The organism is Flavobacterium sp. DSR3-2 (assembly GCF_049896525.1).
GTDB lineage: Bacteria > Bacteroidota > Bacteroidia > Flavobacteriales > Flavobacteriaceae > Flavobacterium.
This window is the reverse complement of record NZ_JAFCUM010000017.1, coordinates 1-57671: the sequence shown is the minus strand read 5'-3', so window position 1 is coordinate 57671 and position 57671 is coordinate 1. Positions and strand designations below refer to the sequence as shown.

General features: G+C 34.5%; 48 protein-coding genes and 1 rRNA gene (1 of these 49 running past the window's edge). 29 read left to right on the top strand and 20 right to left on the bottom strand.

The window, feature by feature from the left end; genetic code table 11:
• Nucleotides 1-644: the final stretch of a monovalent cation:proton antiporter-2 (CPA2) family protein gene (locus tag ACP7AV_RS16025; RefSeq protein WP_426064555.1), read on the top strand. Its footprint begins 1246 nt before the window's first position; only the last 644 of its 1890 coding nucleotides appear in the window; its start codon lies off the left edge, out of view; the stop codon is at nt 642-644.
• 84 nt (nt 645-728) lie between these two features.
• Here ACP7AV_RS16025 and guaB read toward each other — a convergent pair whose 3' ends face one another.
• On the bottom strand, nt 729-2201 hold the full coding sequence (guaB, locus tag ACP7AV_RS16020; protein WP_426064554.1) for an IMP dehydrogenase: 1473 nt from the start codon (nt 2199-2201) through the stop codon (nt 729-731).
• Between the two features lie 164 nt (nt 2202-2365).
• Here guaB and ACP7AV_RS16015 point away from each other — a divergent pair, with 164 nt between their 5' ends.
• Nucleotides 2366-4897: a cation-translocating P-type ATPase gene (locus ACP7AV_RS16015; RefSeq protein ID WP_426092799.1), complete on the top strand. Its 2532-nt coding sequence runs from the start codon at nt 2366-2368 to the stop codon at nt 4895-4897.
• A 7-nt stretch (nt 4898-4904) separates the two neighbouring features.
• Here the strand turns inward: ACP7AV_RS16015 and ACP7AV_RS16010 are convergent, their stop codons facing one another.
• The 4 genes from ACP7AV_RS16010 to ACP7AV_RS15995 all read right to left on the bottom strand — a co-directional run bounded on the left by ACP7AV_RS16010 (nt 4905) and on the right by ACP7AV_RS15995 (nt 8935).
• Complete coding sequence (locus ACP7AV_RS16010) at nt 4905-6299, bottom strand: DUF5723 family protein (protein ID WP_426092798.1); 1395 nt, start codon at nt 6297-6299, stop codon at nt 4905-4907.
• Entirely contained in the window at nt 6296-6847 is a 552-nt protein-coding gene (locus ACP7AV_RS16005) for a hypothetical protein (protein ID WP_426092797.1), read from the bottom strand. The genes ACP7AV_RS16010 and ACP7AV_RS16005 overlap by 4 nt, the downstream gene beginning before the upstream one ends.
• A gap of 107 nt (nt 6848-6954) precedes the next feature.
• Nucleotides 6955-7818 (bottom strand): hydroxymethylglutaryl-CoA lyase, encoded by an 864-nt coding sequence (locus ACP7AV_RS16000; protein ID WP_426092796.1) that lies wholly within the window; start codon nt 7816-7818, stop codon nt 6955-6957.
• A gap of 97 nt (nt 7819-7915) precedes the next feature.
• Nucleotides 7916-8935, bottom strand: coding sequence for a quinone-dependent dihydroorotate dehydrogenase (locus ACP7AV_RS15995; protein ID WP_426092795.1), 1020 nt, complete (start codon nt 8933-8935; stop codon nt 7916-7918).
• Nucleotides 8936-9909: 974 nt separating this feature from the next.
• Here ACP7AV_RS15995 and pepT point away from each other — a divergent pair.
• The 3 genes from pepT to ACP7AV_RS15980 all read left to right on the top strand — a co-directional run bounded on the left by pepT (nt 9910) and on the right by ACP7AV_RS15980 (nt 12524).
• A complete protein-coding gene (gene pepT / locus ACP7AV_RS15990) occupies nt 9910-11163 on the top strand; it encodes a peptidase T (RefSeq protein ID WP_426092794.1) in 1254 nt (417 codons plus the stop codon).
• A 344-nt stretch (nt 11164-11507) separates the two neighbouring features.
• Nucleotides 11508-11633, top strand: a complete 126-nt coding sequence (locus tag ACP7AV_RS15985) for a hypothetical protein (protein ID WP_426092793.1) — start codon at nt 11508-11510, stop codon at nt 11631-11633.
• A 444-nt stretch (nt 11634-12077) separates the two neighbouring features.
• Entirely contained in the window at nt 12078-12524 is a 447-nt protein-coding gene (locus tag ACP7AV_RS15980; RefSeq protein ID WP_426092792.1) for a hypothetical protein, read from the top strand.
• A gap of 5 nt (nt 12525-12529) precedes the next feature.
• Here the strand turns inward: ACP7AV_RS15980 and ACP7AV_RS15975 are convergent, their stop codons facing one another.
• The 3 genes from ACP7AV_RS15975 to ACP7AV_RS15965 all read right to left on the bottom strand — a co-directional run bounded on the left by ACP7AV_RS15975 (nt 12530) and on the right by ACP7AV_RS15965 (nt 14440).
• On the bottom strand, nt 12530-12736 hold the full coding sequence (locus ACP7AV_RS15975) for an IS3 family transposase (RefSeq protein ID WP_426092815.1): 207 nt from the start codon (nt 12734-12736) through the stop codon (nt 12530-12532).
• Nucleotides 12737-13580: 844 nt separating this feature from the next.
• Nucleotides 13581-13907, bottom strand: coding sequence for an alpha/beta fold hydrolase (locus ACP7AV_RS15970; protein ID WP_426092791.1), 327 nt, complete (start codon nt 13905-13907; stop codon nt 13581-13583).
• A 26-nt stretch (nt 13908-13933) separates the two neighbouring features.
• Complete coding sequence (locus ACP7AV_RS15965; RefSeq protein ID WP_426092790.1) at nt 13934-14440, bottom strand: alpha/beta fold hydrolase; 507 nt, start codon at nt 14438-14440, stop codon at nt 13934-13936.
• 165 nt (nt 14441-14605) lie between these two features.
• Here ACP7AV_RS15965 and ACP7AV_RS15960 point away from each other — a divergent pair, with 165 nt between their 5' ends.
• Nucleotides 14606-14944, top strand: a complete 339-nt coding sequence (locus ACP7AV_RS15960; protein ID WP_426092789.1) for a tRNA-binding protein — start codon at nt 14606-14608, stop codon at nt 14942-14944.
• Nucleotide 14945: 1 nt separating this feature from the next.
• On the opposite strand, the gene ACP7AV_RS15955 is transcribed toward ACP7AV_RS15960, so the two are convergent.
• The 4 genes from ACP7AV_RS15955 to ACP7AV_RS15940 all read right to left on the bottom strand — a co-directional run bounded on the left by ACP7AV_RS15955 (nt 14946) and on the right by ACP7AV_RS15940 (nt 19608).
• Nucleotides 14946-15866, bottom strand: coding sequence for a hypothetical protein (locus tag ACP7AV_RS15955; protein WP_426064542.1), 921 nt, complete (start codon nt 15864-15866; stop codon nt 14946-14948).
• Nucleotides 15867-16476: 610 nt separating this feature from the next.
• Entirely contained in the window at nt 16477-17301 is an 825-nt protein-coding gene (locus ACP7AV_RS15950; protein WP_426092788.1) for a sulfurtransferase, read from the bottom strand.
• 94 nt (nt 17302-17395) lie between these two features.
• On the bottom strand, nt 17396-17776 hold the full coding sequence (locus tag ACP7AV_RS15945; RefSeq protein ID WP_426065344.1) for a PUR family DNA/RNA-binding protein: 381 nt from the start codon (nt 17774-17776) through the stop codon (nt 17396-17398).
• A gap of 71 nt (nt 17777-17847) precedes the next feature.
• Complete coding sequence (locus tag ACP7AV_RS15940; protein WP_426092787.1) at nt 17848-19608, bottom strand: ABC transporter ATP-binding protein; 1761 nt, start codon at nt 19606-19608, stop codon at nt 17848-17850.
• A gap of 201 nt (nt 19609-19809) precedes the next feature.
• Here ACP7AV_RS15940 and ACP7AV_RS15935 point away from each other — a divergent pair, with 201 nt between their 5' ends.
• The 6 genes from ACP7AV_RS15935 (at nt 19810) to ACP7AV_RS15910 (ending at nt 23163) form a co-directional block, all read left to right on the top strand.
• The gene (locus ACP7AV_RS15935; protein ID WP_426092786.1) at nt 19810-20916 is read left to right on the top strand and encodes a Glu/Leu/Phe/Val family dehydrogenase; all 1107 of its coding nucleotides are present in this window, start codon (nt 19810-19812) and stop codon (nt 20914-20916) included.
• A 184-nt stretch (nt 20917-21100) separates the two neighbouring features.
• Nucleotides 21101-22012: a transcription antitermination factor NusB gene (nusB, locus tag ACP7AV_RS15930; protein ID WP_426092814.1), complete on the top strand. Its 912-nt coding sequence runs from the start codon at nt 21101-21103 to the stop codon at nt 22010-22012.
• 30 nt (nt 22013-22042) lie between these two features.
• Nucleotides 22043-22315 carry a preprotein translocase subunit YajC gene (gene yajC, locus ACP7AV_RS15925; RefSeq protein WP_091208108.1) on the top strand — a complete coding sequence of 91 codons (273 nt, stop codon included), beginning with the start codon at nt 22043-22045 and terminating at the stop codon, nt 22313-22315.
• A 242-nt stretch (nt 22316-22557) separates the two neighbouring features.
• The gene (locus tag ACP7AV_RS15920; RefSeq protein WP_426092785.1) at nt 22558-22923 is read left to right on the top strand and encodes a hypothetical protein; all 366 of its coding nucleotides are present in this window, start codon (nt 22558-22560) and stop codon (nt 22921-22923) included.
• A 16-nt stretch (nt 22924-22939) separates the two neighbouring features.
• On the top strand, nt 22940-23074 hold the full coding sequence (locus ACP7AV_RS15915; protein WP_426092813.1) for an IS3 family transposase: 135 nt from the start codon (nt 22940-22942) through the stop codon (nt 23072-23074).
• Entirely contained in the window at nt 23071-23163 is a 93-nt protein-coding gene (locus ACP7AV_RS15910; protein ID WP_426092812.1) for an IS3 family transposase, read from the top strand. Before ACP7AV_RS15915 ends, ACP7AV_RS15910 begins: the two co-directional genes overlap by 4 nt.
• Before the next feature lie 75 nt (nt 23164-23238).
• On the opposite strand, the gene ACP7AV_RS15905 is transcribed toward ACP7AV_RS15910, so the two are convergent.
• Both ACP7AV_RS15905 and ACP7AV_RS15900 read right to left on the bottom strand, forming a co-directional pair.
• Entirely contained in the window at nt 23239-24171 is a 933-nt protein-coding gene (locus ACP7AV_RS15905; protein ID WP_091208115.1) for a peptidylprolyl isomerase, read from the bottom strand.
• A 163-nt stretch (nt 24172-24334) separates the two neighbouring features.
• Entirely contained in the window at nt 24335-24871 is a 537-nt protein-coding gene (locus ACP7AV_RS15900; RefSeq protein WP_426092784.1) for a lipocalin family protein, read from the bottom strand.
• A 510-nt stretch (nt 24872-25381) separates the two neighbouring features.
• Here ACP7AV_RS15900 and trmD point away from each other — a divergent pair.
• The 6 genes from trmD (at nt 25382) to ACP7AV_RS15870 (ending at nt 33348) form a co-directional block, all read left to right on the top strand.
• A complete protein-coding gene (gene trmD, locus ACP7AV_RS15895; RefSeq protein WP_426092783.1) occupies nt 25382-26059 on the top strand; it encodes a tRNA (guanosine(37)-N1)-methyltransferase TrmD in 678 nt (225 codons plus the stop codon).
• Between the two features lie 174 nt (nt 26060-26233).
• Nucleotides 26234-26584 carry a 50S ribosomal protein L19 gene (gene rplS / locus ACP7AV_RS15890; RefSeq protein ID WP_073354306.1) on the top strand — a complete coding sequence of 117 codons (351 nt, stop codon included), beginning with the start codon at nt 26234-26236 and terminating at the stop codon, nt 26582-26584.
• A 266-nt stretch (nt 26585-26850) separates the two neighbouring features.
• The gene (locus ACP7AV_RS15885; protein WP_426092782.1) at nt 26851-29073 is read left to right on the top strand and encodes an NADP-dependent isocitrate dehydrogenase; all 2223 of its coding nucleotides are present in this window, start codon (nt 26851-26853) and stop codon (nt 29071-29073) included.
• Nucleotides 29074-29225: 152 nt separating this feature from the next.
• Nucleotides 29226-31607, top strand: a complete 2382-nt coding sequence (locus ACP7AV_RS15880) for a TonB-dependent receptor (RefSeq protein ID WP_426092781.1) — start codon at nt 29226-29228, stop codon at nt 31605-31607.
• 41 nt (nt 31608-31648) lie between these two features.
• Nucleotides 31649-32470, top strand: coding sequence for a DUF4249 domain-containing protein (locus ACP7AV_RS15875; protein ID WP_426092780.1), 822 nt, complete (start codon nt 31649-31651; stop codon nt 32468-32470).
• A 215-nt stretch (nt 32471-32685) separates the two neighbouring features.
• The gene (locus tag ACP7AV_RS15870) at nt 32686-33348 is read left to right on the top strand and encodes a thiamine diphosphokinase (RefSeq protein WP_426092779.1); all 663 of its coding nucleotides are present in this window, start codon (nt 32686-32688) and stop codon (nt 33346-33348) included.
• 3 nt (nt 33349-33351) lie between these two features.
• On the opposite strand, the gene ACP7AV_RS15865 is transcribed toward ACP7AV_RS15870, so the two are convergent.
• Nucleotides 33352-34128, bottom strand: a complete 777-nt coding sequence (locus tag ACP7AV_RS15865; RefSeq protein ID WP_426092778.1) for an alpha/beta fold hydrolase — start codon at nt 34126-34128, stop codon at nt 33352-33354.
• Nucleotides 34129-34374: 246 nt separating this feature from the next.
• Here ACP7AV_RS15865 and rlmF point away from each other — a divergent pair, with 246 nt between their 5' ends.
• The 3 genes from rlmF to uvrB all read left to right on the top strand — a co-directional run bounded on the left by rlmF (nt 34375) and on the right by uvrB (nt 40714).
• Complete coding sequence (gene rlmF / locus ACP7AV_RS15860) at nt 34375-35331, top strand: 23S rRNA (adenine(1618)-N(6))-methyltransferase RlmF (RefSeq protein ID WP_426092777.1); 957 nt, start codon at nt 34375-34377, stop codon at nt 35329-35331.
• A 218-nt stretch (nt 35332-35549) separates the two neighbouring features.
• On the top strand, nt 35550-38594 hold the full coding sequence (locus ACP7AV_RS15855; protein WP_426092776.1) for a TonB-dependent receptor: 3045 nt from the start codon (nt 35550-35552) through the stop codon (nt 38592-38594).
• A gap of 128 nt (nt 38595-38722) precedes the next feature.
• Complete coding sequence (gene uvrB, locus ACP7AV_RS15850) at nt 38723-40714, top strand: excinuclease ABC subunit UvrB (RefSeq protein WP_426065325.1); 1992 nt, start codon at nt 38723-38725, stop codon at nt 40712-40714.
• Here uvrB and ACP7AV_RS15845 read toward each other — a convergent pair.
• Nucleotides 40711-41112 (bottom strand): excinuclease ABC subunit B, encoded by a 402-nt coding sequence (locus tag ACP7AV_RS15845; protein ID WP_426065324.1) that lies wholly within the window; start codon nt 41110-41112, stop codon nt 40711-40713. The two genes, uvrB and ACP7AV_RS15845, sit on opposite strands and share 4 nt — an antisense overlap.
• 56 nt (nt 41113-41168) lie before the next feature.
• On the opposite strand from ACP7AV_RS15845, the gene ACP7AV_RS15840 reads away from it, so the two are divergent.
• The 5 genes from ACP7AV_RS15840 (at nt 41169) to ACP7AV_RS15820 (ending at nt 44862) form a co-directional block, all read left to right on the top strand.
• Complete coding sequence (locus ACP7AV_RS15840; RefSeq protein ID WP_426092775.1) at nt 41169-41990, top strand: alpha/beta hydrolase; 822 nt, start codon at nt 41169-41171, stop codon at nt 41988-41990.
• A gap of 51 nt (nt 41991-42041) precedes the next feature.
• A complete protein-coding gene (locus ACP7AV_RS15835; protein WP_426092774.1) occupies nt 42042-43061 on the top strand; it encodes a dipeptide epimerase in 1020 nt (339 codons plus the stop codon).
• Nucleotides 43062-43136: 75 nt separating this feature from the next.
• Nucleotides 43137-43604, top strand: coding sequence for a DUF1456 family protein (locus ACP7AV_RS15830; protein ID WP_426092811.1), 468 nt, complete (start codon nt 43137-43139; stop codon nt 43602-43604).
• Nucleotides 43605-43606: 2 nt separating this feature from the next.
• Nucleotides 43607-44263 carry an oxidoreductase gene (locus tag ACP7AV_RS15825; RefSeq protein WP_426092773.1) on the top strand — a complete coding sequence of 219 codons (657 nt, stop codon included), beginning with the start codon at nt 43607-43609 and terminating at the stop codon, nt 44261-44263.
• Between the two features lie 77 nt (nt 44264-44340).
• Nucleotides 44341-44862 (top strand): hypothetical protein, encoded by a 522-nt coding sequence (locus ACP7AV_RS15820; protein WP_426092772.1) that lies wholly within the window; start codon nt 44341-44343, stop codon nt 44860-44862.
• A 41-nt stretch (nt 44863-44903) separates the two neighbouring features.
• Here the strand turns inward: ACP7AV_RS15820 and ACP7AV_RS15815 are convergent, their stop codons facing one another.
• Together ACP7AV_RS15815 and sucC are read right to left on the bottom strand one after the other, a co-directional pair.
• Nucleotides 44904-46472, bottom strand: a complete 1569-nt coding sequence (locus tag ACP7AV_RS15815) for a protein adenylyltransferase SelO (protein WP_426092810.1) — start codon at nt 46470-46472, stop codon at nt 44904-44906.
• Between the two features lie 160 nt (nt 46473-46632).
• Entirely contained in the window at nt 46633-47826 is a 1194-nt protein-coding gene (sucC, locus tag ACP7AV_RS15810) for an ADP-forming succinate--CoA ligase subunit beta (RefSeq protein WP_091208171.1), read from the bottom strand.
• 407 nt (nt 47827-48233) lie between these two features.
• Between sucC and gltB the strand changes: the two genes are divergently transcribed.
• The 3 genes from gltB (at nt 48234) to lysA (ending at nt 55599) form a co-directional block, all read left to right on the top strand.
• Nucleotides 48234-52751 carry a glutamate synthase large subunit gene (gltB, locus tag ACP7AV_RS15805; RefSeq protein ID WP_426092771.1) on the top strand — a complete coding sequence of 1506 codons (4518 nt, stop codon included), beginning with the start codon at nt 48234-48236 and terminating at the stop codon, nt 52749-52751.
• A 2-nt stretch (nt 52752-52753) separates the two neighbouring features.
• The gene (locus tag ACP7AV_RS15800; protein ID WP_426092770.1) at nt 52754-54208 is read left to right on the top strand and encodes a glutamate synthase subunit beta; all 1455 of its coding nucleotides are present in this window, start codon (nt 52754-52756) and stop codon (nt 54206-54208) included.
• 170 nt (nt 54209-54378) lie between these two features.
• Nucleotides 54379-55599, top strand: coding sequence for a diaminopimelate decarboxylase (lysA, locus tag ACP7AV_RS15795; RefSeq protein WP_426065314.1), 1221 nt, complete (start codon nt 54379-54381; stop codon nt 55597-55599).
• Nucleotides 55600-55667: 68 nt separating this feature from the next.
• Here lysA and pafA read toward each other — a convergent pair whose 3' ends face one another.
• On the bottom strand, nt 55668-57284 hold the full coding sequence (gene pafA, locus ACP7AV_RS15790; RefSeq protein WP_426092769.1) for an alkaline phosphatase PafA: 1617 nt from the start codon (nt 57282-57284) through the stop codon (nt 55668-55670).
• A gap of 278 nt (nt 57285-57562) precedes the next feature.
• Nucleotides 57563-57671 (bottom strand): 5S ribosomal RNA (gene rrf, locus ACP7AV_RS15785).

The following is a 57671-nucleotide window of genomic DNA, read 5'->3' as shown; positions in this document are numbered from 1 at the left end:
ACAATCCCGTAATTATTGCTGGTTTTGGTCATTTTGGAAGTACAGTTGGGCGTTTATTAAAAGCGAATAAAGTAAAATCAACTATTCTGGATTATGATTCCGATCGAATTGATGTTCTGCGAAAATTGGGATTCAAAGTGTATTATGGAGATGCTACACGATTAGAATTATTGAAAGCCGCCGGTTGTGAGAACGCAAAGTTATTTATTGCTGCCATCGATAATCCTTCGGTAAATTTAAAAGTGATTGAAACTTTAAAAAAACATTTTCCACATTTAAAAATCTTAACCCGTGCCCGAAACCGGAATGATGCTTATGAATTAATAGATCATAAAGTCGAAAATATTTATCGAGAAACGTTATATAGCGCGGTAAATATGGGGGTTGATGCGCTAGTAGAATTGGGCCATCGAAAATATACCGCGACCAGACAAGGACAGCAGTTTATAAAATATGATGAAATTACCACCCGAAAATTAGCCGAAAAACGTCATGATAAAATGGCCTACATGATAACCGTAAAAGAAGAAATCGAACTGCAGGAACAACTGCTAAAGAGCGATATTTATTCTCAAGTGGCTGCAACTAATCACAGTTGGGACAGCGAGCATTTGAAGAAAAACTTATCTGAATCTGCAGATTAAAGTTTTAAATAAAGAGAAAAGGCATATTTAAAACCGTTAGCGGAATTAAAAATGCCTTTTTTTATTGTTTTAAAAAACTAAAAATTATCTTGAATAATTTGGAGCTTCTTTCGTTATCGTAACGTTATGCGGATGACTTTCGTTAATTCCGCTGGCAGTTATGCGAACAAAACGTCCTGTTTCCTGTAAAGTTGGAACATCTTTTGAACCACAATATCCCATTCCGGCACGAAGACCACCGATGAATTGTTGCATGCTTTCGTTCAATTCTCCTTTGTAAGGAACACGTCCGACAATTCCTTCCGGAACCAGTTTTTTTACATCATCTTCAACATCTTGAAAATAACGGTCTTTTGAACCTTCCTGCATCGCTTCAACAGAACCCATTCCACGGTAAGACTTGAATTTTCTTCCTTCAAAAATAATAGTTTCACCCGGAGATTCCATAGTTCCGGCTAATAATGAACCTAACATCACACAATCAGCACCTGCAGCGATCGCTTTAGGAATATCACCCGTATAGCGAATTCCACCATCAGCAATTACGGGAACTCCACTTCCTTTGATAGCCGCAGCCACTTCAAGAACAGCAGAAAACTGAGGAAAACCAACGCCGGCAACAATACGAGTAGTACAAATTGAACCTGGACCTATACCTACTTTCACACCATCAGCTCCATTTTCAACTAAAAATTTAGCTGCTTCAGGAGTCGCAATATTTCCTACAATAACATCAATTTGAGGGAATTTACTTTTTACTTCTTTCAAGACATTGACAACACCTTGCGTATGCCCGTGAGCAGTATCAATAATAATTGCATCAACACCAGCGTTCACTAATGCTTCGGCTCTTTGAACCGCGTCACCTGTTACACCAATCGCCGCAGCAACTCGCAAACGGCCGTAAACATCTTTATTGGCAATCGGTTTTTGGGTTAATTTAGTGATATCTCTAAAGGTAATTAATCCAACTAACTCATATTTCTCATTTACAACAGGTAATTTTTCGATTTTATGTCCTTGTAAAACTACCTCTGCTTGTTCCAGAGAAGTTCCTTCCGCAACGGTAACTAAGTTTTCAGTGGTCATGACCTCAACGATGGGTCTAGCACTATTTTTTTCGAAACGCAAATCACGGTTGGTAACAATTCCTTTTAGAATTTTATTTTCATCCACAATTGGAATACCGCCAATACCATATTCTTTCATTGCATTTTTGGCATCGGCAACTGTCGAAGTTAATGGCAAAGTAACCGGATCGATAATCATTCCGGATTCTGCGCGTTTTACTTTTCTAACTTTCGCAGCTTGTTGCTCGATAGTCATATTTTTATGCAAAACGCCTATTCCTCCTTCTTGAGCCATAGCAATTGCCATAGCACTTTCGGTAACGGTATCCATAGCAGCGGATACAATAGGAACATTTAGCGTTATATTTCTTGAAAATTTGGACTGAATACTCACTTCGCGAGGAAGCACATTTGAGTAATTGGGAACTAATAGAACATCATCGTAAGTTAATCCTTCACCGATAATCTTAGAGTTGTGTGCGATCATTGCAATTGTAGTTGGAGTTTAATTGCGTGCAAATATAGATAATCTTAAGCAAAAAATCGCTATAATTTTACAATAATTAATTAAATTGCAGTATGAAGTCAATTCTTTTATTCCAAAATACGCCTTAGTTTCCAATCCAGAAAATCCAATTAATTTATTTTGCTATGACAAAAACTCAACAAGAATTAAAAGGACTTTCAAATGAGGCCGTTTTGCTTTCGAGAACGAAATTTGGTCCGAATTCAATAGTGAATCAGGAAAAAAATCAGTTTTTAAAATCCCTATCCGAAATGGTATTGGAACCTATGTTCCTATTATTGCTAACTGCAACTGGTATTTATTTTATTACCGGCGATTATGGAAACGGAATTTTCATGATTGTAGCAATTGTTTTGGTTTCTACTATTTCACTCTATCAAGAATCCAAAAGCAGAACAGCAATTGAAGCGTTAAAAAAACTATCGCAACCCAAAAGTAAAGTCATTCGCAATGGAGAAATTATTGAAATTTTAAGCGAGGAAATTGTTGTTGGTGACCTCATTCAAACAGAAGAAGGCACCTTTATTCCTGCCGATGGTATCATTCTTCAATCCAATGATTTTTCCGTAAATGAGTCTATTCTTACAGGGGAATCGATGGCAGTTTTTAAAAATGAGACTGCCGAAAACAATACTGTTTTTCTTGGGACTATTGTAACTGGTGGTTTGGCAATTTGCGAAGTAACCGCTATTGGAAACGAAACAAAATTGGGAAAAATAGGCAAAAGCCTGGAAACAATTGTTGAAGAAAAAACACCGTTGCAAATCCAAATGGGGAATTTTGTCAAAAAAATGTCGCTTGTTGGTTTAGTGATTTTTGTTTTTGTATGGGTTATCAATTATTACAATTCAAATAATGTTTTAGACAGTCTGCTGAAAGCGCTGACCTTGGCCATGAGCATCATTCCTGAGGAAATTCCGGTGGCTTTTACCACGTTCATGGCGTTGGGTTCTTGGCGATTAATGAAAATGGGAATTATCGTAAAACAGACAAAAACGGTCGAAACCTTAGGAAGCGCAAACGTAATTTGTACGGACAAAACGGGAACAATCACGGAGAACAAAATGAGTCTGGCGCAATGGTACACGTTGTCTGATGATAGTACTAAAGGAAGTAACACTGATGAAACTAAAAATAATAATAATAATAATAATAATGAGCACGATCTCGAATTACTGAGTCTTGCCATGTGGGCCAGCGAGCCAATACCGTTTGACGCAATGGAAATTGCATTGCACGAAGCGTATGCGAAGTTAGAAATAGCTGATGAACGCCCTAATTTCAAATTGGTTCACGAATATCCATTGGATGGAAAACCTCCAATGATGACCCATGTTTTTGAAAATCAAAATGGATCGAGAATTATTGCTGCCAAAGGGGCTCCCGAAGCATTGATTGCGACTTCAAAAGTATCCGAAAACGAAAAACAACAAATTTTATCCGCGATGACCAAAATGGCTTTGCAAGGATATCGGGTATTGGGTGTAGGTCTTGCTGAATTTTCAGGCACTGATTATCCTAAAAAACAACAGGATTTTTCTTTTGCGTTTAAAGGATTAGTTGCGTTTTATGATCCCCCAAAAGCAAATATAAAAGCAGTATTCGAAGCCTTTTACAAAGCCGGTATTCAAGTCAAGATAGTAACGGGCGACAATGCTGAAACAACCGCAACAATTGCCAAACAAATTGGTTTCAAAAATGCAGATAAAACGCTAAATGGAGACGACTTAATGGCTATGGACGATGCGACACTTCGAAAAAAAGTAATGGAGACGTCCATTTTTACGAGGATGTTTCCGGAAGCCAAACTTAAGATTATAGCAGCATTAAAAGACAACAATCAAATCGTAGCCATGACGGGCGACGGAGTCAATGACGGACCCGCGTTAAAATCAGCCCACATTGGAATTGCCATGGGAAAAAAGGGGACCGAAATTGCCAAAGATGCTGCTAATCTAATTCTCATTGACGATGATTTTGCTAAAATGATTGACGCTATTGCCATGGGCAGAAAAATATATAGTAATCTGAAAAAAGCCATACAATACATTATTTCCATCCACATTCCAATCATTATGATTGTGTTTATTCCTTTGGCATTGGGCTGGATTTACCCCAATATTTTTTCCCCAGTTCATGTCATCTTTTTGGAGATTATCATGGGACCAACCTGTTCCATAATTTATGAAAATGAACCTATGGAACGCAACCTAATGCTGTTACAACCCAGACCTTTTACCAATACTTTTTTCAAACTTAAAGAAATCACCATCAGTATCGTTCAGGGACTTGTAATCACTTTGGGACTCTTGTTTATCTACCAATATTGTGTGGCTACAAATTGTTCGGAAAGCGCAACGAGAACAGTAGTTTTTCTGACGTTAATTTCATCTAATATTTTTCTGACGCTAATCAATCGTTCCTTTTATTACTCGATATTTACAACATTAAAATACAAAAACAATTTGGTACTGATGATCATTAGCGTAACCATTCTTATTACAGCTTCATTATTGTTTGTACCTTTATTTGCAAGTTTTTTTGAATTCGAAAGAGTTTCAGGACTCCAAATAGGGTTAAGTATTTTAGTAGGTATTGTTTCGGTACTTTGGATAGAAATTTACAAAATATTTAAACGAAGAAAAGTCCAATTTTAAAACCAATTTATTTTTTACTATTCTTAAAAACAACATTCAGCCCGAGTTGGAAAGTAAGACTATTTGCTTTAGTTACATCTCTATATTCTAAAAGATTATCGGCAAGAACATAGAAATTCATAGGTCCAAAAGCACTGGATAATCCCAACCCTATGTTCTTATACGAATACGAATCTAGCGTGTACGTAGCTTTCATTTGCAATGACTTGAATATTTTTCTTCGGTAATATGTGGTAAAAGCGACTAATGGCGTTCGTGGCGAAGACATCACAAATAACTGTGCACCAACCGCACTTTTATAAGTCGTTTCAGGATCATAATTGAGGCAATTGCAATCTTCAGAGCGTTCTTCATCAAATGAATACTGAACCGAAGTATTGAACTTTGCCGGGCGAAAAGTCGTGTAATCTGCATACAACGTATCCAAAGGAATAGCATCATTGAATTCCTGGTATCCGTTTCCTGCTGAATTACCGGAACTGAAATTTGGAATTACACCTTCATATCTGTACGTGCCTTTGTAAGTTAAGCTTTCAACTTCTTTGCTGTGTTTAATGAAACCTACGTCGATAACACTGGCGGTAAGTTGTATGTTTTTCTTTGGATAATAGGTAAAACCGGCATCAAATCCCAAACCTAAATTACCTCCTAAGAGAGCTCTTTTAGTAATGTCTTTGACCACATTTGGATTATAATCTTTATCATCATATTGAGCAATTCCAGATGTATTGAGCTGTAATTGCGAATAAATCATCTGCTCATAAATTCCTGTATCTGAAGGAATAGTGTAGATGTAACCGGAGTTATTCGTAGAATTAGCATTGTAAATACTGGAATAAATTTTTCCGCGTGCTCCTAAAATAAGCTTTTCGTTGATATTTTTATGAAATCCGAGGTGAAATACGGATAGCATTTCTGCTTTGACACTCAAATCGCCTAAATTAAAAACTTTACCCAGATAGTCTTTGTTTCCGTCTAAAGCTAAAACGGCAATATCTTTAGGGACATAACTCAACAGATCAAATTCCTGATACATTCCAAACGAAATATAGGAATCACTTTGTTCTCCGGTAATTTTAAAACCTCCATTAAAAATTTCTATTTGTTCGTTGATCGCTACTCTGTCTTTTCGGGTTGTGGAGAATACTGCGTTGCGTAATTTCACATTAAAATCGACTCCATTATCCGCAAATAAATCATAGGCCGAAAACCCGCTTGAACCTACATTTGCAGAAATCCCAGACAATAAAGGAACTCCAAAATACCAATTATATTTGAAATCCGAACCAGGGTTAGTCAACAAAGACTGTGGTATTGAAGTGAAATTATATAAAATTTGTTTGTTTTGTGAAAAGCAATTTATTGTCAGAAATAGAACAAAAATCAAGATTATTTTTCTCATTCTACTACTAAATAAGCGGTTACACTTGAACGCAATATTAATTTACCTGAACTATTCTCATTCAATGGAGCACCCGGCAACATCTTCAATGTAAAAGCAATTTTTGTCGTTCTTTTTAATAAGTCAAGTTGGGTATTTTCGAATATTTCAGTCTTGGTCACTTTATTCTCTAGACCCGTGTAAGCCGGAACAGTAAAATTGGTTGTATGAACGACTTGATTAGTTCTGTCCAAAAATACCAAGTTTACAACATAAGTTCTATTTATGGTATTTTCCATTTCATAGAAAAATTCCACTTTTTTTAAACTTTTCCTAAAAAATCCATCATTGAAAATATCCACAGTTGGCACGTCAAAAATCACTGACTGCTCCACATCATTCGTGACAAATTCATGTGCAGGAACATCAAAATAGGCCAAATTAGCTACAAAAATAGGCTCCAGTTTTATATTATTTGCCTGATCGTAGTCTAAATTACTCGCGCATGAAAAAGAAAGTAACAGAAGTAAGAATAGGCTAAAAACGCTATTTAAAACAGGTAATTTCATCAATTTATAAGTTAAAGGCAGTTTTCGTGAGTCTTATACTCAACGCATCAATACTACACTTAGTATTTACAAAGTGAGGAGTTCAACAATAATTTTTTAATTTATTTCTAGTGAAACTCCCCAAATAACTTAGACGCTTCATTATAAGCACTTTCAAAACTCATTGGACTCATATTCGTAGATTCTTTTTGTGTTGTAAAATAAGACATTAATTTCTCCGTAGGCATGTTACCCGTTAAATTATCAGTTGCCATTGGACAGCCTCCAAAACCTTGAATAGCACCATCAAAACGGCGACAACCCGCTTTGTAAGCGGAATCAATTTTCTCAAACCATTTATCAGGTGTCGTGTGAAGGTGCGCACCAAATTCTATTTTGGGATATTTTGGAATTAAATTCGAAAACAAATACGAGATTACATCAGGAGTAGAACTTCCCACCGTATCAGAAAGTGATAAAATTTTCACTCCCATTAAAGCTAATTTTTCAGTCCACTCACCTACTATTTCAACGCTCCAAGGATCGCCGTATGGATTTCCAAAACCCATTGATAAATATGCCACTACTTCTTTATTGCTTTTATCGGCAATTTCAAGAATTTCCTGTAGAGTAATTAATGATTCGGCTATGGTTTTGTGGGTATTCCGCATTTGGAAATTCTCAGAAATAGAAAATGGAAAACCTAAATAACGTATTTCAGGATGAACAGCTGCCATTGTAGCGCCTTGTGTATTTGCAATAATAGCCAGAAGTTTGCTTCGGGTTTGAGACAAATCAAGTCGTGCCAAAACTTCGGCTGTATCCTGCATTTGCGGAATTGCTTTGGGGGAAACAAAACTTCCAAAATCAATACTGTCAAAACCTACACGCAATAATGATTGAATGTAAGCTACTTTTCTTTCCGTAGGAATAAATGGTTTGATACCTTGCATGGCATCGCGTGGACATTCTATAATTTTTATTGGTTCCATAGGTAGCCAAAGATAGAAAAACTATTATAAATTTTAAATTCTGATTATAAATTTCAAAAAAATGATACCATTTATGAGTTTCACTAATGTTTAAAAGCTACAATCTTTCTAAAATCTTTTTGTTTATAGCTTTCACCAATGCTGGTCCTTCATAAATAAAACCGGTATACAATTGCACTAAACTTGCCCCGGCATCGAGTTTTTCTATCGCATCTTCTGCAGAATGAATTCCTCCTACTCCAATAATGGGAAAGGCTTTATTACTTTTTTGCGACAAAAACCGAATTACTTCTGTTGAACGTTTTTCCAACGGTTTCCCTGACAATCCGCCCATTTCAGTTTTGTTTTCAGATTGTAAACCTTCACGCAAAATCGTGGTATTAGTAGCAATAACTCCCGCAATTTTAGTTTCTTTAACGATATCAATAATATCCAGCAATTGCTCATCCGTTAAATCAGGAGCGATTTTTAATAAAATTGGCTTTTGTTTTGGCCTAGCCAAATTCTTATTTTGTAGCGTTTGCAACAGTTGCTTTAATGGCTCTTTATCTTGCAAAGCACGCAGGTTTGGTGTGTTTGGTGAACTTACATTTACCACAAAATAATCGACGTAATCATACAAAGCGTCAAAACATATTTCATAATCAGAAGTCGCTTCTTCGTTTGGTGTCAATTTGTTTTTTCCGATATTTCCGCCAATCAGGACATCTTTATTCTCTTTTAATCGTTCCACCGCTTCTTGTACACCGCCGTTGTTGAACCCCATTCTGTTGATGATGGCGCTATCCTCTTTTAAACGAAACAATCGTTTTTTAGGATTTCCTTCCTGACCTTTTGGTGTAAGCGTACCTATTTCGATAAAACCGAAACCAAAATTGGACAATTCTTTAAACAACTTGGCGTCTTTATCAAAACCGGCGGCAAGTCCTACCGGATTTTTAAACTTCAATCCAAAGACTTCGGTTTCTAATCTGGGATCATTGACTTCGTAAAGCAATTTAAATAGAGAAGAAAATCCCGGAATTTTAGACAAAAACCTAATCAATGAAAAAGTGAAATAATGAACCTCTTCAGGATCAAATAAAAAAAGTATGGGACGCAAGAGTAATTTGTACATATATATGTTGTTGACTTGTGCAAAAATAGAATTATCTTACCGATAAATAAATATTTGGAAAATAATTTACCAAATCATTTTGACTACTAAAAAAGTGGATATCATTAAATTTCATTTGGCTGTCGCCAAAAAAGAAAAAGTCAAAGGAGAACCTTTTTCATCTATTTCTTTAATAAGGGCACAATTACTACGAAAATGACTTAAATTTCCGTGGAAATGCATTAAAAACACACTCCATTTTTTAAATTTAATATTTAGTCCGATGAAAATAAAAATAATTACAACAATTTTTTTTTTTTTATAGTTCAATTTTTTTTTGCACAAACTGCAAAAAATGACACTATAAAAGTCGCTACAAAAACTACTGTCTCTGCAGAAGCAACTATAAATGACACTGTAAAAGCTGCTGCAACACCAAGCATAGGTAATCCTAAACTTAAAAAAGAAGCAAAATCTTTAAATAATAAACTCAAATCGGAGAAAAAAGCACTAGAAGAAGCCAAGAAAAAAAAAAGAAAAAAAAGAGTTTAAAAAAGAAAAAAGCAACTTCGACAAACAATAAAGTAAGATTGTTTACCATGAAAAATCAGCCCGAACAATAAAAGATAATGTAGCTGATACTGGAAAAGATTTATTTCGAAATAAGGAAAAATTAGAAAATAAAAAATCAAAAGAAAAATTAAGTTTTACACAAAGAGAAAAGGAAAATATATCAATCAGTAGGCAACAAATCAAAATCAACAAACTGGAAAAAAATCTTGAAAAGTTGAAATAAATTAAATAAAGCCAGAGACTAAATTTGAACCACCTATGGATATATTTTTTTTTGATAAAAAATAATAATTTTAAAAATAATGAACTTCTTAAAATCTTGATTCGATACATCTAAAAAATTGAGATAAACAAAATTTAGTTGTGGATTTACTTTAAAATGCTCCTAAAAAAATGATTATATTTGCATAAAACAAAGAAATATGCAACATATTATAGATCGTTTCATCAGCTATGTAATTATAGACACGGAATCTGATCCGAACTCAGAAACTACTCCAAGCACACAAAAACAATGGGTTTTAGCCAATAAACTGGTTGAAGAATTAAAAACTATTGGTATGCAAGATGTAACAATAGATGACAAATCATATATCATGGCGACCTTGCCTAGTAACGTGGATTATGAAGTACCAACTATTGGATTTATTTCTCACTTTGACACTTCACCAGATTTTTGTGGTGCGAATGTAAAACCTCAAATTATCACAGATTATGATGGAAAAGACATTGTATTAAATGTGGCTAAAAACATTATATTATCGCCTAACTATTTTAAAGATTTATTGCAATATAAAGGCCAAACTTTAATCACCACTGATGGGACAACCTTATTAGGAGCCGATGATAAAGCCGGAATCACGGAGATTGTTACAGCAATGGAATTGCTAATAAATACTCCTGAAATCAAACATGGAAAAATCAGAGTTGGTTTTACACCAGACGAAGAAATTGGCCGTGGTGCCCACCATTTCGATGTGGAGAAATTTGGAGCAGACTATGCGTATACGATGGATGGAAGCCAAGTAGGAGAATTGGAGTATGAAAATTTCAATGCGGCTGGCGCCAAAATTACTTTCAAAGGTAAAAGCGTGCATCCAGGTTACGCTAAAGGCAAAATGATCAATTCGATGTTGATTGCCAATGATTTCATCAATGAACTGCCTTCGGGAGAAACTCCTGAGGAAACAAAAGGGTATGAAGGCTTTTTCCATGTGCATCATTTAACTGGAAGTATAGAAGAAACCGTTTTGGAACTTATTATTCGCGATCACAACAAGAAAAAGTTTGAAAAGCGTAAAGAACTAATCGAGAAAATTGCTCGAAAAATCAATAAGAAATTTGCCAAACAATTTGGCGAGGACATTGTTGTTACTGAAATTAAAGATCAGTATTACAATATGAAAGAAAAGGTACTACCTGTAAAACATATTGTGGATATTGCAGAAAAAGCAATGAAAGAGTTGGATATAAAACCACTTATTAAACCTATTCGCGGAGGAACTGACGGTTCTCAATTGTCCTATAAAGGGTTGCCTTGCCCCAATATATTTGCCGGTGGACATAATTTTCACGGAAAATACGAATATGTTCCTGCTGAAAGCATGGAAAAAGCAGTAAAAGTCATCGTGAAAATTGCCGAACTGACTGCGCTGCAAGAATCTGCTAAAAAATAAGATAATCAAATCCTCAACAGCAACTCATACTTGGGCCAAAAACACCCGTTGGTCAAAAGAATTAAGATTTCTAAATTCAATTATTGTCAAAACTAAATTGGTGTAAACTACCAAATAGGGCGGAATAGTTACTGTCTTGAATTGAAAAAATGTAATTGGAATTGGAAGATTCCAAAATTATTTTACAATTTGGTTTTTCAATGGTGTTTTGCTTTAGAACAAAAAACAGTTTTTAGCAAACTTCTAAGAAGGAGTTAATAAATCATTGCTAAAATGGCGTTTTACATCCAAAGAAGAAATCGATGAAGGAGAAGAACTGTATTATATAAACGTAGCGATTGAAAATGAAAAGCAAGGAAAAACCAGTAAACCTGAAAGAAAGCACCAATTTTATCCTAGGTTTTAAAAAAAAATTACATGCCATTTCAGAATTAGCAGAAGCTTTTCAAAAATTTGCAGCATCCAAATAAAATGAATTCTTGAAGCATATTGAAGGTGCAAAACTAAAAGAAATCAAGTGTTTCGGAATCGAAAAGATTACACCAATGGTATTAGAAAACATTGGCTTTTATGACATATACCGATAAGATTGAATTTTCATCCTGAAATAATTGCCCCAAATAGTCCATTGCTAGTTGGGGCTTTTTTTTATTTAAAAGCAAACAGAATCTTGCATGTTCTTTTTCAATAATTTATAAATACTGCATTAGAATTCCTTTTCCTGACAAACTTCAAATCTGTTTCATTGCTTGCAAATTTATTGGTTGCCATACACTTCGTTCAATTTACAGAAAACCTTAACATTGATCAATAAAATAAATCACTATATTTACTTACAATAAAATAACAATTTAATAACGTGCGAAGAATTATTGTTTAAAGTAAAATAAAAACTGACATAAATAACATCAACTATGATACAAAAAAAAGAAGAGGATACAACACAATCGTCTCCAATAAAACCTGAAAATCAAAAGCCGGTCAGAGCTAAAAGAACGAAAGTAATTAACCCTGTAGAAGAGCATGCTGAAATTAGTGAACCCGAAAATGATACCATTGTAACTAAAATCATTGAAGAAACAACAACCATTTCGGTTGAAGGCGAGGATGAAACTACCACTGTTGTTCCAGATAAAAAAAACACTAAAAAAAACACTAAAAAGACGGTAAAGATGAAAGATAAAGACAAGAAAAAGGCTAAAAAAGCTGATGCGAAAGAAAAAGCAAAAGTGAAAGCAAAAAAGGCTAAAAAAGCTAAAAAAGACAAAGCTAAAAAAGCCAAAGTCAAAGCTAAGATTAAAGCTAAAAAAGCCAAAGCAAAATCTAAAAAAGTTAAGAAGAATAAAAAGAATAAAAAATAATTTGATTATTTTTTATCCAAAAAAAAGTCCCAATCTAATTGGACTGCCCCAAAATTTTGATAATAGTGAGCTCGATATTGTATCGGGCTCATTTTGTTTACATTTGACTTAATTCTTGCGCTATTGTAATAGTTTAGATACTGTTTAATTTCCCGCTTTAATTTATTTGAACTTCCAAATTTTTGAATGTGAAACAGTTCTGATTTTAGTATTCCAAAAAAGTTTTAATTAACATCTTGGTTTGATTTAAAAGTAAATTCAAATCAAATTTATCCCTTAATTGCATCAAGGCTTGCGTTTTCTGGCTTTCTCTTTTGCTTGAATTAAGGCTCGCAACTTTTTTACCAATTAGTTCTCACAACGCAATGCTTTAATCTCTAAAAGAAGTTCATGTTCGCTTGTAAGTGGTTTGTCCGATTTTCGTTTATTTCGTTTAGTAATATCGATCGGTTTTGGTTTGCGCCTAGTTTTTGGTCATAAAGCTACTAAACCAAAATTGCAAAATCTTTACTCCATTTAACAATAATATTAGTATCAACCCGCTGGATGTAATTCAAGTTTCTTTTTTTTTAACGCATAGAAACATAGTTTTTATGTATTTGTATTGAGACGTTTCACTCTATTATAGCAAAACACAGCTTTGTTAGCAAAGAATTGGGCTATCCCGCTCTTTTTTTCTATAAATCTATGTGTTTATTTTTAAATTCTTTTCAGAGTTGTTAATTTTAAATAATTCTACCCACCGGGTTAGTAACAGCTATATTAAACCTAACACTGGCGGCTCTCAGGGACAATCAGTATTTTTAAATGGCTTTTAGTTCTTACAATTTAAAATCTAACGAATAACTTTGGTTTTTCTTGGGAGCAAAGAAATACCGCTATAATGTTTCTAAAATTTAATATAATTACAAATGTAAAATTTATTTGAACTTTTTTGATTAGAAACATAATTACCAGAATAATATCTAACTTTTTGGGGGCAATCCAGTAAATCTTGGAATTTTTTATAACCTTAAGTGACGAGATGCTAATCTATAAATTCAATTCGTTTCAAACTTAAGAATTTAAAAATTCAATCAAATCCTTGGTTAGTTTATCTTTTTCGATATAAAAAAGACCGTGTGGGGCTCCTTCAGAAACAATAAATTTATTATCAGGAACTAATTTTGCAGTTATTTCGGAGGCAATTTCGATAGGCACAGTTTTATCCTCTTCACCATGAATAATTAAAGTAGTAACATTTACAGCTGACATTTCCGATCGAAAATCAGTAGATGAAAATGATATGGCCCATTTTAAAGTAGCACGAGGAGAAGAAAAGGAGAACAACATTCTATAATAATCTAATAAAGGAATACTTATTATTTTACTGATAACGCTCATTCCAAAAAACTTTTTCCCAAAATCATCTAGAAAACCAATTCGGTCGTCTTTAATTTGTTCCCCATCCCATCGTATTTTTCTTCCGGAATCCCTATTGGGTTCGAGTCTGTTTGACGCTGAAAGGGGGTTACCGAAGCTGTGTGTACCGCTTGTAAAATTCCTTTTCCGCCATGTCGGCTGAAATAGCGAACCACTTCGCCACCACCCATCGAAAATCCAACAAGAGCCGCTTCTTTGATATCTAATTGCTCAATAATGACCTTCAAATCATCAGTCAAAGTATTATAGTCGTATCCATCCCAAGGTTGTGAGGATTTGCCAAAACCACGGCGGTCATACACGATTACTCTAAAATTATTTTGAGCCAAAGTATCAATTTGGAATTCCCACATTTCATTAGATAGTGGCCATCCGTGAATAAGAATTACTGGCTTTCCTTTCCCATAATCTTTAACATATAATTTTACATTTGGTGCTGTTTCAATATAAAGGTCTATGCCACTATTACTTTTTTTTGTGAAATTCGCGATCATTCATTTCCCCATTTCCATACTATTTATTATTTAAAAGATAAATTCTAGATTCATCTTTTGTTTAATTAGAACTATTAAGCAAAAATAAATTTATACAATTAGTTTAATTAGTTACATAATTTTCTACGTTTGTCATTTAGTATTTTATTTGAATAAATGCAAAATATGGACAATCTTAGCTGGAATGAATTCGAAAGAGTAGAAATGCGTGTGGGGACAATCTTGGAAGTAAATGATTTTCCCGAAGCCAGAAAGCCCGCATATCAATTGACAATAGACTTTGGTTCTGAAATAGGAATCCGAAAAACATCCGCACAAATAACGAAACGGTATCAAAAAGACGATTTGCTCAACCGGCAAATTGTAGCAGTAGTCAATTTTCCTAAAAAACAAATCGGGAAATTCATGAGCGAATGTCTTATTTTAGGAGCCGTTGGAGCAGACGGTGATGTAATTTTACTGGCTCCCGATTGTAAAATTCAAAATGGACTGCGAATTGGCTAATTTAAGACTGTAAATTACTGATACTTTTTACTTCTAATGTGTCATATTTATTGTGGATTGCTAAGATTATGACACCAAACAATACTGCTGCGACAATAAGTATGGTATTCAAAACTCCTTCTGTACCAAAAGAAAGTTTTATTAATATTGTTGAAATGATAAAGCCTGAATTGCGAATGACTTTATTAAATTTATCAGAAAGGAAGAAGGAAAACAAAAGCAAAAGCACTTCAATTAAAATTAGAATTGTAAAAAAATCGGCAAAGAATATTTTATTAATATCTTTAATTTTATCAACGATTTGCGTTAGTGAAAAGAAACTTTCATAAATCCAATGGGCTAAACTGTATATTGAAAGTACCAAAAATACGGGAATGAGCCCGATAGCGAAAACATTTTTTAGTCTAATGAATGAATTGATATCATTTGTTTTCTGCAATTTAGACTGATTAATTTCATTTTTTTTGTTGAGATTGTAAAAGATAAATATTAAAAAAAACAGTACGATTGTTGCCACGATGTCAAGTGTAAAATTTACATTGGCTTTAAAATCAAACCAATTAGAGTTAAATTCTAATTTGGTTAAGTCTTTAAATATTCTTCGAATAATAATTAACGTAATAATTTCATATTGTTTGCCTATGTAGATAGTTGTTGATTTAGGTAAATAATAGACTAACAGGTAAACTTCATAAATCAAAATAAATGAGAATGGTGTATAAATTGCAGATATTGGATTACTTAATAATTTGGAATAATCATTAATCAAAATAATTTTAAGATAAACTAAGGCGATAATAGCCAAATGCAATAAAAAACTTATTATTGCCAACGATACAAAGAAAATTTCAGCTCTTTTTTTAGTTTTTTCAGATAAAAGTGCGGCGTATAGAAAACTAAATAATGAATTGGCTTCTTTCATGTTTCCTCAGTAAATTTAAATGCTATTCGTTAAACGTTATTTTTAGTTAATTTTTCAGAGGTTTAAATGATTTTCAGATAATGTCTAAAAAAAAAAAAAAAAATGAAATAAAGAAAAAAAAATCTATTATAAGAAGTTCTCATTATTTTTTGGCTCTGTGTTAGATCACAAAAAATATTTTAACTGAGGATTTAAAATTTGTTTATACTAGGATAAACTTAATAAAATAACATTTAAAATCATATGGAAATCAATCTTTTAACTTCCGTTTAAAGATTGAGAATACATAATTTTCGATAAAATTTAAGCACTAATTTGATAATAAAATTTGCAAGTAGTTTAATTTACTATTTTTAGATCTAATAAATTAGTTTATTACTCCGAAGTTCTGGCTAATGTTCCAGTACAGAGGACGGGCGTTTTTTAGTTCATTTAAAGATATAAAACGGGCTGGCGGCGCACACTACAAAATACAAATTTCTTTGTCAAGTATTCATTCCGCTCAATGTTTTAAATCACTCTCGGAATTAATGGTTTAAATCTAATTTAAAATGTAAAATCAGTTTTTATCTAAAAAATTAGCATCAATATTTTTTAAATAAAATACATTCTACTTTTCTATTGGAAGATTTTTCAATTGTCCCCACTCTGTCCAAGAACCATCGTACACGGATTTTGGATTTTCACTTATCAATTCGTAAGCAATTAAATCAATACAGGCAGTAACTCCCGAACCACAAGTGAATATTAAAGGCCTACTGTCGGTTTTCATAAATTTAATTAATTCCTCGTTTGGCAAAAATTTGCCATTTTGCAAAAGCTGCGTATACGGCACATTTACAGAACCGGGAATATGACCGCTTCGAAGTCCGGGTCTTTGCTCATCGCCAATTCCTTTGAATCGGCTCTCTGCACGAGCGTCAATCAAAACGGCATTTTTTGTGTTTACATTTTCTAAAATTTGTTCTTTGCTTTTTACCAATTCCGGCATAAATTCGGCTTTAAAATCACCAATGGAATAGTTTGGATTTTCCGGTATAGCTTCAACTGGATATTTTTGACTAATCCATTCAGGCAGTCCGCCATTGAGAACAGCTACCTTTTGATGTCCCATTAATTTAAAAAGCCACCACGCTCTTGGACTGGAATAAATACCCAAGTTGTCATAAATTATAAGAGAACTATGTTTGTTTACACCTAGTTTTCTGGCTTCTAGTTCAAATTGTTCAGGACTCGGAATCGTGTTCGGTAAAGGATTTGAGGTATCACTAAAAATATTTTTTATGTCAAAAAATCGGGCACCTTTAATTTGAATATTTACCAGTTCAGTTTTTACATTGGATTGATTCTCTTTGAAACTGGCATCCAAAATTATTAAATTAGGGTCTTCAAGATTGCTGAAGAGCCATGCTACACTTACTGTAGGTTTTGTCATTCCGTTTATTTCTATTATTTAGCTGAAGATACAAAAAAAGTCCAAAAATCAAATGACTTTTAGACTTTTTAATTGGTAAGTATGAAACTAAAAATTAAATATCATCAAATTCTATGTTGGTAAAAGTTGATGTTTGCGGTATAATATCGTCATCTGATTTTTCAGAAGCATATTCTTTTTTGAAATCTTTTTGGTGTCTTTCTGAAATAACTTCTTCGCCTTTGTGGTTCAAAACGTACGATGTCATTTCGCCTAGAATCTCTGCAAAAGCAGCGAAATCTTCTTTGTATAAGTAGATTTTATGTTTTTTGAAATGAAAAGATCCATCTTCTTCGGTAAATTTCTTGCTCTCGGTAATAGTAATGTAGTAATCGTCAGCTTTTGTAGCTCTCACATCAAAGAAATAGGTTCTTCTTCCAGCTCTTAAAACTTTAGAAAATATCTCTTCTTTTTCTAACATGTCATTTTCTCTCATAATCCTTTCTATCAATTTATGGTTGTTAACTAGTATCCAAAAATCTATAAAAAATATGTATTATACAACAATTATGGCATTTCTTTTTCTGAAAGTTGTTTCAAATACAAAGCTGCGTAATAACCTTCTTGATTTATCAATTGATTATGAGAACCTTGTTGTATAATTTGCCCTTTGTCGATAATAATAACTCTGTCGGCATTTTTAGCTGACGATATACGGTGGCTTACTATTATTGTTGTTTTGTCCTTGCAAATTTCATATAAGTTGTTCAATATTGCTTCTTCAGTTTCTGTATCTACCGCGGATAAACAATCGTCAAAAAGTAAAATCGGAGGATTTTTAATAATGGCTCTGGCAATGGAAACGCGTTGTTTTTGTCCACCGGAAAGCGTAATTCCTCTCTCTCCCAGAACGGTTTCATATTGTTTATTAAAGCCCATGATATTGTCATGAACCACCGCGCTTTTGGCTGCAGAAAACACTTCGTCATCGGTAGCATTCTCTTTACCAAACATAATATTATTTTTGATGCTGTCCGAAAATAAGAACGCATCTTGTGGCACAATTCCAATGCTGTTTCGCAAATCAAATAGGTTTATAGTACTTATTTCATGTCCATCAATGGTTATTTTCCCTTCAGTTACATCGTACATTCTGGAAATTAAAGATAAAATGGTCGATTTTCCGGATCCCGTTTTTCCTAAAATGGCTAAAGTTTCTCCTTTTTTAACCGTGAATGAAATGTTTTGCAACGCTTTGATATTAGTGTCTTCGTACGTATAACTTACATTCTCGAAAGAAATAGAACCTTTAATGACTGATTTATTCAAATTTTTATTTTTTATCTCCGGTTCAATTTTTAGGAATTCGTTCAGCCTTTTTTGTGAAGCTTCGGCCTCCTGAACCATCGAAGAAACCCAACCCAAGGACGCTACCGGCCAAGTCAGCATATTCACGTACAAAATAAATTCAGCAATGGTCCCGATACTCTTTATGGTCCCGCTGATGTACATTAACCCTCCAAAATAAATCACCACAAGGTTACTGATTCCTATTAGCGCCAACATTAACGGACCAAATAAGGATTGTACTTTGGCTAAATTCAAGCTTTTGCTTTTGCTTTCATTGGCCAAACTTACCATGTTATTTTGGTGTTGATCTTCCAGAGAGTAGGCTTTTATCACTCGGATTCCTGAAAATATTTCTTGTGAAAAACTGGAAACTTTAGATAAATATTGTTGAAAAATAGTACTTCTTATATTGATTTCTGAACTCAGTTTAAAAATAGCAAACGAAAGAATTGGCAAAGGAAGTAAAGTGTATAAAGTTAATATTGGCGATACATTATACATGTACACAATGACTATTGCGAAACGAATGAAGGTATTGATGGAGTACATCACCGCTGGGCCTACATACATTCTTACTTTTGAAACGTCTTCGCTGATGCGATTCATTAAATCTCCGGTACGGTTTTGTTTATAGAAGTTTTGCGAAAGATCCTCGTATTGACGGAATACTTCGTTTTTTAAATCAAATTCGATGTGGCGAGACATCACAATTAAGGTTTGTCTCATCAAAAAAGTAAGAAAACCGGCAATTATTGTAGTGGCGATAATCAATAAAATATTCGAAATTAATTCTTCATGAATAACGGATTTGGATACGGTTTTATCTTTGGCAAAAGCCTCAATTAATTTGAATGATTTGCTAATCAACTTTGGTGTGAAAAGCATAAATATCTGAGCAATAATCGTAAAAACAATTCCAAGTAAAAAACTGTATTTGTATTTGACGAAGTATTTATTTAAATAACGTAATTCTTTCATTTTTTAAGATATTCTGTGTTGAACTCCTTTTATTTTTAGAATAAAAGTATTTTTTTAATCATTTTAATAGTAAATTCTCAACTCTTTAAATTGATGAATTAACGATTTTTTGATAAAAAGCTGATGCATATTTATATTTTATGTAAATTTGAATTGTCTTTTTGACAAATTCATAATTTCATCACTATAAAAATTTACACTATGAATGCAGCTTTCACAACTGGAAAGGAACTTCAAAAAATGGATCCCGTTTTTGGTCAATTATCATTTGATGATCACGAACAAATTGTATTTTGCAACGACAAAGATACAGGTTTAAAAGCAATTATTGGTATTCATAATTCGGTAATGGGTCCAGCTTTGGGCGGTACAAGAATGTATAATTACGCGAATGAATGGGAAGCATTAAACGATGTTTTGCGTCTTTCTCGTGGAATGACTTTCAAAGCGGCGATTACAGGATTGAATATTGGTGGAGGTAAAGCAGTGATTATTGGTGACGCCAAAACACAGAAAACACCAGAACTCATGCGTAAATTTGGTGAATTCGTACATTCTTTAAGCGGAAGATATATCACTGCTGAAGATGTAGGAATGGAAACCGCAGATATGGATATCGTAAGAGATGTAACGCCGTATGTTACTGGAATTTCTGAATCACGAGGTGGTGCTGGAAATCCTTCGCCAGTCACGGCGTATGGTGTTTATTTAGGAATGAAAGCGGCTGCAAAACAACAATTTGGATCAGATGTTTTGAGTGGAAAAAAAGTATTGGTTCAAGGAATTGGTCATGTTGGGGAAACTTTAGTTGATTATTTAACCAAAGAAGGAGCAATAGTAACGATTGCTGATATCAATGAACAAAAACTGAACGAAGTAGGAACCAAGTATAACGCACAAATTTTTAGAGGAGAAGATTTGTACAGTGCAGATGTTGATATTTACGCACCATGTGCGATGGGAGCGACTTTAAATGACAACACCGTTTATAAAATAAAAGCAAAAGTGATTGCTGGTGCCGCTAATAATCAGTTGGCTGATGAGAATGTACATGGTGCAATTTTGCAAGAAAGAGGCATTTTGTATGCTCCGGACTTTTTGATTAATGCAGGTGGAATTATCAACGTGTACGCTGAATTAGCGCATTATGATAAAGCAGAAATCATGCGTAAAACGGAAAACATTTACAACACAACATTGGAGATATTTGATTTTGCCATTGCGAACAATATGACACCGCATCATGCTGCTTTAACTATTGCTCAAAATCGCATCAATCAAAGAAAGTTAGAAAATAGTAAAAAGTAGTTTTCAGTCCTCAGCTGTCAGTATTCAGTGATAAATTATTTCCCGTCACTAAATACTGATTGCTGAATACTTTAAAATAAGCGATTATATATTTTATTTTAAAAAATGAAATACTTATTTTTGCACGCTAATTAATAAAAGTTCTTACAAGGTGGTAAACAGAAGACACATTCGCGTTAAAGTTATGCAATCCATTTATGCGATGCATCAAAGCGGTTCAGATAATCTGGAAAAAGAAGAAAAATTCCTTTTTTACAGTATCGACAATATTCAAGATTTATACCTGATAATGCTTTCCTCGCTGATTGAGATTTGTAAAACAGAAACTGTCTTTTTACATAAGTCAAGTTTGAAGCATCTTGCGACTCCCGAGGAACGTAAACCCAATGAAAAATTTGTAAAAAACAGGATTTTTCAAATTCTTTCCGAAAATAATTCATTAAGTATCGCGCTGGAAAATCGTAAAATCAATAATTGGACTTTAAATGACGATTATATTTTATTGCTTCTCAATGATATAAAAGCCAGTAAATTGTATTTGGAATACATGAGTAATCCACTAAATACTTTTGAGGAAGACCGACAGTTTATTGTTGATTTGTTCATGGATGTAATTGTTCCTAATGAAAAATTGTATGACTATCTGGAAGATGATAAGTTGACTTGGGTAGATGATATTCCGTTAGTAAATACGCATATCATCAAACAATTGAAAGCGATTAAATCTGGTGAAGATGATAATTTCAGAGTTCCAAAATTGTACAAAGACAATGAGGACAAAGACTTTGTTAAAGATTTATTTCGAAAAACAGTCTTAAATGAGAAGGAATTAGCGAAGGAATATGTTGATAAAACGCCAAATTGGGACAGCGATAGAATTGCTGAAATAGATACCATCATACTTAAAATGGCTATTTGTGAGTTCTTGAAATTCCCATCGATTCCTGTAAAAGTAACTCTTAACGAATATTTAGAGGTTGCCAAAGAATATTCTACTCCAAAAAGTAGTATTTTTATCAACGGAATTTTAGACAATTTAGTAAAAGAGCTTCAAACCAGCAAAAGAATTATAAAAGCCGGTCGTGGTTTAATGTAATAATTAACAAATAAAAAGAGAATTAAAATTATGGAACAATTAACTCAATTTGCACCGTTTATATTAATGTTTGTGGTGATCTATTTCTTTATGATCAGACCACAGCAAAAAAGAGCAAAAAACGAAAAAGAATTTGAAAGCACCTTAAAAGTAGGTGATAAAATCATAACTAAAAGTGGTCTTCACGGAAAAGTTTCTGAGCTTGCGGACACAACTGTTATTGTTGAAACGATGTCAGGAAAATTAAAAATGGAACGCTCTGCTATCTCTATGGAAATGAGTGCCGTTTTGAATAAAAAATAATTCTCGCTTTCAAGAATTAAAAAAGTCGCAATCTAATTGAACTGCCCCCAAAAAGTGATACACTATTTGGGGGCATTTTTATGGAAAGAAAAGTTAAGTGTGCTAATGCGTATAAGCTTGAATGTATAAAATTAGTGCTAGAAAAGCATTATTCTTGCAAACATGTTTCTATTGAAAAGGGTTTAGAAAGATCAAACCTTCATAAATGGACTGGATTTTATAAAGAATTATGAACCATTGTTTTGTTCCCTAGAAAGAATCAAAGTTATTGGTTAGATTTTAAATTAGAAGTACGAAAAGCCGTTGACAAAAACTCATTGTCTCTGAGGACCGCAAGTGTTAAGTTTAATATCCCTGATGCAGGTATAATTGCTAAAGGGAAGAAATATTTTGCCAATTTTGGTTTAGTAGCCTTACAACCAAAAACTAGGAGAAGACTAGAAACTATTTATGACAAAAAACGAAAAAAGCGAAAATCGGACAAAACAGTTACGAGAGCAGAAGAAATTCTTTTAGAGATTAAAGCACTGCGTTGTGAGAACGACTTGCTAAAAAATTTCTTAGCCTTAATTCAAGCAGAAGAGAAAGTCAGAAAGCGCAAGCCATAATAGAGTTAAGACATAAATTTGTCTTGAATTTACTTTTAAATCAAACCAAGTTTTTATTGAAAACTTCTTTGGAATACTAAAATCAGAATTGTTTTACCTACGAAAATTTGCAAGTTTAGATGAACTAAAACGGGAAATTAAAAAAATATAGACTATTTCAATAGGGTAAGAATTAAGTCAAATATAAACAAAATGAGCCCGATAAAATATCGAGCTCACAATTATCAAAATTACTTATAAATTTGTCCAAACAGTTAGAGGCGGTCCATACATTTTGGGATTTTTAAATTTTATAAGACCTATAATTTTTTTAGACTATTTGACATCCATTAATTCTACGTCAAAAATCAAAGTGGCATTTGGTGGAATTGCTCCTCCAGCACCACGAGATCCATATCCTAAATCAGATGGAATCACAAAACGCGCTTTGTCACCTACGCGCAACAACGCAATTCCTTCATCCCAACCTTCAATAACCTGACCTTGACCCAATTTGAATTCGATTGGTTTTTTTCTTGGATACGACGAATCAAAAACTTTTCCGTTCTCTAATGAACCTTCATAATGCACAGACACTGTTTTTCCGCTTTCTGCTTTTTTACCTTCACCTCTTTGGATGAATTGGTAACGCAAACCGCTTTCTGTTTTTTCAAAACCAGCTGCTAATTTTTCCATCGCTGCTTCAACTTCTGCTTTCAAAGACGCATCACGTTTGTTGCGAGATCCTTTGAAAGTGATGAAAGCTTCAATTGCATTCCAGTTTTTAGCTTCTTCTCCTTCTCTGATGATTTCCAAAGATTCTAAAACATCTCCTTGCTCTACAGCATCTACCACGTCCTGACCTTCAACAACATGACCAAAAACAGTATGTTTGTTATCCAACCAATCTGTTGGAATGTGCGTAATGTAAAATTGAGAACCGTTTGTTCCAGGTCCAGAATTAGCCATTGCCAAAACTCCCGGACGGTCGTGTTTCAAGCTTGGGTGAAATTCATCATCAAATTTATATCCTGGATCTCCAGTTCCTGTTCCTTGTGGACAACCTCCTTGAATCATGAAGTTAGGAATTACTCTGTGGAATTTTAATCCGTCATAAAATTTAACTCCTTGCGGTTTTACTTTATTTTCTAAGTTTCCTTCAGCCAATCCTACGAAGTTTCCAACTGTTCCTGGAGTCAAATCGTGTGCTAATTTTACTAAAATAGCACCTTTAGTAGTGTTGAATTTAGCATATATTCCGTTTTCCATTTTTATTTAATTTTTGTTAAAGCGCAAATTTACGAATTAAATTAGACAATTTGAAAATTCTCCCTAAATGGATTCAGTTAATTGAAGTCCATTTTTTAATCATTATGGTGCTCTATTAAGGCAAAAAAGCGCTGTAAATGATTCCCTTTTCTAATTATAGAAACTAATTGTGTTTTACCCAAATTAGTTTATAAGTATTGTAGCCAAGATCTTTTGCCGTTTTTAGATAGGCTTCTTTTATATCATTAGGCATTGTTTTTTCCCGCGAGAGCAGCCACAAGTATTTAAGACTTTCACCTGCAACTAAAGCGTACTTATAATCAGAATCGAGCGCAATAATGTTATATCCTGAATAAAATGGCCCAAAAAAGGAAACTTTTAATTTTCCTTCATTTGAATTACCTGCAAACTTCACTTTACCTGTAGATGATACATACTTGTTCTTTATGTAATTATACCCTCGGTTTACCACTTTGATACTTCCATCCTCGTTTAGTGAATATTCAGCGGTTGTATTGTTTAAGTTTTTTTCAAAAACAAAATCCAACCGTGCAATTTCGTACCAGTTGCCTAAGTATTTATCTTTATCAAAATCTTGAACTGTCCTTAATCCTTTAGGCAAAGAGTTGCAGGAGTTCATTACCAACAGGCTTGCCGAGAGCAACGTTAGACTCCCTAAAACTAAAATTTTATTTTTCATGATCTTTCATTGAATATCAAAATTCTGAAATAAAAAATTGTAAATCAATACAATTTAGAATACTTTGGGATTTGCTAAAAAAATAAACACAAAACTAACTTCTAATTGATTAAATTCTTTGTCACAAAAACTCAAATCTATTATTAGAGAAAGAGGGATGGGATCTAAGTTACTAGTATATAATTGTTTACTTATTTTGGATAACAGATAATTATAGCTTACCACTCAGGGCATTTCTAATAAAAGATGGTTTCCTTTGTCAGAATCATTGTTTGATGTGTATTTTACTGAAATTTTTGGTGTTCTTAAACCTACCTAATTCCACAAAAATCCTAGCCCAGATGGAAGTGAAAATCCTTTTTATGCGCCTTTTCGGCGGATAAAAAGATTGAAGCGAACAGCTGGAAATAGCTCCAAAAGAAAAATTTAATCGTTGATTTGGTTATTTGGTTATCTGAAAACCTAAGCAACTTTGTACCTTTGCGGCTCAGAACCTTTTTAATAAAAATTATGCGCATCGATATTGTTACCGTTCTACCAGAATTATTGCGAAGTCCGTTTGAGGCTTCGATTATGAAACGTGCTATTGACAAAGGATTAGTGGAAGTTCATTTTCATAATCTGCGGGATTACACGACCAACAGGCAGAAAAGCGTGGATGATTATCCATATGGCGGTGGTGCCGGAATGGTAATGACGGTGCAGCCTATTGATGCTTGCATCACCCATTTGAAAAGCGAAAGAGCCTATGACGAAATCATTTATATGTCGCCGGACGGGGAAACCCTGAACCAGAAAATGGCAAATACGATGTCGATGTACGAAAATATTATTATCCTTTGCGGTCATTATAAAGGTGTCGATCAGCGGGTACGCGACCATTTTATTACTAAAGAAATCTCTATTGGTGATTATGTGTTGTCTGGCGGCGAATTAGGAGCTTTGGTGTTATCGGATGCATTAATCCGATTGATTCCGGGAGTTTTAAGCGATGAAACCTCAGCGTTGACGGATAGTTTTCAGGATGGATTATTGTCAGGCCCTATTTACACTCGCCCGGCAGATTACAACGGATGGAAAGTTCCGGAGGTTTTGACCAGCGGGAATTTTGCCAAAATTGACAAATGGCGTGACGATATGGCCTATGAGCACACAAAGAATAGAAGACCCGATTTACTGGAGGAGTAAAACTTTTATAAATGTTATATTTTAAATTCTAAATGACTCATTATTAGGATTCAAATAATTCATAATTTATAATTTATAATTCAAAATAATTACATACTTTTGCGCCCACATTAGTTTAACCTCTGGCGAGATCCGTGAATGTTGATTTGATGCAAACCATAATTAAAAAATATCATGGCAGATTTAATGAAATTCGTTCAAGACGAATTCGTAACAAGAAAAGAATTCCCAGTTTTTGCAGCTGGAGACACTATCACTGTTTACTACGAAATTAGAGAGGGTGAAAAAACGAGAACACAGTTTTTTAAAGGAGTTGTTATTCAAAGAAGAGGTTCTGCTAATACAGAAACTTTCACAATTCGTAAAATGTCTGGTGCTATTGGAGTTGAGCGTATCTTCCCAGTAAACTTACCAGCTTTACAAAAAATTGAAATCAATAAGAAAGGTGCTGTACGTAGAGCGAGAATTTTCTACTTCAGAGAACTTACCGGTAAAAAAGCTAAGATTAAAGACAAAAGAAGATAGTCAACTAATTTTTTACTATAAAAGTCCCAACAGTGTTGGGACTTTTTTTTTGTCTACTATTTTCCTTATAAATTCCTAATTTAGGATTAATGAAGCTCTAAAACTAACAATATAAGAATAACAAGTTCGTAATCTTAAAATTCATGTTTTTCTAGGCCAAATCCACCTTCTATTACATCTGATTTTCATATATTTGTCCGCCTTATTTTAAGTGAAACACCTTATATAAGATACTTTTAACGTGATTCGATTATAAAAATAAAAAAATGACACAGAAATCAAAAATTTTTTACACGCTTACTGATGAAGCGCCTTTATTGGCAACTCATTCATTTTTACCTATTGTTAAAGCATTTACAGCAACATCTGACATTGAGATTGAAACTAGAGATATTTCTTTAGCAGCAAGAATTTTGTCCAATTTTCCGGAGTTTTTGACGGAAGACCAAAAAACAGGTGATGCTTTGTTAGAACTAGGGCAATTAGCCACAACACCAGAAGCTAACATAATAAAATTACCAAATGTTTCAGCGTCTTTTCCTCAACTGAAAGCGGCTATTGCTGAATTACAATCTCATGGATATAATTTACCTGACTTCCCAGAAGAACCGCGAAACGAGACTGAGACTAATATTAAAGCTAAATATTCTAAAATATTAGGTTCTGCCGTTAATCCTGTTTTACGTGAAGGAAACTCTGATCGTAGAGCTCCTAAGGCAGTAAAAAACTACGCTAAAGCAAATCCACATTCGATGGGTGCTTGGTCTGCTGACTCAAAAACACACGTTGCTTCTATGGAAAGCGGCGATTTTTACGGAAGTGAAAAATCAATAACAGTCGCTAACGCTACTGATGTAAAAATCGAATTCGTTGCTAAAGATGGTTCCACTACTGTTTTGAAAGCGAGTACTCCACTTAAATCAGGAGAAATAATTGACAGTTCAGTAATGAACTTGAAAGCGCTAAAAATTTTTATTGCCAAAACAATTGCAGAAGCAAAAAAATTAAACGTTCTACTTTCAGTTCACTTGAAAGCGACAATGATGAAAGTTTCTGATCCAATTATTTTTGGAGCTGTCGTAGAGGTTTATTTTGCAACTGTTTTCGAAAAATACGTGGCCTTATTTGACGAATTGAACATTGATACCAGAAACGGATTGGGTGATGTATATTCAAAAATTGCAGGACATCCGATGCAAGCTGAAATAGAAGCTGCATTAAACCAAGCAATCGATAATGGACCAGCATTAGCAATGGTAAATTCTGAGAAAGGAATTACCAATCTGCATGTTCCTTCGGATGTGATTGTGGATGCATCCATGCCAGCTATGATTCGTACTTCGGGAAAGATGCACAATAAAGATGGTAAACTTCAAGATATCATCGCTCTTATACCTGACAGATGTTATGCCGGCGTCTATACTGCGACAATTGATTTTTGTAAAAAAAATGGTGCTTTTGACCCCACAACAATGGGAAGTGTACCAAACGTAGGTTTGATGGCACAAAAAGCAGAAGAGTACGGTTCACATGACAAAACATTCCAAATGACAGCTGACGGAATGGTGCGCGTTGTAGATACTAACGGAAACGTTTTGATGGAACAAGCTGTTGAAGCTAAAGATATTTTCAGAATGTGTCAGGCAAAAGATGCCCCGATTCAAGACTGGATCAAATTAGCTGTAAACAGAGCACGTCTGTCTAATACTCCGGCCATTTTCTGGTTGGATAATAATAGAGCACACGACAGAGCACTTATTGAAAAAGTTACAAAATATTTAAAAGACCACGATACTACCGGTTTAGATATTCAAATCTTAAATCCTATTGAAGCGACAAACTTCACATTAGAAAGAATTGTTAAAGGATTGGACACTATTTCAGTAACAGGAAACGTTTTACGTGATTATTTGACGGATTTATTCCCAATTTTAGAAGTGGGAACATCTGCAAAAATGCTATCTATCGTTCCATTGATGAATGGTGGTGGTTTGTTTGAAACTGGTGCCGGCGGATCAGCTCCAAAACACGTAGAGCAATTTACGGCAGAAGGTTATTTACGTTGGGATTCTCTTGGCGAATTCTTGGCATTAGGTGCTTCATTAGAGCATTTAGGACAAACATTACACAATTCTAAAGCAATTGTTTTAGCTGAAACTCTTGATGTTGCTACAGAGAAATTCTTGGCAAATGACAAATCACCCGCACGTAAACTTGGGGGAATTGACAACCGTGGTTCTCATTTTTACTTAGCTATGTATTGGGCAGAAGCCTTGGCAACGCAAGACAAAGAACCTGCTTTGAAAGCTATCTTCACTCCTATTGCAGCCGAATTTGCAGCAAACGAAGCCAAAATCAATACCGAGTTAATTGCAGCGCAAGGAAAACCACAAGATATCGGCGGCCATTACCAACCAAATCCTAAATTAACAGACAAAGCAATGCGTCCAAGCGAGACTTTCAATGCTATATTGGCAAAAATCGCTTAATTAACTGCTTTACAATTTTAATAATACTATGAAAAAGACAACTGGAAACAGTTGTCTTTTTTTATATTAGCAATTCCTTAACATCTGTTATATACCAATTTAAATTCTATTTAATGTAATTTGCATATTTTCATTTCGATAAAATCTAAACAATGACTCCAAAGAAAATTATTACCTTTTTAGTTGTATTATTATCCTCGTTTTCCTCTTTCTCCCAAGAGAAATATACGCTAAGCGGAACTATTATTGACGTTAACAGTAATGAAACTTTAATAGGTGTCAATGTTGTAATTCCACAACTTAAAACTGGGGTAACCACCAATGAATATGGGTTTTATTCCATTACTGTACCACAGGGGACATACAGTGTACAAATAAGTTATCTGGGCTATCAAACCATTGAAGAATCAATAAACCTGAACCAAAACATAAAAAATAATTTCAATTTATATAGTAATGAAACCGCTTTGAAAGAAGTAGTCATTACTGACAATAAAACAAAAACTGACATCAAAAAACCCGAAATGAGCGTCAATAAACTCTCTATTTCTGCTATTAAAAAAATGCCCGTTGTTTTGGGTGAAGTCGATGTTCTAAAATCTATTTTATTACTGCCCGGAGTTACTAATGCTGGTGAAGGTGCATCAGGCTTTAATGTTCGTGGTGGTGGTGCCGACCAAAATTTGATTCTCTTGGACGAGGCAACGATCTTTAATTCCTCACATGTTTTTGGTTTTTTCTCTGTTTTTAATCCGGATGCTATCAAAGATCTAAAGCTGTATAAAGGGGGAATTCCAGCTCGTTATGGAGGCAGAGCGTCTTCTGTTTTAGATATTTATCAAAAAGACGGTAACAGCAAAGGTTTTCATGTCAATGGAGGAATCGGATTAATTTCCAGCAGAATTTTGGTCGAAGGGCCATTGGTTAAAGACAAAGGTTCCTTCCTTATTGGCGGCAGAAGTTCCTACGCGCATTTATTCCTGAAACTATCCGAAGAACAAAAAAACAATACCGCTTATTTTTATGATTTAAACACCAAATTAAGCTACAAATTAGATTCAAACAACAGTCTTTATTTATCCGGTTATTTTGGGCGTGATGTTTTCAGCCTGAACAAAAGCTTTACCAATATTTATGGAAATGCGACCGTAAACCTGCGTTGGAATCACTTGTTTTCTGAAAAATTATTTTCGAATTTATCGCTCATTTACAGTGATTATTATTACGGTTTAGATTTGGATTTTATAGGTTTCAAATGGGATTCCGGCATTAGAAACTATAATATCAAATACGATTTCAAGAATTATATTTCGGATAAATTCAAATTAAATTACGGTGTAAACGGAATTTATTACGAGTTCAATCCTGGAACTATCAAGCCATCTGATGTTAATTCCGGAATAAATTTTGATCAATTGGACAAAAAATATGCTTTTGAACCCGCACTTTACATCAATGCTGATCAGGAAATATCCGATAAAATAGCACTTTCATACGGGCTTCGTTACAGTATGTTTTACCGTTTAGGACAATCTACCGTGAATATTTATAAAGATGACAATCCTGTAACGTTCAATTCGGAACTACAGATTTATGAAAAAGCAACTCCAATTGGCACAAAGTTTTATGACAGAAATAAAGTCATGCAAAGCTATAATTACTTGGAACCACGTTTTTCATTAGCCTACCAAATCAACGATGACCAATCCTTCAAAGCGAGCTACAACAGAATGGTGCAGTATTTACAACTCATTTCGAACACCTCATCGCCTACTCCACTCGATGTATGGACGCCAAGTGACCGTTTTATAAAACCTCAAATTGCTGACCAGGTAGCTTTGGGATATTTCAAAAACTTCGAAGAAGGAATGTATTCCCTCGAGGTAGAAACGTATTATAAAGAAGTGCAAAACCGATTGGATTACATTGACGGCGCCAATTTGATTGCCAACAAAGCCATTGAACAAATTATCCTGAACGGGCAATTAAGATCCTACGGTTTAGAAATTATGTTCCGAAAAAACGAAGGAAAATTTAACGGATGGATTTCATATACATTATCCAAATCCGAGCAACAAACTCCGGGAAGAACCCCGATAGAAACTGGAATAAACAACGGGCAATGGTACAATTCAGTATATGACAAATTGCACAATATTGCGATAACGTCTTCTTATAATTTGAATGAAAAATGGTCTTTTGGAGCTAATTTTGCGCTGCAAACCGGGCAACCGGTAACGTATCCCGTTGGGCAATATGACTACTTAGGAATCAATGTACCCAGCTATGGATTAAGAAATGAAAATCGACTTCCGGCTTACCACCACCTGGACATTGCCGCGACATTGACTCCCAAAAGCGACAAAGACCGCCAATGGAAAGGGGAATGGGTTTTCAGCATTTACAATTTGTACAATCGGAAAAATGCCGCTTCCATCAATTTCAGACAAAATATTGATACCGGGAGTAATGAAGCTGTAAAAACTTCAATTTTCGGTATTGTTCCTGCAGTGAGTTATAACTTTAAATTTTAATGGTAGCAATCAGTAAGAGCACAAAATAAAACAATGAAAACATGAAAAAAATAATAGTCTCCCTAATATTTATCATCGCCGTTTTTTCGGCAAGTTGCGAAGATGTAGTCGAAGTAGATTTAGACAATGCACCACCAAAACTGGTTATTGAAGCAGCAATTAATTGGAAAAAAGGAACTTCAGGAAATCAACAAAAAATAAAACTCACCACTACAACCAGTTTTTATAGTACTGAAATTCCAAAAGTTTCCGGAGCAACAGTTTCCATAAAAAACAGTACCAATGTTGTTTTCAATTTTATAGAAATCCTAAAAACAGGCGAATACAGTTGCGCTACTTTTATTCCGGTCATTAACGAAACCTACACGTTAACCGTTATCAGAAATGGCAATACCTACACCGCTGTTGAAACATTGAAACCAGTTGCGACAATAACTAAAATTGTTCAAAACAATAAAGGCGGTTTCACAGGAACAGATATAGAAATTAAAACATTTTATCAAGATCCAACGGGTGAAAGCAATTATTACCTCTACAAATATTTATACTCGAACCAAGTGAAATTAAACTTTTATGTGGACCTAGACGAGTTTTTTAACGGAAACGAATTCTTTAGTATCTCGCAAAATGACGAGTTAAAAAAAGGTGATAAAATTGAAATAAGCCACTTCGGAATTTCTAAAGCCTATTACAATTACATGAGTGTTTTGGTGAGTATTGCAGGAAATAATGGCGGTGGACCGTTTCAATCTCCACCTGCAACTGTGAGAGGAAATATTATCAACACCACCGATGCGGCGAATTATCCTTTGGGCTATTTCTCCCTCAGTGAAGTTGCTATTAGAAATTACACTATTGAATAATTAGGAGCTAATCCAGCTGTTCATTACAACCAAAAAACAGGTTCTAAACAGTTTTCCAGTCCATATAAGGAGCTTCCTTTGGTCGCTCTTTTACCGTCGGAAAACTAAAGTTTACAACCTGTTTTGGTTTTCATTGCCATCCGGGCTAGTACGTGAGAGATAAAACGAGAACTTTTATTTACTTTTGCATCATAATTTATAATTCATCATTAAGTATGTCTTCACACCATATCGTTCGGGACGACCAAGAACCTGCTTTAATTATTGCCAATGGTGCCTCCTGTAATCCGGAACTGTTGGGCCAGTTATTGGAATGGTCGCCGCTTGTAGTCGTATTAGATTCGGCTATGGTTCGTGTCATGGAATTAGATATCAAAGTCGATGTGCTTTTAGGAGATTTCGACAGAGGATTTGATCCTGAAATTTATAAAACCTCACAGTACCCCATCGAAATCATTCATACGCCAGATCAAAATAAAACCGATTTAGAGAAGGCTTTTGACTATTTAATCGAAAGAAAAATTCCTGCAGTCAATGTTGTTTGGGCCACGGGACGTAGAGCCGATCATACGATTACCAATCTGACCAACATTACACGATACAGAAATCTATTGAAAATTGTCATTCTGGACGATCATTCAAAAGTGTTTTTATTGCCTAAGAAATTCGAAAAATGGTACACGGCAGACACCCCCATTTCATTAATTCCCATCGGTCATGTGACTGGAATACATTCGAATAATTTATATTACCCATTGAAAGATGATAGTTTGACCATTGGTTACAGAACTGGAAGCAGTAATCATGTCATCAACGACGGCATTGTGACAATCGAACATAACGAAGGCGATTTATTGATGATGGAATGCTTGGATTAGCATTTATTGAATATTCAACAATGCGTTTCTCACAATTTCATAATGGCTCCAGGGAATAAAATGATTCGCTTTTTCGATAGTTATTGTATCAATTGATTTTGCATTGACAAACATTTTTTTCATGAAGGCAACATTGCTGTACGGCACCAAAGCGTCTTTTGTTCCGTGAATAATGGTAACATCGCAAGTAATCTTTTTCAACTCTGGTTCTAAAGCGACCAAATCCTGTTTCAGCCACCACAATTCATCATTGGAAGGTCGTAATGCTCCGGGAATCAGATACCGCAAAGGTGATGTTTTGATAACGGTTCTCCATTTCTCTGGGTTTTCAGCTTTCGGGTCCAATGAGCCTGACACTATCACCAATCGTTTATACCAAGACGGATTATCTACGGCTAACTGAGCCACAACTGGGCCACCAACGGAATGTCCCACCAAAATTAGCGGCTTTTTATTATCTATTTTTTTTATAAACTCAGATATTCTTTGAGACTGTACCCTTAAATTTTGAGCGTCACCAAAATCACTGTAACCAAAACCCGGACGGTCTATGGCAATCATTCGGTATTTTTTCAGTAACAAACTGTCTTTAAGATATTCTTTGAAAGCATTCCAACTTCCCGGCGAACCGTGTACAAAAAACAAAGTTGGATTTTGAATAGTTCCCGTTTCTACATAATGAATTTTATAACCATCAAAATCCATTGTTTTATCCTGAAATTCTGTTTTAGATGCAGCGAAAAATTTTGTTGTTTCTTTATTAGAAAATCGCATCGTCATACAGGACTGACATAGTAAGAAATATAAAAAAATTAAACAGTAAACTATGTATCTCTTTTTAAAATGAAATGAAGCGGGCATAAAAGTCATGCTATTTGTATTTTTTATAAAAGTAACCGTTTTTTGTTTTCGAAAAAACGGCAACAGTATAATTTTATGATTATTTTTTCACCTGTTTAATGGGTCTTAGTGGCCTTTAGCAATTTACAAAATAGGAATCGCTATCTTTGCACCGAAATATAGAAAATGAAACCGAAAACGATTACCGAAAAGACTAATTTACATCCTAGAAATCTTGACAGATTTGGATATGATTTTGAGCAGTTAATAGAAAAATCTCCTGAATTAAAAACTTTTGTTTCTGTCAATGAATATAAAATTGAGACCATCGATTTTAGCAACCCTGATGCGGTAAAGTCACTTAACAAAGCATTATTATTATCCCATTATGACATTCAAAACTGGGATATTCCTAAAAATTATCTTTGTCCGCCCATTCCGGGAAGAGCGGATTATATTCACTATTTAGCGGATTTATTAGCTTCAAGCAACAACAGAATCATTCCTGAAGGGGAAACTGTTCAAGGTTTAGATATTGGTGTCGGTGCCAATTGCATTTATCCTATAATTGGTAATTCAGCGTACGGATGGAGTTTTGTAGGAACTGATACTGATTTAAAAGCAATTGAAAATTGCAGTGCGATCATTGAAGATAATCCAAAACTAATTGATGCGATAAGTTTACAACAACAAACGGAATCGCGTTTTATTTTTAAAAATATAATCACTCCCGAAGACAAGTTTACATTCACTATTTGCAATCCTCCTTTTCATGCCTCACAGGATGAAGCCACGAAAAGTACGGTAAGAAAAATCAATAATTTAGAATCCCGTAGCGCCGGGAGCAAAGTAATTAAACCTGTTTTAAATTTTGGTGGCCATAATGCTGAATTATGGTGTGAAGGTGGTGAATTAGGTTTCGTTACCCAGATGATTTTCGAAAGTGCAAAATATCCGATGCAATGTTTATGGTTCACAACTTTAGTTTCTAAAAAAGAGAATCTTTCCAGTCTTTACAAGACATTAAACAAAGTAAGTGCTGTCCAAATTAAAACAATTGACATGGCTCAAGGCCAAAAAAATAGCCGAATTGTAGCCTGGACATTTTTGAGTGAAGTACAGCAAAAAGCGTGGAAATTTTAGGCGAAAATTTTCATACTCATTATTATTGCTTATTCTCACAAATTATCCACCAAGCAAAAATTTTTTATATTTCCAAAAAACAAACAAATCATTTTATATTTGTTGTTAAATAATCCAAAAAAAATGTCAATACCTCAATTAATAATTTTAGTAATTATTTTATAAAAATTAACGTTATTTTAGTAGTAATTTAGCCGTTACAACCTAAAAAACCAAAAATGAAAAAATTATTTTTTATTCTGAGCTTTCTTTTTGCGGCAGGATTAACTGCCCAAGAAATGAAAGTTTCGGGAGTCGTAACTGATGAGTCTAATGCTACCTTACCAGGAACAACTGTACTCTTAAAAGGGACTTCCAGAGGCACAACTACAGATGCTGACGGTAAGTTTACAATCACTGCAAAAACAGGGGATGTTTTACAATTTTCGTATGTAGGACTTGAAACGAAATCGGTGACTGTAACAGGAATTACGTTAAACGTTATTTTAACGGGAAGCGGAGAAACCCTTCAAGATGTTGTTGTACTAGGTTCTAGAAATCCTACCAGAACAGTAACAGAATCTGCTGTACCAATTGATGTGATTTCTATGAAAGACATTGCTTCTCAAGGACCACAAGTCAACTTAAATCAAATTTTGAACATGGTTGCGCCATCGTTTACATCAAATACTACAACTGTAGCGGATGGTACGGATCACATTGATCCCGCACAATTAAGAGGTTTAGGTCCTGATCAGGTGTTGGTTTTAATAAACGGAAAGAGAAGACATACTTCTTCTTTAGTAAATATTAATGGTTCTCCTGGAAGAGGATCTGTTGGAACAGATTTAAATGCAATTCCTGCTTTTGCAATCGAAAAAATCGAAGTATTGAGAGATGGTGCTTCAGCACAATATGGTTCTGATGCTATTGCAGGTGTAATCAACATTAACGTCAAGAAAAATACCAATAAATTAGATGTTGCCCTTTTTGGAGGAGGAAATCTTTCAAAAGGAGCCAATGATCATAATGGTGGTATTGACGGTGCTAATTACCAATTAGACTTAAATTACGGAACTGGTCTTGGCAAAGAGAAAAGCTTTATTAATGCAACTGCCAGTTTTCAACTTAGAGATGCTACTAGCCGAGCTAAAGATGTGACCGGTAATTTATTTAATGCCTATAATGCTGTTGAACAAAGAGCTGCTGAAGCTGGAACAAATATTAATGCTCTTTTTGGAAACATAAATAATACTCCAAATACGGCACAAATACTTACCACAATAAAACAATATGCTCCTACAGTGGGTTATTTTACAGCAGCGCAACAAACTGCTATCACTGGTGCTGCTACTATTTCTCAAATGCAAACTGCATTAAATTTTGATGCAACTGCCGGAGAGTTAGCGTATCGAGGTCTTGAAAGAAGAAATTTCAACATGAGAGTAGGACAATCTTCCTTAAAAAGTGCTCAATTCTTTTTGAATGCCGCCTATCCAATTACTGACAAATTAGAAGCGTATGCTTTCGGAGGAACTAGTTATAGAGATGGTGAAGCTGCAGGTTTTTACAGAAGACCAAATCAAGCCCGATCATATACAGGATTGTATCCAAACGGATTTTTACCGGAAATACATTCAACAATCAACGACGTCTCCATTGCAGCCGGTCTTAGAGGTATGATTTTCGAAAATTGGAATTTTGACTTAAGTAACACTTTTGGAAGAAATGCTTTTGATTACGGAGTTGAGAATACAGTGAATGCCTCTTTAAGAGAAAAGTCTCCAACTGAATTTGATGCCGGTGGTTTGGCTTTCGCCCAAAACACAACAAATTTTGACATGAACAGAAAATTTGATGTTCTTGAAGGATTAAACGTTGCTTTTGGCGCAGAATATCGTCATGAAAACTTCGCTATCAATGCAGGTCAGCCGGAATCTTATAATTTATATGACATTAACGGAGGAGTAGTTACAGGAACAACAGCGTCAAATATTAGAGTGACAGACTTTTTTGGTTCTGCAAGACCAAATGGCTCTCAAGTATTTCCTGGTTTCCGCCCTGCAAATGCAATTGACAAAGACCGTAATAGTGTTGCCGTTTATACCGATTTAGAACTAGACGTTACTGACAAATGGCTAGTAAATGGAGCCGTTCGTTTTGAGAACTATTCGGATTTTGGAAATACTACTAATTTCAAAGTAGCGACTCGTTATAAAGTAACAGAAAATATCAATTTACGCGGCGCTGTTTCAACTGGATTTAGAGCACCTTCATTACACCAAATCTATTTCAATTCAACTGCTACACAATTTGTGGGCGGTGTACCATTTGAGGTTGGAACTTTCAGTAATGATTCGCAAGCAGCACAATTGCTAGGAATTCCTAAATTGAAACAGGAAGAATCTCAAAGTGCCAGCATTGGTTTTACAGCTAAAATACCAACTGCAAATTTAACATTGACAGCCGATGCTTACATTGTAAAAATAGCGGACAGAGTAGTGCTTACTGATCAATTTTCAAGACCGGGTGGGACTCCTGCCGCAGGGTCTCCAAATGCAATTTTGAATGCATTATTTGATACAGCCGGAGCAACTGCTGCAACTTTCTTTGCTAATGCGATTGACACGGAATCAAAAGGAATTGATATTGTAATAAGTCATAAAACAAGTTTTGGAAATAATGTTTCTCTGAAAACAGATCTGTCAGGAACTTTTTCAAATACCTACAGAGTGGGAGATATTCACGCTTCTCCAGTTTTAGCAGCTGCCGGTCAGATAAACAGATACTATTCTGAAGCAAGTAGAGTGTACTTACAAGAAGCAATTCCAAGAGTTAAAGCTAATTTGACTAATTCGATTAGCTACAAAAAATTCGATTTCTTCTTGAGAAATGTTTATTTTGGTAAAGTTACTGATCCAAATACAGCAGACGTAAACGGAGATGGAAGAGTTGAAGGTATTATAATAAACGGTCAAGCGGTAGAGATTGAGCACCCGATCTGGGGCGCTAAAATAATTACGGATTTATCTGTTGGTTTCAAAATTACTGATGCTGCAAAAATAGTTATTGGAGCAAATAATATTTTTGACATATATCCGGATATGAATCTTGGAACGCAAACTGCAATTAGACCAAGATTAGTATCAGGAGCTATCAATTACACAGCGGCGCCATCGACAATAGATTTATCCAATGCAAATCAATTTATATATTCAAGAAACACCTCTCAATTTGGTCAAAACGGTCGTTTTGTTTTCGCCAGATTAAGCTTCAGTTTTTAGAAAAACATCTTTTATACAAAGGAAAGCCATCAACAAACAGTTGATGGCTTTTTTTTGGCTTAAACTTAGGTAAAAGAAGAATCCAAACGTTGTACCTTTGTTCCTCTTAACCTTTGTTTTTGTTGTAAATGAATTTCCAAGTAGTATCTGATTACCAGCCGAAGGGCGACCAACCTCAAGCGATTGAAAAATTGACTCAGGGGATTATTGATGGTGATAAATTCCAAACACTTTTAGGAGTTACCGGATCCGGAAAAACATTTACCGTTGCTAATGTCATTCAGGAGGTACAAAGACCAACATTAGTTTTAGCACACAATAAAACGTTGGCAGCACAATTATATTCGGAATTCAAACAATTTTTCCCGAATAATGCTGTGGAATACTTCGTTTCTTATTACGATTATTACCAACCCGAAGCTTTTATGCCCGTAACCGGTGTTTTTATTGAGAAAGACTTATCTATCAATGAAGAACTGGAAAAAATGCGAATGTCAACAACTGCTTCGTTGCTATCCGGACGTAGAGATATTTTGGTCGTCGCATCGGTTTCGTGTTTGTACGGTATAGGAAATCCTGTCGAATTTCAGAAAAACTTGATTCCAATTGAGAAAGGACAAATTATTTCTAGAACCAAATTATTGCATCAACTGGTGCAAAGTTTATATTCCAGAACGGAAGCCGATTTTAATCCCGGAAGTTTTAGAATAAAAGGCGATACGGTTGATGTATATCCAAGTTATGCTGATGAAGCTTATCGAATTCATTTTTTTGGTGATGAAATCGAAGAAATTGAAAGTTTCGACACAAAGAATTCTCAAGTAATCGAAAAATTTGAAAAACTGACGATTTATCCCGCTAACATGTTTGTGACGTCTCCAGATGTTTTGCAAAATGCAATTTGGGAAATCCAACAGGATTTAGTAAAACAGGTCGATTATTTTAAAGAAATAGGAAAACATCTTGAAGCAAAACGATTGGAAGAACGCACCAATTTTGATTTGGAAATGATTCGGGAACTTGGCTATTGTTCCGGAATTGAAAATTATTCCCGCTACCTTGATGGTCGTTTACCAGGAACCAGACCTTTCTGTTTATTGGATTATTTTCCAAAAGATTATTTGATGGTTGTAGACGAAAGTCACGTGACACTTTCTCAGGTTAGCGCAATGTATGGCGGAGACAGAAGCCGAAAAGAAAATTTAGTGGAATATGGTTTTAGACTTCCCGCTGCAATGGACAACCGCCCTTTAAAATTTGAAGAGTTTGAAGCGATGCAAAATCAGGTTATTTATGTTTCTGCAACGCCAGCTGATTACGAATTGCAAAAAACGGAGGGAGTTGTTGTCGAACAAGTGATTCGTCCCACAGGATTATTGGATCCCATTATTGAAATTCGACCAAGTTTAAACCAAATTGATGATTTAATTGAAGAAATTCAGGTTAGGGCAGAAATTGACGAACGAGTTTTAGTGACGACTTTAACCAAAAGAATGGCGGAAGAATTGGCCAAATATTTAACCAAGGTCAATATTCGTTGCCGTTACATTCACTCTGAAGTAGACACTTTGGAACGAATAGAAATTATGCAAGATTTGCGAAAAGGAATTTTCGATGTTCTAATAGGTGTAAATTTACTCCGTGAAGGGTTGGATTTACCTGAAGTTTCTTTGGTGGCAATTTTAGATGCAGACAAAGAAGGTTTTTTGCGAAGTCATCGTTCGCTTACGCAAACAATTGGTCGTGCGGCGAGAAACTTGAATGGAAAAGCGATTATGTATGCTGATAAAATTACCAATAGCATGCAAAAAACCATTGACGAAACGAATTATCGTAGAACCAAGCAAATTAATCACAATACTGAAAATAATCTTGTACCGATGGCGTTAAACAAAAAAATTGAAAGCGCCTTTACTAAAAACCCATTAGCTGATTATGAATTAGGCTACACAATAAATACGGCCGCCGAACCCGAAAACTTGTATCTATCCAAAGTAGAGATTGAAAAACGCATACGCGAAAAACGGAAATCAATGGAAAAAGCAGCCAAAGATTTAGACTTCATGCAAGCTGCAAAATTACGTGATGAAATTAAAGCGTTACAAGGACAACTAACTTAATTATGTTGCTCCTGAAAAACATTTAATAAAACTTCGCCATCAATTATAGCGTTTGGTGCTTCATTCATCAACTTAAGAATACGTTTTGTAGCGACAGGATTAAGTCCCATTTCAAGTGCTATTTGTTGGATTGCAACCGATTCTTTTTGGTGTAAAATTCCGTCACTATACATCAACAAAGCCAATCTGTAAAATTGCTGAATACGTAAAAACTCCGATTTAATAGGGATTTGCGGCAGTTCTTGATGAAACAAATCTTTAAAAACATCAATTCCAAATCCCAACTCACTAGCAACAATTGCCAAAAATTCATATTCTCTTTTATGCAAATGTCCGTCGACAGTAGAAAAAGCAATCATCTCCAAAACTAAACTCCTCTTTTCTTCGAATGTATTCATCAAATTATTATTTTTAGCTAAAATATTGTTTTTAAATCAAAACACAAAAACTAAAAATGATTCGACCACAGTTCCTACTCCTGCTCTTCTTTTTTACTATAGCAAATATTGCTGCTCAGGACGCTAAAGAGTCGAAACGAAGTACCGCTTCAAAACAAGTTTCTACCTTCACTATTGAAGCACCACAACTTCAAACCACAAAGAAAATTTGGGTGTATTTACCCGAAAATTATTTAGCGTCCAAAAAGAAATTCTCCGTAATTTACATGCACGACGCTCAAAATTTATTTGATGAAAAAACTTCCTATTCGGGTGAATGGAATGTCGATGAAAAACTGGACAGCTTAAAAGCACAAGTTATTGTAGTAGGAATTGAACACGGAAATGACAAACGAATCGATGAATTAACGCCTTTTAAAAACGAAAAATACGGTGGAGGAAAAGCGGACAGTTATTTAGAATTTATCGTAAAAACATTAAAACCACAAATCGACAAAACGTATCCAACAAAAACCAAAAAGAAAAATACGATTATCATGGGAAGTTCCCTTGGTGGACTTACCTCTTATTATGCCGTTTTAAAATACCCTGAAATATTTGGAAAAGCAGGTGTTTTCTCGCCTTCTTTTTGGTTTGCCAAAGACATTTACAATCTTACTGAAAAATCCGAAAAGATAAAATCTAAAGTCTATTTTCTCTGCGGCGACAGTGAAAGCGACGATATGGTTTCAGATTTGAACAAAATGGAACGTTTGCTAAATTCAAATCGATGTTATTGCCTGAATTTGAATGAAAAGAAAATTGTAAAAGGCGGACAACATAATGAAAAATTATGGCGCGATGGTTTTGTAAAAGCAATTTTATGGCTTGGCTATTAAATGGCATCTTTGAAGAAACTCATTAATTTTTAGTGTAAAAAACAGATTCACATGCAATTAATCCTTAGAGAATACAACCTTAAATTAAAACATACGTTTACAATTTCCAGAAAATCTATAGACTTCCAGCCTTGCTTGATTGTGGAATTCCAAAGTGAAGGTTTTTCAGGTTTTGGCGAAGCAACTTCTAATCCATATTACAAGACAACAGTTCCGATGATGATGCAAGATTTAGAAAAAATTCGCACGGTAATCGGAAACACTACAGATGAAACACCCGAAGAATTTTGGTCAAAAATTCACCCGTATTTAAAAGAAAATATGTTTGCATTATGCGCTTTGGATATGGCATACAATGATTGGTACGCGAGAAAAAAAGGAAAGAAATTGTACGAATTGTGGAATTATAACATTGACAAAAAACCATTAACTGATTATACAATTGGAATTGCTACAATCGAAGAAATGGTAGCAAAAATAAAAGAATTGCCTTGGCCAATTTATAAAATAAAACTGGGAACCAACGAAGATATTGCCATTGTCAAAGAACTTCGAAAACATACGAATGCCACTTTTAGAATTGACGCCAATTGTGGTTGGGGTGTGGAAGAAACCATAAATAATGCTGTTGAGCTGAAAAAATTAGGTGTTGAATTCTTAGAACAACCAATGAATGCCGACAATTGGGAAGGACACAAGGAAGTTTTCAAACATTCTGTTTTACCAATAATTGCTGACGAAAGTTGTATAATTGAGCAAGACGTGGCTAAATGTCACCATCATTTTCATGGAGTGAATGTCAAATTAATGAAATGTGGCGGATTAACTCCCGGAAGACGAATGATTGAAGAAGCCAAGAAATTAGGTTTGAAAACAATGGTGGGTTGTATGACTGAATCGACCGTTGGAATATCTGCAATTGCACATTTATTGCCACAATTGGATTATGTCGATATGGACGGTGCATTGCTTTTAGCTGAAGACATAGCAACTGGTATAACAATAGATTTTGGAAAAATAAGCTATTCTGAAATCAATGGAACCGGTGTAACTTTAATTAAGGACATTTGAAAGTGCTCCAATTCTAAATCTAAAATTGTGCTCTAATTGCTTTTAAACCGTACCTTTGTAAAAAATTAGAATATGATGACAAATAACGATATCTTTAAAAAACTTCGCGTAGCTTTAATGTTACGCGATGATCAAATAGTTGAAATATTAGAATTAGTAGATTTTAGAATCACTAAATCAGAATTGGGTGCTTTTTTCCGTGATGAAAAACATGAAAACTATATGGAATGTGGCGACCAAGTGTTGCGTAACTTCCTAAATGCATTAGTAATTCACTTGCGTGGTACGAAAGAAAATCCAAAAAATCCAAATGATGTTTTGGCCAAACATAAAGCTCAAATTCCTGTAAAGGAAGGAACTTCTGAAAGAGCTGAATTTAAAGCAAAGCCAAGAGACGAGGAGAGATCAAGAGGTGACGAAAGTCCTTCAAAATCGAAACCTGCTGCTAAAAAACCATTCAAAAAACAATTCTCAAAAGTAGCTCCAAAAGTTCAGGTGGTAGAAAAAGTAAAATTCAACTTCGGTAAGAATAAAAAATCATAACTGTGAAAACGGCTTTGATTATTGGAAGCACCGGTTTAATAGGTTCAGAGCTATTAAATTTACTATTAGATAGCAATGATTATCTAAAAGTGATCACTTTTGTAAAAAGAGATACAGGAATAAAGCATCCAAAATTAACGCAACACATCATTGATTTTGACAAGCCCGAAACTTATAAAGATTTAGTTGTTGGTAATGATTTCTTTTGTACGATTGGCACAACAATCAAAAAAGCAGGAAGTAAAGAAGCTTTTAGAAAAGTAGATTTTGGATATCCAAAACAGTTTGCCGCTTTTGCTTTGCAGAATAAAGTCAAAAACTATTTAATTATTTCATCTCTTGGTGCTAATGCAAAATCCGGAAATTTCTATTTGAAAACAAAAGGAGAAATTCAAGATTTTCTTAAAGATTGTGATTTTGAAAGCGTTGATGTATTGCAACCTTCCCTTCTTTTGGGAAACCGAACTGAATTTAGATTAGGAGAAAAAGTAGGTGCTTTTTTTATGAAAACACTTAGCTTCTTATTCGTTGGAAATTTAAAAAAGTACAAACCTATCGAAAGCAAAACGGTAGCCACAGCACTTTTGAAAATAGCTCAAACAAACAATAAAGGATTTAAAATATATGAATCGGATGCGATTCAAGAAATTGCAAACTAATACAATAATAAAATCCTGAATGTGAGTTCAGGATTTTTTGTATATTTATTTATCATTAGTAATTAAATTCTACAAAAATGAAATGCATTCTAACCTTCTCAATATTCTTTTTCACTTCCTTATTTTTTGGACAAAATAATAAAATAGAAGAACCCGCAATGTTTTTTGATTCAATTTTAGTTACGTCGACGACAATGGAACATATTGACCCAAATGAAATTGAATCTGTAAATGTTATCAAAAAGGACACCACTATTAATGGTGTTATGTATTGTGGTCAAATATATATTACTTCCAAAGTTACTAAGAAATATAATTTCATAAGTTTGAAACAAATTAAATCTGAATTTACCAAAATCAAAAGTAACGATGTCATTTTTATGATAAATGGAACATTTATAAAAGACGATATTGAAACTTTCAAATTAGACCGAAACTATATTTTAAAAGTAGAAGTCACTAATTCAGAAGCATTTTACAATTTTAGAAAAAGCAATACCAAATTTGACATAATCAACATCTTAGGAAAAACCAAAGAAAACTTAGAAAATAAAAACAAGATTTTAATAAAAGGTCATCAAGCAATTGGTATTAAGTAGATTCTATATTTAATGTAATTTAATCGTGTTTATATTCTCTTTTAAGAACTACAACTCAACATCGAACATCCTACTTTATCTCTGGCCCAATCGGGTCTTTTGGCAAACCATTTCTGGGAATTTGGTTGTTCATCGTACGGATTTTTAAGCATTTCAAATAATTCTTTTAGCAAAGCATAGTCACCCTTATCTGCGTCATCAATACACAATTGTGCCATATAATTTCGCAGTACATATTTTGGATTCACTTGATTCATTTGCTTTTTTCTTTCAACATCCGAAAGTGTTTCTTCATTGATTCGAATGCTGTACATCTCAAACCAATCGTGCCAATCTTTCAAGATTGTTTCATCTAAAGCTTTTTCATTGTAAAAGGCGTCTTTTATGGTATTCAAAGCTGTTATTGCAGTATCAGCTTTAATAACATTACTTAGATTTCTAAAGAAAATCGTCATATCGGTTTCTACCTTTTCAAGTAATTGAGTTAAACTCTGAATCAAAACTACATCTTGTTCTTTTTTGATTTGGAAACCGAGTTTATTTTGCACCATATTCAAATACTCCTTTTCGTAATCAGTACTGTAAGCATTCAAAATAGTTTCCAGTGGTTTTGCATCTTTTATCAAAGGATACAAAGAATTGGCCAATTGATACAAATTCCATAACGCAATTTCTGGTTGGTTGCCAAAACGGTATCTTTTATGTTGGTTATCCGTTGTATTAGGCGTCCAAGTGGAATTGTAGTCTTCTAACCAACCGTAAGGTCCGTAATCAATGGTGATGCCGTGAATTGACATATTATCCGTATTCATAACTCCATGAACAAAACCAACGCGTTGCCAGTGTACAATCATGCTCAGCGTAGTTTGAGTAACTTCTTTAAAAAAAGCAAGATATCTTTCGACACCCTCTTTTTTAATATGAGGAAAATGATGTTTGATGGTGAAATCTGTCAATAATTTGAGATTTACATGGTCTTCTCTGGAAGCAAATAATTCAAAACTACCAAAACGAATAAATGATGGAGCCACTCTACAAACGATAGCACCTTTTTCGTAGGCAGGATTTCCATTATATAAAACATCTCGCAATACCTGATCGCCAGAAAGCATTAGCGAAAGCGACCGTGTTGAGGGAACACCCAAATAATGCATCGCTTCGGCACACAAATATTCTCGTATGGAAGAACGCAAAACGGCGAAACCATCGGCGGTTCTGGAATATGGTGTTGGCCCTGCTCCTTTTAGCTGTAGAGTGTATGTACTATTTTCATGAACTACTTCAGTAAGATTAATGGCACGACCATCTCCTAATTGTCCTGCCCAATTCCCAAATTGATGTCCCGCATAACTCAAAGCATACGGTTTGCTGCCCGGATAAATGGTACTTCCTGAAAAAGTATTTAAAAAATCAGCTGAAAGTATATCTTCCTGAGAGAGACCAATAGCATTTGCTACTTCAATTGAAGTATGAATCAGCGAAGGATTTGAAGGTTTTTTGGGTAACACGTAAGAATAACAAGCTTGATGAACCTGTCTTGGAACATTGATTTGATTGGGATCAGCAGGTAATTCGGCAGTAAAACTATTTTGTATCTGGAGTTTCATAATTACTAAAAAACATTAAAAACAAAGATAATTGTTGTAAAGCAGAAAACTTTGCATTTTCAATTATTATTATGATTTGTTCTCCTTAAAAACTTGTAATCATCCAAAAAAAAATCCCGTTTGCTGAAGCAAACAGGATTTTAAATTTATAACTATTTTCTAATTATGAAAGCGCTGCTTTAACTTGATCAGCTGCTTCTTGGAATTCAACAGCAGATAAAATTGGCATTCCTGAATTATCAATTAATTCTTTTGCGATCGCTGCATTTGTACCTTGCAAACGAACAATGATTGGCACTTTAATTGCATCACCCATATTTTTGTAAGCATCAACAACTCCTTGCGCCACACGGTCACAACGAACGATTCCACCAAAAATATTAATCAAAATAGCTTTTACGTTTTGATCTTTTAAGATAATACGGAAAGCAGTTTCAACACGTTTTGCATCAGCAGTTCCACCTACGTCAAGAAAGTTAGCAGGCTCAAAACCAGCATATTTGATCAAATCCATAGTTGCCATTGCTAAACCCGCTCCGTTCACCATACATCCTACTGTACCGTCAAGATCTACATAGTTTAACCCTACTTCTTTTGCTTCCACTTCGATTGGATTTTCCTCACGAATGTCACGCATATCAGCATATTTCTTTTGTCTGTATAAAGCATTATCATCGATATTTACTTTAGCATCTACAGCCATAATTTTATTGTCAGATGTTTTTAAAACCGGGTTGATTTCAAACATCGAAGCATCAGATCCAATATAAGCATTGTATAAAGAATCGATGAATTTTACCATTTCTTTGAAAGCGTTTCCAGAAAGGCCTAAGTTAAAAGCAATTCTTCTTGCTTGAAAACCTTGCAATCCAACAGAAGGGTCAATTTCTTCAGTAAAAATTAAATGAGGAGTGTGTTCCGCAACTTCTTCAATATCCATTCCACCTTCAGTAGAATACATAATCATATTTCTACCTGTAGCTCTGTTCAATAAAACAGAAACGTAAAACTCCGACGTTTCACTTTCACCAGGATAATATACATCTTCAGCGATTAAAACTTTGTGTACTTTTTTACCTTCAGCTGAAGTTTGAGGTGTAATCAATTGCATTCCGATGATTTGCTCTGAAATCTCTTCAACTTGTTGTAAATTTTTGGCAAGTTTTACTCCACCACCTTTTCCACGTCCACCTGCATGAACTTGGGCTTTTACAACATACCAACTTGTACCAGTTTCGGCAGTTAATTGTTTTGCAGCAGCAACCGCTTCTACAGGGCTATTAGCAACTATTCCGCGTTGAATGCGAACTCCGTAGCTAGCTAAAATCTCTTTTCCTTGATATTCGTGTATGTTCATAATATAGAATTTGTCTGGCTTCTGAATTTCTTTCAGAATAAAAGTGCCACAAAAATAGCAAAATTAAACTTAACTGTTATTTTTTTTTTAATTAAATGTAGCTCTAAATCTAGATAACAGAAAGAAAGACAAAGCCACTGTTAAAATAAAAAAAATATAAAAATTAACTACAAATTTGTTATAAATAATCACGATAAATGATTGGCAAAATATTTCTTTCAAAATCACCGCTTTAATCAGTATTTTTTTATTTCCATTTTATCGAAAAATCAAATCGGATGTGTTTAAATATCATTATTGAGATTTATTCAACCTTTTTCTGTTAGAACTGTAAAAACAAGCCTTTTTTAACCTTTACACCTCTTATATGTTACTAAATCTTTAATTTTGTAGAAAAAAATTTAAGCATGAGAGTTAAAGAACAAGGCCTTTATTTGCCCGAATTTGAACACGACAATTGCGGTGCTGGATTCATTTGTAATTTAAATGGAATTAAGTCAAATGATATTATACACAAAGCACTTGATATATTAATCAAATTAGAACACCGGGGCGCTGTAAGTTCAGATGGCAGAACTGGAGATGGAGCAGGAATATTGTTTGATATCCCACATGATTTTTTTAAGAAAATTTGCGAATTTGATCTCCCGGAAACTAAGGAATATGCCGTGGGAATGGTTTTTATGCCTAAAAGTAAAAATCAAGTTGTTTTTTGTAAAACTACTTTTGAAACTTCGATACGCGGTCAAAATCTAGAAATATTAGGATGGAGAGACGTTCCTGTTGACGCATCAAATTTAGGACGTATTGCCGGCGAGAAAGAACCAACCGTTAAACAAGTATTTGTTGGTAAAAATGGATTAGACCTTACGGAACAACAATTTAATGCTAAGTTATTTGCAGCAAGAAAAATAGCGGAACATGCGATTCGAAATTCAAGAATTTCAGAAAGTCACATGTTTTATTTTTCCAGTTTTTCAACCACTACCATAATATATAAAGGTTTGTTGATGCCTGAAGATATCAGCAGATATTACACGGATTTATTAGATGATGACTTAGTAACTCGATTAGCCTTAGTTCACCAACGTTTTTCCACCAACACATTTCCTTCATGGGAATTGGCTCAGCCCTTCCGATATATGTGTCATAATGGAGAAATAAATACGCTTCGTGGTAACATTAGCCGCATGCGGGCCCGTGAAGAACTAATGAAAAGTGATGTTTTTGGTGATGACATCAAAAAATTATTCCCAATTATTTTAGAAGGAAAATCAGATTCGGCTTCTATGGATATGGTAATCGAACTGTTATTGATGACGGGACGTTCTTTGCCGGAAGCGATGATGATGGTTGTCCCTGAAGCTTGGGAAAAACACCAAACTATGTCAGCCGACAAAAAAGCATTCTACGAGTACAACGCTTGCATCATGGAACCTTGGGATGGTCCAGCTTCTATTCCTTTTACTGATGGTAACGTTATTGGTGCTTTATTAGATAGAAATGGATTGCGTCCTTCACGATATACATTGACTAAAAGTGGTTTCGTAATTATGTCTTCAGAGATTGGAGTTCTTGACATCAAACCCGAAGATGTGATTCAACACGGTCGTTTAGAACCGGGAAAAATGTTTTTAGTTGACATGAACGAAAGTCGAATTATTGAAGATGAAGAGATCAAAAATGCAATTGTTACCAAACGTCCTTACAAACAATGGTTGGATGAAAATTTGGTACAATTGGCTCAAATACCATATACTGACAATCCAATTCCAGTAGAAAACATAGATTTTGAAACAAGACAAAGACTTTTTGGCTACACGTTAGAGGATTTAAAAACAATCATAAACCCAATGGGAACTCAAGGTGCAGAAGCATTAAGTTCTATGGGAAATGATACTCCGTTAGCGGTTTTGTCAGATCAGCCACAGCTGTTATACAACTATTTTAAACAATTATTTGCTCAGGTTACCAATCCACCGTTGGATGGTATTCGTGAAGAAATAATTACTGATATCAGTTTAGCGATTGGTGGCGATTATAATATTTTTGATATTGTTCCAAAACATTGTAAGAAACTAAAAATTCAAAATCCAGTTATTTCGAACGAGGATTTAGATAAAGTAAAAAACATTGATCATGCTGATTTCAAATCAGTAACGATCGCTACTTTATACGATAACGAAAAAGGGGTAAATGGTCTAGAACGCGCTTTGGAAAGAGCGGTTCAAGCAACTTTTAAAGCGGTTTCAGAAGGCTGTAATATTGTGATTCTTTCAGATAGAGGAGTTAGTGAAAAAATGGCTCCAATACCGATGCTGTTGGCGTGTTCTTACATTCATCATTCGCTTAACATTCTAAAAGTTCGTTCTAAATTTGGAATCATTATTGAATCCGCAGAACCTCGCGAACCACATCATTTTGCCCTATTATTTGGTTATGGAGCCAGCGCAATTAATCCTTACATGGTGAATGAAATTATTCATGACCAAGTTATCCAAGGTTTTATTACTAATATAAAAGCGGATTATGCTATTAAAAATTACAATAAAGCTATTGCAAAGGGGATTCTGAAAATCATGAATAAAATTGGCATCTCTACTTTACATTCTTACAGAGCGGCACAGATTTTTGAAATTTTAGGATTAAATAAAACATTTACTTCAAAATATTTCCCTTATACTCCTTCCAGAATTGAAGGAATAGGCCTGATGGAAGTCGAAAAAGAAATCAAAAAAAGATACCAAAAAGCATTTCCAAATTCAAAAGTCAGCAATTTATTGCCTTTAGAAATTGGAGGAATTTACAGGTGGAGAAGATCAGGAGAAAAACACATGTTTAATCCAACAACTATTTCTAAACTACAACAAGCAGTACGTTTAAATAGTCCTGAAAGCTACAAGGAATATGCTAAAATGGTCAATGACCAAAGCGAAAACTTGATGACAATTAGAGGCTTATTTGAATTCAATAATTTGGATCCAATTTCTATTGACGAAGTGGAACCTTGGACAGAAATTGTAAAAAAATTCAAAACTGGCGCAATGTCATACGGATCTATCAGTCAGGAAGCTCATGAAAATTTGGCAATTGCCATGAATAGAATTGGCGGAAAAAGTAATTCTGGTGAAGGTGGAGAAGATCCTAAACGTTTCCAAAAAGACTTAAATGGAGATTCCAGAAATAGTGCTATTAAGCAAGTAGCTTCCGGAAGATTTGGAGTGTCTATTAACTACTTAACAAATGCCAAAGAGATTCAGATAAAAATGGCTCAAGGCGCAAAACCCGGAGAAGGTGGACAATTACCAGCTGAAAAAGTAGTGCCTTGGATTGCTGAAGTCAGAAATTCAACGCCTTATGTTGGATTAATCTCTCCGCCGCCTCACCACGATATTTATTCTATTGAAGATTTATCACAGTTGATTTTTGATTTAAAAAATGCCAATCGTGAAGCTAGAATTAATGTAAAATTAGTTTCTGAAGTGGGCGTTGGAACAATCGCTGCTGGTGTTGCTAAAGCAAAAGCCGATGTAATCTTGATTTCTGGATACGACGGAGGAACCGGAGCCGCTCCACTAACATCATTACAACATACTGGAATTCCTTGGGAACTTGGTTTAGCCGAAGCGCAACAAACATTAATACTAAATGATTTAAGAAGTCGTGTAGTTTTAGAATGTGACGGGCAATTGAAAACAGGACGTGATGTAGCCATTGCTGCATTACTTGGCGCTGAAGAATTTGGTTTTGCAACTGCTCCTTTAGTTGCATCGGGTTGTATTATGATGAGAGCGTGTCACTTAAATACTTGTCCGGTAGGAATTGCTACACAGGATCCGGAACTGAGAAAAAATTTCAAAGGAACGCCAGAACACATTATTAACTTCATGTATTTTATTGCTGAGGAGTTGAGGGAAATCATGGCACAATTAGGATATAGAACATTAAAAGAAATGGTGGGACAATCGCAAAAATTGAATGTCAATAAAGCCATTAAGCATTATAAAGCAAGTGGATTAGATTTATCTACAATTTTATATAAACCAGAAAAAGCGAAAGTAGTACCAAATCACAATACTACAGAACAAGACCATGCTTTAGAACATGTGCTTGATTTTGATATTATAAAAGCCGCTATTCCTTCTATTTATCGAAAAGAAAGAACCAGAGTTACTTTTAAAATTAAAAATACGGATCGTTCCGTTGGAGCTATATTGAGTAATGAGATTTCTAAAATATATGGCGCACAAGGTTTGCCTGAAGACACAATATTAGTTGATTTTGAAGGATCAGCCGGACAAAGTTTTGGTGCTTTTGCAACCAATGGTTTATCATTCAAAATTCATGGAAACTGTAATGATTATTTAGGAAAAGGCCTTTCTGGAGCTAAATTAATTATCAAAGTCCCACCATCTGCCACTTTCAAACCAGAAGAAAATATTATCATTGGTAACGTTGCACTTTATGGAGCTATTACTGGTGAGGCATACATAAATGGTATGGCAGGAGAACGTTTTTGTGTTAGAAATTCTGGAGCAACAGCAGTTGTAGAAGGAATTGGAGATCACGGATGCGAATACATGACTGGAGGAACTGTTGTAGTTCTAGGAAAAACAGGCAGAAATTTTGCTGCAGGAATGAGTGGTGGTATTGCTTATGTTTTTGATCCAAATAAAAAATTCGACGCTACCTTATGTAATATGGAAATGGTCGCTTTTGAAATATTCGAAGAAGATGACTTTATTAAACTGAGACGTTTGATAAAAAATCATTCTATGTATACCAATAGCCCTTTGGCAAAAAGGATTTTAGAAGATTGGGAAAATCAAAGCAACCATTTTGTCAAGGTAATGCCTACTGATTACAAAAAAGCATTGCAACGATTAGCCGAAGAAAAACAAATTGAAGAACTACTAGCACTATAGTTATGGGAAAGATAGGAGGATTTAAAGAATATACTAGAACCGACGAAAGCAATGTTGCTGTTCTAGAAAGAGTATCAAATTATAATGAATTTAAAATTCCATTAACCAATGATAAAATCAAAGAACAAGGATCTAGATGCATGGATTGTGGTATTCCATTTTGTCACAGTGCTTGTCCATTAGGGAATTTAATACCTGATTTTAATGATATGGTGCATCAGGAAGAATGGGAAAGTGCATTAAAAATATTGCAATCAACCAATAACTTTCCGGAATTTACAGGCCGTTTATGCCCTGCTCCATGTGAAAAATCATGTGTGTTAGGAATTATCAGCGAGCCAATAGCTATCGAAAATATCGAAAAAAATATTATCGAAAGAGGCTTTGCTGAAGGTTGGATAAAACCACAACAGCCCGAAGTTAGAACAGGAAAAACAGTAGCTGTAATAGGCTCTGGTCCTGCTGGATTAGCGGCGGCACAACAAATAAATCGAGCAGGACATACCGTTACGGTTTTTGAAAGAGACAATGCAATAGGAGGTTTATTACGTTATGGAATTCCAAATTTCAAACTAGAAAAAGGGATTATTGACAGACGCGTTAAAGTACTGGAAGCCGAAGGAATTACTTTTAAAACAAATATAAATGTTGGCGTAAATTATAGTGTTGAAGAATTAAATTCTTTTGATTCAATCGTATTATGCGGTGGTGCAACCGAAAGAAGAAGTTTACCTACTAAAGGAATAGAAAGTAAAGGAGTTATTCAAGCAATGACTTTCTTGACGCAACAAACGAAATCACTATATGGTGAGGTAATCCCTGATCAAATAAACGCTGCCGGTAAAGATGTGATCGTTATTGGTGGTGGAGATACTGGTTCAGATTGCGTTGGAACATCAAACAGACACGGAGCTAAATCAGTTACTAATTTTGAGATTTTACCAAAACCACCAGGTGGAAGAAGTGAAACGACACCTTGGCCGTTTTGGCCATTGCAATTAAAAACTTCCTCTTCACATGAAGAGGGTTGTAATAGAAACTGGTTAATCAACACCAAAGAATTCATTTCTAATGAAAAAGGGGAACTTGTAGGTTTAAAAACCGTTGAAGTGGCTTGGAAAATGACATCTGGACAAAGACCTGAATTGATAGAAAAAGAAGGTTCGGAAAAAATATGGCCTTGTGATTTAGCTCTGTTAGCACTGGGATTTACTGGTCCTGAAAAAACATTAAGTGATCAATTAGGATTAGAAATTGATATGAGAAGCAATTATAAAGCGAACAATTATCAAACGAATGTTCCCCATATATTTACTGCAGGTGACATGCGAAGAGGACAATCATTAATTGTTTGGGCAATATCTGAAGGTCGTGAAGCTGCCAGAGAAGTCGATAAATACTTGATGGGTTATACCAATTTACCGACCAAAGGAGATGGCGATTTACCCAACTTATAGTTCTAAATGATATTTTATAACCCTTGATAGAAAAATTTGTCAAGGGTTATTTTTTTATAGAATTTCAAACATATGTTTAATTTATAACTTTTTGTTATAATTTGTTAGAATTCCAATATTAGCTTGTGGAACTAAATAAAGAGTAATAAATTTGCTCAAAATTAATAATCATGCAATCAAAAGACTTAGTACAATTAGCAGAACAATTTGGCAGTCCATTATACGTTTACGATGCCGAGAAAATACAATCTCAATATAACAGATTATCAAAAGCTTTTTCTAAGGTTAATAAGTTGCGCATTAATTACGCGATGAAGGCATTGTCTAATGTTGCGATCCTCCAATTGTTGAAAGAAATGGGGTCTGGTTTAGATACCGTTTCCATTCAGGAAGTATTATTAGGACTTCATGCCGGCTATGAGCCAGAAAAAATATTTTACACTCCAAATGGTGTTTCTCTTGAAGAAATTGAAGAAGTTAACGCTATGGGAGTTCAAATAAACATTGACAACTTATCCATATTAGAACAGTTCGGAACAAAATATCCAAGTGTTCCTGTTTGCATTAGAATAAATCCACATGTAATGGCAGGTGGAAATGCTAATATATCTGTTGGTCATATTGATAGTAAATTTGGGATTTCTGTTCACCAATTACCTCATTTAGTTCGCATTGTTGAAAATACAAAAATGAATATTGTAGGGATACACATGCATACTGGTTCTGATATTCTTGACATCGAAGTGTTTTTATATGCTGCAGAAATATTATTCGACGCTGCAAAAAACTTTAAAAATCTAGAATTTTTAGACTTCGGAAGTGGATTTAAAGTGCCTTATAAAAAAGACGATATCGAGACGGACATTGAAGAGTTAGGTAAAAAATTATCAAAAAGATTCAATGCCTTTTGTACCGAATATGGAAAAGAATTAACCTTGATATTTGAACCTGGTAAATTTCTAGTAAGTGAAGCTGGTTTCTTTTTGGCTAAAGTTAATGTCGTTAAACAAACTACTTCTACGGTTTTTGCAGGAATAGATAGCGGTTTTAATCATTTGATTAGACCAATGTTTTACGGTTCACAACATCATATTGAAAATATTTCACACCCGAAAGGGAAAGAACGTTTCTACTCCGTTGTTGGATATATTTGTGAGACAGATACTTTTGCTAATAACAGAAAAATTGCAGAAATAAAAGAAGGTGATATTTTATCTTTTAGAAATGCGGGAGCGTATTGTTTCTCTATGGCTTCAAACTACAACTCAAGATACAAACCAGCCGAAGTATTATGGATGAACGGCGAAGGGCATCTAATCAGAGCACATGAAACCTTTGAAGATTTACTTAAAAATCAAATTCCATTACCTGCAGCAATGGCCACAGTTTAAAATACAAATCCCGCCTCACTTTTAATGAGACGGGATTTTTTTTGTTCAAAAATAAATAAGACCAATTTTTATTTTTTATCTAAAAGAGTTTCTAACACTTCGGATTCAGTCCCATTTGGAAATGGAATTTTCAACATTTGTGAAAGCGTTGGTGCAATTTGGGTAATGTATTTTTTAGCGTGCAATTCTCCTTTTGGAACTTGCCATCCATAAAAAAGTAAAGGCACATGAGTATCATAACTATTAGGTGAACCATGTGTAGTTCCTGTAGCTTGATATTGCATATAACCTGCTTTATCAAGTATAACAATATCGCCATTTTGTTTAGGATCATAACCCTTAGAAATGAAACTTAAAAAATAATCATCTCCTGATGACGCTAAAATTTCCTCTTCAGTGAACACTCTTTTAACTTGTTCTTGTGTCATCAAAAAGTCCTTAAAACTTTGTTTCACTTTCACCAATTCTAATCCTTTCTGTTTGATAATTTCTTTATTGAAAAAAAGATTAAAGTTAGAATAATCTAATATCAAATCTGAACCAAAGGTTTCATTTGAATGTTTTTTTAATGCTTCAACAATGTCTTTCGCAGGAATATTTTTTACATTGTATTTGTTATCTTTTAAATAATTAGGATTCTCAGCTCCAGCGTGATCAGCAGTCAGAAAAAGCAAGTAATTATCTTTTCCAACGGTTTTGTCTAAATAGTTTAAAAACTGAGCAATGGTTTGATCTAAACGCAAATAAGTGTCTTGTAACTCTATAGAACGCGGTCCAAAAGTATGTCCTACATAATCCGTTGAAGAAAAACTAACCGTCAAAAAATCTGTGATATCATCTTTCCCTAATTCTTCTTTTTCTATAGCTTTCATCGCTAACTCTGCCAAAATATCATTACCAAAAGGTGTAGTTCTCAAAACATCTGCTCCTTTTTCTTTATACATCTTACTTAAATCATATGGAAAAACAGGTGCATTAGCTTTATCTAATTTACCTTCATACGGATTGTCATCAGCAAGACTTTCATTGTAAGTGTCTATCGGCTTCAATAAATTCCATCCTTTGTTAATGTAATTCATATATCGCTTATCTTGGTTAAATTCAGTTAACCAATTAGGCAGTGCTGAACCATAAAAAGTACTTGAAATAAAAGCTCCTGTTTTACTATACCAAAATGCCCAATTAGCAAAATGACCCGCTGGCAATATAGCACCACGATCTTTTATACTCATACCAATTACCTTACCTTTAAAATTTGTAGCCATTCGCAACTCATCAGTAATTGTGGTACTTAATAAATTTTTAGGAGACATTGCCCCCTCTTTTTCTGTACCGTTACCTAGTATTGAAACAGATGCATCATCCGTACAATACATATCTTTTCCTATAGCTTTATTGAACCAATCATTTCCAACTATTCCATGTGTAGATGGCGTAGTACCAGTATAAATACTAGCATGGCCAGGAGCTGTATAAGTTGGTACATAATTATAATGCATATTGTGAAAAGTATATCCATTATTCATTAATCTTTTAAAACCATTTGCAGAAAAATCATCCGAGAAACGATATAGATATTCCATTTTCATTTGGTCTACGACAATACCTACCACCAATTTAGGTCGTTGTTGAGCTTGCAAGTTTAGAGAAACAATAAGTACCAAAAACAAAATAATTCTTTTCATATTATATTTTTATATTTTAAACAAAAATACGACATAAAGTTTGTACAAACTCTCCACGATCACGAAAGGACAATAAATTAACCTATTCTTAAACTCCATTAACTTGAAATATCAATAATGTTAGCATTCACAAAAAAATCCTCATCATTTGAATGATGAGGATTTAATACATTCCGAATTTTATTCAGTTAAAAAAAGGCGCCAAACCGCATCGTTATTTAACAGCTTCGGATGCCTATAAAACAAAAAACCCCGTTCATCAGAACGAGGTTTTCAAAGAAAGGCGACGACATACTCTCCCACATAACTGCAGTACCATCTGCGCAGGCGGGCTTAACTACTCTGTTCGGGAAGGGAAGAGGTGAGCCCCGCCGCAATAACCACCTT

What these genes read in the sequence shown, in the direction of transcription:
- guaB (WP_426064554.1), bottom strand. Translation starts at nt 2,201, where the DNA reads ATGATCGCACACAACTCTAAGATTATCGGTGAAGGATTAACTTACGAT.
- ACP7AV_RS16015 (WP_426092799.1), top strand. Translation starts at nt 2,366, where the DNA reads ATGACAAAAACTCAACAAGAATTAAAAGGACTTTCAAATGAGGCCGTT.
- ACP7AV_RS16010 (WP_426092798.1), bottom strand. Translation starts at nt 6,299, where the DNA reads ATGAGAAAAATAATCTTGATTTTTGTTCTATTTCTGACAATAAATTGC.
- ACP7AV_RS16005 (WP_426092797.1), bottom strand. Translation starts at nt 6,847, where the DNA reads ATGAAATTACCTGTTTTAAATAGCGTTTTTAGCCTATTCTTACTTCTG.
- ACP7AV_RS16000 (WP_426092796.1), bottom strand. Translation starts at nt 7,818, where the DNA reads ATGGAACCAATAAAAATTATAGAATGTCCACGCGATGCCATGCAAGGT.
- ACP7AV_RS15995 (WP_426092795.1), bottom strand. Translation starts at nt 8,935, where the DNA reads ATGTACAAATTACTCTTGCGTCCCATACTTTTTTTATTTGATCCTGAA.
- pepT (WP_426092794.1), top strand. Translation starts at nt 9,910, where the DNA reads ATGCAACATATTATAGATCGTTTCATCAGCTATGTAATTATAGACACG.
- ACP7AV_RS15985 (WP_426092793.1), top strand. Translation starts at nt 11,508, where the DNA reads ATGAAAAGCAAGGAAAAACCAGTAAACCTGAAAGAAAGCACCAATTTT.
- ACP7AV_RS15980 (WP_426092792.1), top strand. Translation starts at nt 12,078, where the DNA reads ATGATACAAAAAAAAGAAGAGGATACAACACAATCGTCTCCAATAAAA.
- ACP7AV_RS15970 (WP_426092791.1), bottom strand. Translation starts at nt 13,907, where the DNA reads ATGAGCGTTATCAGTAAAATAATAAGTATTCCTTTATTAGATTATTAT.
- ACP7AV_RS15965 (WP_426092790.1), bottom strand. Translation starts at nt 14,440, where the DNA reads ATGATCGCGAATTTCACAAAAAAAAGTAATAGTGGCATAGACCTTTAT.
- ACP7AV_RS15960 (WP_426092789.1), top strand. Translation starts at nt 14,606, where the DNA reads ATGGACAATCTTAGCTGGAATGAATTCGAAAGAGTAGAAATGCGTGTG.
- ACP7AV_RS15955 (WP_426064542.1), bottom strand. Translation starts at nt 15,866, where the DNA reads ATGAAAGAAGCCAATTCATTATTTAGTTTTCTATACGCCGCACTTTTA.
- ACP7AV_RS15950 (WP_426092788.1), bottom strand. Translation starts at nt 17,301, where the DNA reads ATGACAAAACCTACAGTAAGTGTAGCATGGCTCTTCAGCAATCTTGAA.
- ACP7AV_RS15945 (WP_426065344.1), bottom strand. Translation starts at nt 17,776, where the DNA reads ATGAGAGAAAATGACATGTTAGAAAAAGAAGAGATATTTTCTAAAGTT.
- ACP7AV_RS15940 (WP_426092787.1), bottom strand. Translation starts at nt 19,608, where the DNA reads ATGAAAGAATTACGTTATTTAAATAAATACTTCGTCAAATACAAATAC.
- ACP7AV_RS15935 (WP_426092786.1), top strand. Translation starts at nt 19,810, where the DNA reads ATGAATGCAGCTTTCACAACTGGAAAGGAACTTCAAAAAATGGATCCC.
- nusB (WP_426092814.1), top strand. Translation starts at nt 21,101, where the DNA reads ATGCAATCCATTTATGCGATGCATCAAAGCGGTTCAGATAATCTGGAA.
- yajC (WP_091208108.1), top strand. Translation starts at nt 22,043, where the DNA reads ATGGAACAATTAACTCAATTTGCACCGTTTATATTAATGTTTGTGGTG.
- ACP7AV_RS15905 (WP_091208115.1), bottom strand. Translation starts at nt 24,171, where the DNA reads ATGGAAAACGGAATATATGCTAAATTCAACACTACTAAAGGTGCTATT.
- ACP7AV_RS15900 (WP_426092784.1), bottom strand. Translation starts at nt 24,871, where the DNA reads ATGAAAAATAAAATTTTAGTTTTAGGGAGTCTAACGTTGCTCTCGGCA.
- trmD (WP_426092783.1), top strand. Translation starts at nt 25,382, where the DNA reads ATGCGCATCGATATTGTTACCGTTCTACCAGAATTATTGCGAAGTCCG.
- rplS (WP_073354306.1), top strand. Translation starts at nt 26,234, where the DNA reads ATGGCAGATTTAATGAAATTCGTTCAAGACGAATTCGTAACAAGAAAA.
- ACP7AV_RS15885 (WP_426092782.1), top strand. Translation starts at nt 26,851, where the DNA reads ATGACACAGAAATCAAAAATTTTTTACACGCTTACTGATGAAGCGCCT.
- ACP7AV_RS15880 (WP_426092781.1), top strand. Translation starts at nt 29,226, where the DNA reads ATGACTCCAAAGAAAATTATTACCTTTTTAGTTGTATTATTATCCTCG.
- ACP7AV_RS15875 (WP_426092780.1), top strand. Translation starts at nt 31,649, where the DNA reads ATGAAAAAAATAATAGTCTCCCTAATATTTATCATCGCCGTTTTTTCG.
- ACP7AV_RS15870 (WP_426092779.1), top strand. Translation starts at nt 32,686, where the DNA reads ATGTCTTCACACCATATCGTTCGGGACGACCAAGAACCTGCTTTAATT.
- ACP7AV_RS15865 (WP_426092778.1), bottom strand. Translation starts at nt 34,128, where the DNA reads ATGACGATGCGATTTTCTAATAAAGAAACAACAAAATTTTTCGCTGCA.
- rlmF (WP_426092777.1), top strand. Translation starts at nt 34,375, where the DNA reads ATGAAACCGAAAACGATTACCGAAAAGACTAATTTACATCCTAGAAAT.
- ACP7AV_RS15855 (WP_426092776.1), top strand. Translation starts at nt 35,550, where the DNA reads ATGAAAAAATTATTTTTTATTCTGAGCTTTCTTTTTGCGGCAGGATTA.
- uvrB (WP_426065325.1), top strand. Translation starts at nt 38,723, where the DNA reads ATGAATTTCCAAGTAGTATCTGATTACCAGCCGAAGGGCGACCAACCT.
- ACP7AV_RS15845 (WP_426065324.1), bottom strand. Translation starts at nt 41,112, where the DNA reads ATGAATACATTCGAAGAAAAGAGGAGTTTAGTTTTGGAGATGATTGCT.
- ACP7AV_RS15840 (WP_426092775.1), top strand. Translation starts at nt 41,169, where the DNA reads ATGATTCGACCACAGTTCCTACTCCTGCTCTTCTTTTTTACTATAGCA.
- ACP7AV_RS15835 (WP_426092774.1), top strand. Translation starts at nt 42,042, where the DNA reads ATGCAATTAATCCTTAGAGAATACAACCTTAAATTAAAACATACGTTT.
- ACP7AV_RS15830 (WP_426092811.1), top strand. Translation starts at nt 43,137, where the DNA reads ATGACAAATAACGATATCTTTAAAAAACTTCGCGTAGCTTTAATGTTA.
- ACP7AV_RS15820 (WP_426092772.1), top strand. Translation starts at nt 44,341, where the DNA reads ATGAAATGCATTCTAACCTTCTCAATATTCTTTTTCACTTCCTTATTT.
- sucC (WP_091208171.1), bottom strand. Translation starts at nt 47,826, where the DNA reads ATGAACATACACGAATATCAAGGAAAAGAGATTTTAGCTAGCTACGGA.
- gltB (WP_426092771.1), top strand. Translation starts at nt 48,234, where the DNA reads ATGAGAGTTAAAGAACAAGGCCTTTATTTGCCCGAATTTGAACACGAC.
- ACP7AV_RS15800 (WP_426092770.1), top strand. Translation starts at nt 52,754, where the DNA reads ATGGGAAAGATAGGAGGATTTAAAGAATATACTAGAACCGACGAAAGC.
- lysA (WP_426065314.1), top strand. Translation starts at nt 54,379, where the DNA reads ATGCAATCAAAAGACTTAGTACAATTAGCAGAACAATTTGGCAGTCCA.
- pafA (WP_426092769.1), bottom strand. Translation starts at nt 57,284, where the DNA reads ATGAAAAGAATTATTTTGTTTTTGGTACTTATTGTTTCTCTAAACTTG.